The organism is Pseudonocardia sp. ICBG1034, from assembly GCF_020131375.1.
In the GTDB taxonomy this organism is placed as follows: Bacteria; Actinomycetota; Actinomycetes; order Mycobacteriales; family Pseudonocardiaceae; genus Pseudonocardia; species Pseudonocardia alni.
The window spans coordinates 1-57,002 of sequence record NZ_JAHLEK010000023.1 but is presented as its reverse complement, the minus strand read 5'-3'; the positions used below and the strand labels follow the sequence as shown (position 1 = coordinate 57,002).

General features: G+C 73.9%; 50 protein-coding genes and 1 pseudogene (1 of these 51 running past the window's edge). 30 read left to right on the top strand and 21 right to left on the bottom strand.

All coding sequences use genetic code 11. From position 1 onward, the window contains the following. On the top strand, window positions 1–976 hold the 3' portion of the coding sequence (locus KPF22_RS24425) for a LacI family DNA-binding transcriptional regulator (protein ID WP_224403394.1). It extends 29 nt beyond the left edge of the window; the window shows 976 of its 1,005 coding nt (coding positions 30–1,005); its start codon lies beyond the left edge, outside the window; the stop codon is at window positions 974–976. Here KPF22_RS24425 and KPF22_RS24420 read toward each other — a convergent pair. Beyond that, entirely contained in the window at window positions 969–3,020 is a 2,052-nt protein-coding gene (locus tag KPF22_RS24420; protein ID WP_224403393.1) for a copper-translocating P-type ATPase, read from the bottom strand. The genes KPF22_RS24425 and KPF22_RS24420 overlap by 8 nt on opposite strands. 126 nt (window positions 3,021–3,146) lie before the next feature. Between KPF22_RS24420 and KPF22_RS24415 the strand changes: the two genes are divergently transcribed. The 3 genes from KPF22_RS24415 to KPF22_RS24405 all read left to right on the top strand — a co-directional run bounded on the left by KPF22_RS24415 (window position 3,147) and on the right by KPF22_RS24405 (window position 4,232). After that, window positions 3,147–3,365, top strand: coding sequence for a hypothetical protein (locus tag KPF22_RS24415; RefSeq protein WP_208819827.1), 219 nt, complete (start codon window positions 3,147–3,149; stop codon window positions 3,363–3,365). 17 nt (window positions 3,366–3,382) lie between these two features. After that, window positions 3,383–3,757 (top strand): cupin domain-containing protein, encoded by a 375-nt coding sequence (locus KPF22_RS24410; RefSeq protein ID WP_062400727.1) that lies wholly within the window; start codon window positions 3,383–3,385, stop codon window positions 3,755–3,757. A gap of 61 nt (window positions 3,758–3,818) precedes the next feature. Then, complete coding sequence (locus KPF22_RS24405) at window positions 3,819–4,232, top strand: META domain-containing protein (RefSeq protein WP_208819825.1); 414 nt, start codon at window positions 3,819–3,821, stop codon at window positions 4,230–4,232. A gap of 9 nt (window positions 4,233–4,241) precedes the next feature. On the opposite strand, the gene KPF22_RS24400 is transcribed toward KPF22_RS24405, so the two are convergent. After that, complete coding sequence (locus KPF22_RS24400) at window positions 4,242–5,093, bottom strand: helix-turn-helix transcriptional regulator (RefSeq protein WP_224403392.1); 852 nt, start codon at window positions 5,091–5,093, stop codon at window positions 4,242–4,244. A gap of 100 nt (window positions 5,094–5,193) precedes the next feature. On the opposite strand from KPF22_RS24400, the gene KPF22_RS24395 reads away from it, so the two are divergent. After that, window positions 5,194–5,913 carry an SDR family NAD(P)-dependent oxidoreductase gene (locus tag KPF22_RS24395; protein ID WP_224403391.1) on the top strand — a complete coding sequence of 240 codons (720 nt, stop codon included), beginning with the start codon at window positions 5,194–5,196 and terminating at the stop codon, window positions 5,911–5,913. Window positions 5,914–5,929: 16 nt separating this feature from the next. On the opposite strand, the gene KPF22_RS24390 is transcribed toward KPF22_RS24395, so the two are convergent. Then, complete coding sequence (locus KPF22_RS24390) at window positions 5,930–6,706, bottom strand: alpha/beta hydrolase family protein (protein WP_224403390.1); 777 nt, start codon at window positions 6,704–6,706, stop codon at window positions 5,930–5,932. Between the two features lie 51 nt (window positions 6,707–6,757). On the opposite strand from KPF22_RS24390, the gene KPF22_RS24385 reads away from it, so the two are divergent. Beyond that, window positions 6,758–7,969 (top strand): macrolide family glycosyltransferase, encoded by a 1,212-nt coding sequence (locus KPF22_RS24385; protein ID WP_308010462.1) that lies wholly within the window; start codon window positions 6,758–6,760, stop codon window positions 7,967–7,969. A 128-nt stretch (window positions 7,970–8,097) separates the two neighbouring features. After that, window positions 8,098–9,621 (top strand): alpha/beta hydrolase, encoded by a 1,524-nt coding sequence (locus tag KPF22_RS24380; protein ID WP_224403389.1) that lies wholly within the window; start codon window positions 8,098–8,100, stop codon window positions 9,619–9,621. Window positions 9,622–9,637: 16 nt separating this feature from the next. Here KPF22_RS24380 and KPF22_RS24375 read toward each other — a convergent pair whose 3' ends face one another. Then, complete coding sequence (locus KPF22_RS24375) at window positions 9,638–10,660, bottom strand: YdcF family protein (protein ID WP_224403388.1); 1,023 nt, start codon at window positions 10,658–10,660, stop codon at window positions 9,638–9,640. A gap of 144 nt (window positions 10,661–10,804) precedes the next feature. On the opposite strand from KPF22_RS24375, the gene KPF22_RS24370 reads away from it, so the two are divergent. Then, entirely contained in the window at window positions 10,805–12,229 is a 1,425-nt protein-coding gene (locus KPF22_RS24370) for a ferric reductase-like transmembrane domain-containing protein (protein ID WP_224403387.1), read from the top strand. A 34-nt stretch (window positions 12,230–12,263) separates the two neighbouring features. On the opposite strand, the gene KPF22_RS24365 is transcribed toward KPF22_RS24370, so the two are convergent. The 5 genes from KPF22_RS24365 to KPF22_RS24345 form a co-directional block, all read right to left on the bottom strand. Next, the gene (locus KPF22_RS24365) at window positions 12,264–12,842 is read right to left on the bottom strand and encodes a hypothetical protein (RefSeq protein ID WP_224403386.1); all 579 of its coding nucleotides are present in this window, start codon (window positions 12,840–12,842) and stop codon (window positions 12,264–12,266) included. Between the two features lie 109 nt (window positions 12,843–12,951). After that, on the bottom strand, window positions 12,952–14,364 hold the full coding sequence (gene boxB, locus KPF22_RS24360) for a benzoyl-CoA 2,3-epoxidase subunit BoxB (RefSeq protein ID WP_073576197.1): 1,413 nt from the start codon (window positions 14,362–14,364) through the stop codon (window positions 12,952–12,954). 3 nt (window positions 14,365–14,367) lie between these two features. After that, entirely contained in the window at window positions 14,368–16,080 is a 1,713-nt protein-coding gene (gene boxC, locus KPF22_RS24355; RefSeq protein WP_224403385.1) for a 2,3-epoxybenzoyl-CoA dihydrolase, read from the bottom strand. A 100-nt stretch (window positions 16,081–16,180) separates the two neighbouring features. Beyond that, window positions 16,181–16,624: a GNAT family N-acetyltransferase gene (locus KPF22_RS24350; RefSeq protein ID WP_208825701.1), complete on the bottom strand. Its 444-nt coding sequence runs from the start codon at window positions 16,622–16,624 to the stop codon at window positions 16,181–16,183. A 96-nt stretch (window positions 16,625–16,720) separates the two neighbouring features. Further along, window positions 16,721–18,385, bottom strand: a complete 1,665-nt coding sequence (locus KPF22_RS24345; protein ID WP_224403384.1) for a benzoate-CoA ligase family protein — start codon at window positions 18,383–18,385, stop codon at window positions 16,721–16,723. Window positions 18,386–18,512: 127 nt separating this feature from the next. Between KPF22_RS24345 and KPF22_RS24340 the strand changes: the two genes are divergently transcribed. Beyond that, complete coding sequence (locus KPF22_RS24340; RefSeq protein WP_208825722.1) at window positions 18,513–19,319, top strand: PIG-L family deacetylase; 807 nt, start codon at window positions 18,513–18,515, stop codon at window positions 19,317–19,319. Here KPF22_RS24340 and KPF22_RS24335 read toward each other — a convergent pair. After that, complete coding sequence (locus KPF22_RS24335) at window positions 19,312–20,433, bottom strand: acyltransferase (protein WP_224403383.1); 1,122 nt, start codon at window positions 20,431–20,433, stop codon at window positions 19,312–19,314. The two genes, KPF22_RS24340 and KPF22_RS24335, sit on opposite strands and share 8 nt — an antisense overlap. A gap of 237 nt (window positions 20,434–20,670) precedes the next feature. Here KPF22_RS24335 and ctaD point away from each other — a divergent pair, with 237 nt between their 5' ends. From ctaD to KPF22_RS24320, 3 genes are read left to right on the top strand one after another with little or no spacing between them, the layout of a single operon-like run. After that, window positions 20,671–22,425: a cytochrome c oxidase subunit I gene (gene ctaD, locus KPF22_RS24330; protein WP_224403382.1), complete on the top strand. Its 1,755-nt coding sequence runs from the start codon at window positions 20,671–20,673 to the stop codon at window positions 22,423–22,425. A gap of 58 nt (window positions 22,426–22,483) precedes the next feature. Further along, window positions 22,484–23,695 (top strand): phosphoserine phosphatase SerB, encoded by a 1,212-nt coding sequence (gene serB / locus KPF22_RS24325; RefSeq protein ID WP_374107527.1) that lies wholly within the window; start codon window positions 22,484–22,486, stop codon window positions 23,693–23,695. Next, window positions 23,692–24,447, top strand: a complete 756-nt coding sequence (locus tag KPF22_RS24320; protein ID WP_374107526.1) for a peptidyl-tRNA hydrolase — start codon at window positions 23,692–23,694, stop codon at window positions 24,445–24,447. The genes serB and KPF22_RS24320 overlap by 4 nt, the downstream gene beginning before the upstream one ends. Before the next feature lie 59 nt (window positions 24,448–24,506). Here KPF22_RS24320 and KPF22_RS24315 read toward each other — a convergent pair whose 3' ends face one another. Together KPF22_RS24315 and KPF22_RS24310 are read right to left on the bottom strand one after the other, a co-directional pair. Continuing rightward, complete coding sequence (locus KPF22_RS24315; protein ID WP_208825732.1) at window positions 24,507–24,923, bottom strand: organic hydroperoxide resistance protein; 417 nt, start codon at window positions 24,921–24,923, stop codon at window positions 24,507–24,509. A gap of 73 nt (window positions 24,924–24,996) precedes the next feature. Then, a complete protein-coding gene (locus KPF22_RS24310) occupies window positions 24,997–27,087 on the bottom strand; it encodes an ATP-dependent DNA helicase (protein ID WP_374107537.1) in 2,091 nt (696 codons plus the stop codon). A gap of 145 nt (window positions 27,088–27,232) precedes the next feature. Between KPF22_RS24310 and KPF22_RS24305 the strand changes: the two genes are divergently transcribed. Beyond that, on the top strand, window positions 27,233–28,123 hold the full coding sequence (locus tag KPF22_RS24305; protein ID WP_208825734.1) for a thioesterase family protein: 891 nt from the start codon (window positions 27,233–27,235) through the stop codon (window positions 28,121–28,123). An 87-nt stretch (window positions 28,124–28,210) separates the two neighbouring features. Here KPF22_RS24305 and KPF22_RS24300 read toward each other — a convergent pair whose 3' ends face one another. The 4 genes from KPF22_RS24300 to KPF22_RS24285 form a co-directional block, all read right to left on the bottom strand. Next, entirely contained in the window at window positions 28,211–28,882 is a 672-nt protein-coding gene (locus KPF22_RS24300; protein ID WP_224403381.1) for a GntR family transcriptional regulator, read from the bottom strand. After that, a complete protein-coding gene (locus tag KPF22_RS24295) occupies window positions 28,879–30,225 on the bottom strand; it encodes a folylpolyglutamate synthase/dihydrofolate synthase family protein (RefSeq protein WP_208825738.1) in 1,347 nt (448 codons plus the stop codon). The genes KPF22_RS24300 and KPF22_RS24295 overlap by 4 nt, the downstream gene beginning before the upstream one ends. A gap of 3 nt (window positions 30,226–30,228) precedes the next feature. After that, a complete protein-coding gene (locus tag KPF22_RS24290; RefSeq protein ID WP_224403380.1) occupies window positions 30,229–31,602 on the bottom strand; it encodes an L-serine ammonia-lyase in 1,374 nt (457 codons plus the stop codon). A 97-nt stretch (window positions 31,603–31,699) separates the two neighbouring features. Continuing rightward, window positions 31,700–33,139: an MFS transporter gene (locus KPF22_RS24285; RefSeq protein ID WP_208825740.1), complete on the bottom strand. Its 1,440-nt coding sequence runs from the start codon at window positions 33,137–33,139 to the stop codon at window positions 31,700–31,702. 314 nt (window positions 33,140–33,453) lie between these two features. On the opposite strand from KPF22_RS24285, the gene KPF22_RS24280 reads away from it, so the two are divergent. The 10 genes from KPF22_RS24280 (at window position 33,454) to KPF22_RS24235 (ending at window position 45,555) form a co-directional block, all read left to right on the top strand. Beyond that, a complete protein-coding gene (locus tag KPF22_RS24280) occupies window positions 33,454–33,807 on the top strand; it encodes a bifunctional 3-phenylpropionate/cinnamic acid dioxygenase ferredoxin subunit (protein ID WP_208825742.1) in 354 nt (117 codons plus the stop codon). Continuing rightward, window positions 33,807–34,976, top strand: a complete 1,170-nt coding sequence (locus tag KPF22_RS24275; protein WP_208825744.1) for an NAD(P)/FAD-dependent oxidoreductase — start codon at window positions 33,807–33,809, stop codon at window positions 34,974–34,976. The genes KPF22_RS24280 and KPF22_RS24275 overlap by 1 nt, the downstream gene beginning before the upstream one ends. Window positions 34,977–35,146: 170 nt before the next feature. Then, the gene (gene glyA / locus KPF22_RS24270; RefSeq protein WP_208825746.1) at window positions 35,147–36,451 is read left to right on the top strand and encodes a serine hydroxymethyltransferase; all 1,305 of its coding nucleotides are present in this window, start codon (window positions 35,147–35,149) and stop codon (window positions 36,449–36,451) included. Continuing rightward, complete coding sequence (locus tag KPF22_RS24265; protein ID WP_208825748.1) at window positions 36,448–37,704, top strand: sarcosine oxidase subunit beta family protein; 1,257 nt, start codon at window positions 36,448–36,450, stop codon at window positions 37,702–37,704. The genes glyA and KPF22_RS24265 overlap by 4 nt, the downstream gene beginning before the upstream one ends. Before the next feature lie 17 nt (window positions 37,705–37,721). Further along, on the top strand, window positions 37,722–38,012 hold the full coding sequence (locus tag KPF22_RS24260; protein ID WP_208825750.1) for a sarcosine oxidase subunit delta: 291 nt from the start codon (window positions 37,722–37,724) through the stop codon (window positions 38,010–38,012). After that, on the top strand, window positions 38,009–40,795 hold the full coding sequence (locus KPF22_RS24255; RefSeq protein ID WP_224403379.1) for a 2Fe-2S iron-sulfur cluster-binding protein: 2,787 nt from the start codon (window positions 38,009–38,011) through the stop codon (window positions 40,793–40,795). The genes KPF22_RS24260 and KPF22_RS24255 overlap by 4 nt, the downstream gene beginning before the upstream one ends. Beyond that, window positions 40,785–41,429, top strand: a complete 645-nt coding sequence (locus KPF22_RS24250; protein WP_208825754.1) for a sarcosine oxidase subunit gamma — start codon at window positions 40,785–40,787, stop codon at window positions 41,427–41,429. The genes KPF22_RS24255 and KPF22_RS24250 overlap by 11 nt, the downstream gene beginning before the upstream one ends. Window positions 41,430–41,461: 32 nt before the next feature. After that, window positions 41,462–43,933, top strand: coding sequence for an FAD-dependent oxidoreductase (locus tag KPF22_RS24245; RefSeq protein WP_224403378.1), 2,472 nt, complete (start codon window positions 41,462–41,464; stop codon window positions 43,931–43,933). Window positions 43,934–44,023: 90 nt separating this feature from the next. Then, window positions 44,024–44,644 carry a cyclodeaminase/cyclohydrolase family protein gene (locus KPF22_RS24240; protein WP_224403377.1) on the top strand — a complete coding sequence of 207 codons (621 nt, stop codon included), beginning with the start codon at window positions 44,024–44,026 and terminating at the stop codon, window positions 44,642–44,644. Next, complete coding sequence (locus KPF22_RS24235; protein ID WP_224403376.1) at window positions 44,641–45,555, top strand: bifunctional 5,10-methylenetetrahydrofolate dehydrogenase/5,10-methenyltetrahydrofolate cyclohydrolase; 915 nt, start codon at window positions 44,641–44,643, stop codon at window positions 45,553–45,555. Before KPF22_RS24240 ends, KPF22_RS24235 begins: the two co-directional genes overlap by 4 nt. Here the strand turns inward: KPF22_RS24235 and KPF22_RS24230 are convergent. Then, window positions 45,518–46,183, bottom strand: a complete 666-nt coding sequence (locus tag KPF22_RS24230) for a GntR family transcriptional regulator (RefSeq protein ID WP_208825059.1) — start codon at window positions 46,181–46,183, stop codon at window positions 45,518–45,520. The two genes, KPF22_RS24235 and KPF22_RS24230, sit on opposite strands and share 38 nt — an antisense overlap. 132 nt (window positions 46,184–46,315) lie before the next feature. Here KPF22_RS24230 and purU point away from each other — a divergent pair. Beyond that, window positions 46,316–47,164: pseudogene (gene purU, locus KPF22_RS24225) on the top strand (formyltetrahydrofolate deformylase). Between the two features lie 242 nt (window positions 47,165–47,406). Here the strand turns inward: purU and KPF22_RS24220 are convergent. After that, on the bottom strand, window positions 47,407–48,555 hold the full coding sequence (locus tag KPF22_RS24220; RefSeq protein ID WP_224403375.1) for an aromatic ring-hydroxylating dioxygenase subunit alpha: 1,149 nt from the start codon (window positions 48,553–48,555) through the stop codon (window positions 47,407–47,409). Window positions 48,556–49,290: 735 nt separating this feature from the next. Between KPF22_RS24220 and KPF22_RS24215 the strand changes: the two genes are divergently transcribed. After that, window positions 49,291–51,129, top strand: a complete 1,839-nt coding sequence (locus tag KPF22_RS24215) for a BCCT family transporter (protein WP_224403374.1) — start codon at window positions 49,291–49,293, stop codon at window positions 51,127–51,129. A 24-nt stretch (window positions 51,130–51,153) separates the two neighbouring features. Here the strand turns inward: KPF22_RS24215 and KPF22_RS24210 are convergent, their stop codons facing one another. Together KPF22_RS24210 and KPF22_RS24205 are read right to left on the bottom strand one after the other, a co-directional pair. Further along, the gene (locus tag KPF22_RS24210; protein WP_208825053.1) at window positions 51,154–51,729 is read right to left on the bottom strand and encodes an isochorismatase family protein; all 576 of its coding nucleotides are present in this window, start codon (window positions 51,727–51,729) and stop codon (window positions 51,154–51,156) included. A 3-nt stretch (window positions 51,730–51,732) separates the two neighbouring features. Further along, on the bottom strand, window positions 51,733–53,019 hold the full coding sequence (locus KPF22_RS24205; RefSeq protein ID WP_224400907.1) for a nicotinate phosphoribosyltransferase: 1,287 nt from the start codon (window positions 53,017–53,019) through the stop codon (window positions 51,733–51,735). Window positions 53,020–53,057: 38 nt separating this feature from the next. Here KPF22_RS24205 and clpS point away from each other — a divergent pair, with 38 nt between their 5' ends. Together clpS and KPF22_RS24195 are read left to right on the top strand one after the other, a co-directional pair. Then, window positions 53,058–53,366, top strand: coding sequence for an ATP-dependent Clp protease adapter ClpS (clpS, locus tag KPF22_RS24200; protein ID WP_060710877.1), 309 nt, complete (start codon window positions 53,058–53,060; stop codon window positions 53,364–53,366). Window positions 53,367–53,368: 2 nt separating this feature from the next. Continuing rightward, the gene (locus KPF22_RS24195) at window positions 53,369–53,920 is read left to right on the top strand and encodes a DUF2017 domain-containing protein (protein WP_062400754.1); all 552 of its coding nucleotides are present in this window, start codon (window positions 53,369–53,371) and stop codon (window positions 53,918–53,920) included. Window positions 53,921–53,936: 16 nt separating this feature from the next. Here the strand turns inward: KPF22_RS24195 and KPF22_RS24190 are convergent, their stop codons facing one another. Further along, complete coding sequence (locus tag KPF22_RS24190; protein WP_224400908.1) at window positions 53,937–55,625, bottom strand: bifunctional UDP-sugar hydrolase/5'-nucleotidase; 1,689 nt, start codon at window positions 55,623–55,625, stop codon at window positions 53,937–53,939. Between the two features lie 134 nt (window positions 55,626–55,759). Here KPF22_RS24190 and KPF22_RS24185 point away from each other — a divergent pair, with 134 nt between their 5' ends. From KPF22_RS24185 to KPF22_RS24175, 3 genes are all read left to right on the top strand, one after another. Further along, on the top strand, window positions 55,760–56,254 hold the full coding sequence (locus KPF22_RS24185) for a M67 family metallopeptidase (protein ID WP_100880863.1): 495 nt from the start codon (window positions 55,760–55,762) through the stop codon (window positions 56,252–56,254). Window positions 56,255–56,369: 115 nt separating this feature from the next. Continuing rightward, window positions 56,370–56,645, top strand: coding sequence for a MoaD/ThiS family protein (locus tag KPF22_RS24180; RefSeq protein ID WP_062404265.1), 276 nt, complete (start codon window positions 56,370–56,372; stop codon window positions 56,643–56,645). 62 nt (window positions 56,646–56,707) lie between these two features. Then, a partial coding sequence (locus KPF22_RS24175; RefSeq protein WP_224403373.1) for a pyridoxal-phosphate dependent enzyme occupies window positions 56,708–57,002 on the top strand: 295 nt, incomplete at its 3' end.

The following is a 57,002-nucleotide window of genomic DNA, read 5'->3' as shown; positions in this document are numbered from 1 at the left end:
ACGCCGGGCGGGTGTCCGGCGGGTCGCCGAGCTCGCCGGGGTCTCCCCGGCGACGGTGTCGCGCGCCCTGCGCGAGGGCACCCCCGTCTCGCACGACACCCGCGAACGCGTCCGCCGGGCGGCGGCCTCCCTCGGCTACTCCGTCCCCGTCCGGCCGCTGACGGTCGCCGTGCTCGCCCGCTTCCCGACCCGCTGGTTCTTCGCCGAGGCCGTCGCCGGGGTGGAGGGCGTGCTGTCCGCGGCCGGGCACGTCACCCAGCTCCACAACCTCGGCGACCCGGACGCGCGGGCGCACTTCTTCGCGACGCTGCCGGTGCGCGGGCGCGCCGACGGGCTGATCGTCGTCGCCTCGGCGATCGACACCACCGAGGCCGCGGCGCTGGACGCGCTGGGGGTCCCGGTCGTCGTGCTCGGCGGGGACATGCCGGGACGGCCGCGGATCGGCATCGACGACCGCGCCGGAGCCCGCACCGCCGTCCGGCACCTGCTCGGGCTCGGCCACCGCGGCGTCGCGCTGGTGTCGTTCGACCCCGACGAGGCCAACGGCCGCGCCACGACCACCGACCGACGCGACGGCTGGGCCGACGCGCACGCCGAGGCCGGGCGGCCCCGCGGCCCGGTCGTCGCCACCGGGGCCGGGGTGACCGACGGCGACGCCGCGGCCGCCGAGCTGCTCTCCCTCCCGGTGATGCCGACCGCGGTGTTCGCGATGTCCGACGAGCTCGCCGTCGGCGTGCTGCGCACCCTGCGCCGTGCCGGCGTGGCGGTGCCGGGCCAGGTGTCGGTGGTCGGGTTCGACGACCACGACTCGGCCGCCGTCGCCGAGCTCACCACGGTCGCCCAGCCGGTCCGCCGCCAGGGCGAGCTCGCCGCCCGGGCGCTGCTCGCCGCGCTGGACGGCGAGCACCCCGGCGACGTCGAGGTCCCGACCCGGCTGGTGGTCCGGGCGACGACGGCGCCACCCCGGGTCAGCTGACCAGCCGGTCCGGGCGCAGCTCCACCCGGCGCAGCAGCTGCGCGTTGAGCGCGACGACGACCGTGGACAGGCTCATCAGCAGGGCGCCGACCGCGGGCGGGAGCACGAACCCGACCGGGGCGAGCACCCCGGCCGCGAGCGGCACCGAGACCAGGTTGTAGCCGGCCGCCCACCACAGGTTCTGCAGCATCTTCCGGTACCCGGCGCGGGACAGCGCGATCACCGACAGCACCCCGCGCGGGTCGGACGAGGCCAGGACCACCCCGGCCGAGGCGACCGCGACGTCGGTGCCGGCCCCGATCGCGATCCCGACGTCGGCCCGGGCCAGCGCCGGGGCGTCGTTCACGCCGTCGCCGACCATCGCGACGACCGCGCCGCGGTCCCGGAGCCGGGCCACCGCCTCGTCCTTGCCCTCGGGCAGCACCTCGGCGACGACCTCGTCGACGCCCAGGTCCCGGGCGACCGCCTCGGCCACCGGGCGCGCGTCACCGGTGAGCATCACGACCCGTACGCCGCGGGCGTGCAGGGCGTCCACCGCGGCCCGGGACTCCGGGCGGACCGCGTCGGCGAGGGCGAGCGCGCCCACCACCTCGCCGGGGTCCGCACCGGCCACCACGTACAGCACGGTGGCGCCGTCGTCGCTCCACCGGTGCACGTCGCCGGTCAGCTCGGCGGGCACGTCGAGACCACGCCCGCGCAGCAGCGCCGGACCCCCGACGGCGACCGGCCGCCCGTCGACGGTGGCGGACACCCCGCGTCCGGTGTGCGAGCGGAACCCGTGTGCGGCCGGGACGGCCCGCCCGTCCGCCGCGGCGACGACGGCGCGGGCCAGCGGGTGCTCGCTGTCGGCCTCGACGGCGGCGGCCAGGGCCAGGGTGTCCGCAGCGCCCGCGGTCCCGACGACCCGCGGGCCGCCGGTGGTGAGCGTGCCGGTCTTGTCGAACAGCACGGTGTCGACGGTGCGGGTGCGCTCCAGCGCGAGCCGGTCGGTGACCAGCACCCCGGAGCGTGCCGCGCGGGCCGTGGAGATCGCGATGACCAGCGGGATCGCCAGCCCGAGCGCGTGCGGGCAGGCGATCACGAGCACGGTGACGGTGCGGGTGACCGCCTGCGCGGTGTCGCCGAGCAGCGTCCATGCGGCGAAGGTCGCCACCCCGGCACCCGCGGCGAACCAGAACAGCAGCGCCGCCGCGCGGTCGGCGAGTGCCTGGGCCCGGGAGCGTGAGCCCTGCGCGTTCTCCACCAGGCGGCGGATGCCCGACAGCGCCGTGTCCTCGCCGACGGCGTCGACCCGGACCCGCAGCGCCGAGTCGGTGGCGACGGTGCCCGCCACCACCCGGTCGCCGGTGCCGCGCGGGACCGGCCGGGACTCCCCGGTGATCATCGACTCGTCCACCTCGGCGGCACCGTCGACGACCGTGCCGTCGGCGGGCACCCGGGCACCCGACCGGACCAGCACGACGTCGCCGACGGTCAGGTCGGCCGGTGCGACCGTGCCGACCGTGCCGTCGGCGCCGACCCGCTCGGCGGTGTCGGGCAGCAGCGCGGCCAGCGCGTCGAGGGCCCCGGACGCCTGTCCGAGCGCACGCATCTCGAGCCAGTGCCCGAGCAGCATGATCACGACCAGCAGCGCCAGCTCCCACCAGAAGTCCAGCCCGCCGACGCCGAGCGAGCTCAGCATGCTCGCCACCCACGCGACGCCCACGGCCATGCCGATGAGCAGCATCATCCCGGGCCGGCGCGCCCGGATCTCGGCGACGGCCCCGGACAGGAACGGCCACCCCGGCCAGAAGAGGATCACGGTGCCGAGCACCGGGGGGATCCACGCCGACCACGCCGGGGGCGAGTACCCGAGCAGCATCCCGGTCATCGCGCTGAACCCGACGACGGGGACGGCGAGCACCAGCGCGACGACGAACCGGTCCCGGAACACCGCCGCGTGGCCCGCGTGCCCGTGTCCCGTGTGGCCGCCGTGTCCGGCGTGGCCGCCGGGGTGCGTCCCGTGCTCCCGCGGGGCGGAGGCCGCCCGTGGCCCGTCGTGCATCGTCTACCTCCCGGCGTCGTGGACGCCCGCTGCAGCGGATATACCCCCCCAGGGTATTCCCGGTGGACGGGTCGAGCGGGGTACCGTCGTGGCCGTCCCGCGGGGACACCACGGGAGGTGGTCGGCGTGGTCCGGGTCGAGGGGCACTGGCGCAACCGCAGCTGGGTCGCCGCGCACTACCGGCACCCGATGCGGCCCGGTGCCGACCAGACGGTGCTCGTCCTGCCGCACGCCCGGACGGTGTGCATCGACCTGTCCGCGCACGGCGGGCCGTTCCCCGCCGAGGCGGTGGACGGGCGCCCCGCACCGGCGCTGCCCGCACCCCGGCCGCCCGCCGAGCGCTGACGCGGCAGGATGGTGCCGTGCCGAAGCTGATCGAGAACGCCAGCCGGGTCACCGCCGCCGGGACCCCGCCGAAGACCATCGACGAGTACGTCGGGCGGGTGAACTCCGGCGACGGCCGGGTCTCGGTCGCCCACATGCGCAGCCCGTCGGGCTGGGCCGAGCCCGGCCAGACCCCGGAGTTCGACGAGTACACCCTGGTCCTGCGCGGCGCACTGCGGGTCGAGTTCGACGGCGGAGAGCTCGACGTCGCCGCCGGGCAGGCCGTGCACACCGCGCCGGGTGAGTGGGTGCGCTACAGCTCGCCCGGCCCCGACGGCGCGGAGTACGTGGCCGTCTGCCTGCCCGCCTTCGAGATCGGTGCCGCGCACCGTGACGACGAGCCCGGGAGCTGATCCGCCCCGTGGTGCCGCACCACGGGAGCGGTCGGGGGCCCCGATCCGGTACACCTGGGACGTGACGATCCGGACGGTTGCCCTCGCCGCCCTCGCCGCGCTCCTGCTGGCCGGATGCGGCACCGGCGGCGCCACGACCGCCGGCGCGGGCACCAGCGGCCCGCACGCGGCCATGGCCGCCGACCTCACCGGTGTCCGCTGGCTGCCCGCCGACGGCACCGCGCAGGGCCGGGCGTTCGCCGAGTTCGCCCCGGACGGCACCTGGACCGGATCGGACGGCTGCAACGGCCAGAGCGGCGAGTGGACCCTCGGCGACGGCGGTGCGCTGCGGGCGACGGCTGGCCTGAGCACGATGATCGGCTGCGAGAACGTGCCCGTCGCCCGCTGGATCTCCGAGGCCGTCCACGTCGAGGTCGACGGGCCCGACCTGCTCCTGCACGGGGCCACCGGCGCCCCCGTCCGGCTGGTGCGCTGACCGGGCCGGTCAGGGTCGCGGCGCGGCCACCTCCTGGGTGCCCAGCACCCGCAGCAGGGCCAGCGCGTCGGCGTCGGGCGAGCCGGGGGCGGCGGAGTAGACGAGCAGGCGCTGGTCGTCGTCGTCGATGCGCAGCAGCACGCAGTCCAGGGTGAGCGCGCCGAGCGCGGGGTGGGCGAAGGTCTTGCGGTCGTCGAGGTGCTCGACGACCGTGCGCTCCTCCCACAGCGACGCGAACCGGGGGCTGCCGCGGCGCAGCCGGTCCACCAGCGCGGCCAGCTCCGGGTCGTCGGGATGGCGGGCCTGCGCCGCGCGGGCGTCGGACACGAGGGCGCGGTCGCGGCGGTCCCGCTCGTCGTCGTCGGCGACGACGACCCGGTCGGTCCCGTCGAGGAAGTGCTGCACCCACAGGTTGCGCCGCTCCTCCGGCAGCGCGGACAGGTCGCCCAGCAGCGCCGTCGCGGGCGGGCTCCAGGCCAGGACGTCCGTCCGGGCGTTCAGCAGCACCGCGGGCAGGTCGGAGAACCGGTCCAGCAGCCGCAGCACCGCGGGGCGCACCGAGCGGCCGATCCGGCCCGGCCCCGGCGGGACGGCCCCGGCCAGCCGGTACAGGTGCTCGGCCTCGGCCCGGTCCAGGCGCAGCGCCCGGGACAGCGCGCCGAGCACCGACTCCGACGGGTGCGCGCCCCGGCCCTGCTCGATCCGCGTCAGGTGGTCGACCCCCACCCCGGCGAGGGCGGCGACCTCCTCCCGGCGCAGGCCCGGCGTCCGGCGACGGGGGCCCGCCGGCAGCCCGACGTCGGCCGGGCGCAGCCGCTCCCGCCACGTCCGCAGCACCCGTCCCAGTTCCGTACGGTCCACGGCTCCAGGATGCCCGCGCCGGCCGTCCACAGCCTGGTACGACCGGTCCCCGGCTACGCCGTGCCTGGCCGGACCCACCGGCCGGGCGCAGGCTCGTGCCATGACCGACTCCACGATCGTCCTCGTCACCGGCGCCAACAAGGGCCTCGGCCTCACCACCGCCCGGCGCCTCGGCGCGCTGGGCCACACGGTCCTGCTGGGCTCCCGCGACCACGGCCGCGGGACCGAGGCCGCCGGGAAGCTGGCCACCGAGGGGATCGACGCCGTCGCCGTCGACCTCGACGTCACCGACGACGCGTCGGTCACCGCGGCGGCCGACCGCATCCGGGCGGAGTACGGCCACCTGGACGTCCTGGTCAACAACGCCGGCGTGGTCGGCGGCCGCGCGACCGCGGCGGACACCACCGCCGACCTGGTCCGCACGACCTACGAGACCAACGTGTTCGGCCCGGTCCGGGTCACCCACGCGATGCTCGGTCTGCTCGCGGCGGCCCGGGCCCCGCGGATCGTCATGGTGTCGAGCGGCCTGGGGTCGCACGGGCTGACCGCCGACCCGGAGCGGATCGAGTCGCGGGTGCCGGGGTTCGCGTACCAGTCGTCGAAGGCGGCGCTGAACATGGTCGCCGCGCGGTACGCCGCCGAGCTGCCCGACGTCCACGTCGCCGTGGTCGACCCCGGCTACACCCGGACCGACCTCAACGGGAACTCCGGCACCCAGACCGTGGAGGAGGGCACCGACGCGATCGTCGCCGCCGCGACCGGGGACGCGTCTGCGGCGTCGGGCTCCTACGCCGACCGGCACGGCCCGCTGCCCTGGTGAGCGGGCACGCGAGGGCTCAGCGGGACAGCGGCAGCCAGTCCAGGACGTCGCGGATCCGGGCGTCCCAGTAGCCCCACTCGTGCTCGCCGGGGCCGAACGCGGTGCTCACGGACACCCCGGCGGCCCGGGCCAGCTCGGCGAAGCGCACCGACTGCGGGTGCAGCGGGTCCTCGGTGCCGGCGCACACGTACAGCGCGGGCGCCGCGGCCGGGTCGAGCCGGGCGAGCAGGGTGGACAGGTCCGCCTCGGTGCCGGCCACCGGGGCGCCGTCGAGGATCCGCTCCCAGATCCGGGGGTCCTCCTCGCGGGGCGGGCCCGCCGCCAGCGCGGCGAGGTCGAGCGCCCCGGACAGCGACGCCGCGGCCGCGAACCGGCCGGGCTCGGCCAGCGCCCAGGACAGCGCGCCGTAGCCGCCCATCGACAGCCCCGCCACGAACGTCTCCGCCGGGTCGGCCGACACCCGGAAGAACCGCGCCACCAGCGCCGGGAGCTCCTCGGTCACCCACGTGCGGTAGCGGCCGCCGTAGGCCTGGTCGGTGTAGAAGCTGCGGTGCACCTGCGGCATGACGACGGCGAGACCCAGCTCGTCGGCGTACCGCTCGACGGCGGTGTAGCGGGTCCAGGCGGTGTCGTCGTCGGACAGGCCGTGCAGCAGGTAGAGCACCGGTGGCGGGGCGTCGAGGTCGCGCACCCCGGCGCCGATCCGGGTCCGCGACGGCTGGGGCAGCAGCACCGTGACCGAGGTGGCCAGTCCGAGGGAGTCGGCGACGACGTCGCAGCGCAGCCGGGCCATTCCGGAGATCCTCGTCGGCGCGCGACCGGCCGGTCAAGGCACACTCTGGTCGTGCACGTCCTCATGTCGACCACCGCCGCGCACGGCCACGTCCACCCGAACCTGCCGGTGATGGCCGAGCTGGTCGCCCGCGGCCACCGCGTCACCTACCCGGTCCCGGAGCGGTTTGCCGAGGCCGTCGCCGCGACCGGGGCGACGCCGCTGCGGATCCGCACCGGCCTGCCCGACCCGGCGAAGGGCGAGCAGTGGCCCGACGGCGGGATCGAGGCCATGCGGCTGTTCTCCGCCGAGGCCCGCTCCGCCTACGACCAGATCGCCGACGCGCTGCAGTACGAGCACCCCGACGTCGTCTGCTACGACGGCAGCGGCTGGGCCGGGCACGCGTTCTCCCGGGTCCGGGGCATCCCGCGGGTGGAGCTGTCCCCGCACATGGTGGCCTGGGACGGCTTCGAGACCGACATGGCCGAGGCCTTCGCGTTCCTGGAGACCCCCGAGGGGCTCGCCTGGCGCGCCGAGCTGGACGCCTGGCTCGACGAGGTCGGCGCCGGTGTCGGGAGCCGGGAGTTCCTCGGCCGCCCCGACCGCTCGGTGGCGCTGATCCCCGAGGCGATGCAGCCCGAGCTCGACCGGGTCGACCGCGACCGCTACACGTTCGTCGGCCCGGTCATCGGCGACCGCTCGCACCAGGGGCTGTGGCCCAAGCCGACGGCCCCGCTGCTGCTGGTGTCGCTCGGCTCGGCCTACACCGACCGGCCGCGGTTCTGGCGGGCCTGCATCGACGCCATGACCGGCACCGGCTGGCAGACCGTGCTCGCCACCGGCCCGCACGTCACCCCGGCCGACCTCGGCGAGGTCCCCGACGACGTCACCGTCCGGGAGTGGGTGCCGCAGCTGGCGGTGCTGGCGCACGCGTCGGCGTTCGTCACCCACGCCGGGATGGGCGGCTGTACCGAGGGGCTGTGGCACGGCGTCCCGATGGTCGCGGTCCCGCAGGCGGTGGACCAGTTCGGCAACGCCGACCGGATCGCCGCGCTCGGCGTCGGCGAGCACCTGCCCGCCGACGCGGTGACCCCGGAGACGCTGCGCGAGGCGGTGCTGCGGGTGTCCTCGTCGGAGGAGGTCGCGCGCCGCTGCGCCGAGGAGAAGGCGACCGCCCGCGCGGCCGGCGGGGCCGCGGCCGCCGCGGACGTCGTCGAGGGGCTCGTCCCGTCCGCACGGTGCGCGACCTGCGCGCTCGTCGGGGGTTGTGGCGGTCGCGGCTGAGACGTCCGTTTCACGTTGATCCGTTCGGGCTACCGTCGGGCGCGGCGATTGTGGACGCAGCGTCGCCGGTGGCACGGTCGGCCTCTCGGTCGGGGGGGCGGGCGCGTGCGTCCGGAGAGGTGGAGCCGGTGCGCAGGACGATCATCACGCTGCTCGTCGCCGTGGGGGTGACGCTCGGGACGGCCGGTCCGGCCCTGGCCGCGCCCGCCCCGCCCGCGCCGCCGCCGCCGCCGGGACAGGGCATCACGTGGGGTCCGTGCACGAGCCCGTCGCTGCAGCAGGCCAAAGCCGAGTGCGGTTTCCTGAAGGTCCCGCTGGACCACGCGGAGCCCGCCGGCAAGAAGATCGAGATCGCGGTCTCGCGCGTCCGGCACACCGTCCCGCAGGCGCAGTACCAGGGCGTCGTGCTGGTCAACCCCGGCGGTCCGGGCGGCCCCGGGCTGGGCCTGTCCCGGCTCGGCTCCGCCGTCCCGAAGAACGCCGGCGCCGCCTACGACTGGATCGGCTTCGACCCGCGCGGCGTCGGCACCAGCCGGCCCGCGCTCAGCTGCGACCCCGACTACGGCGGCTACGCGCGTCCGGACTACCGGCCGGAGAACGGCGCCGAGAAGGCGTGGCTGCCGCGGGCGAAGGCCTACGCCCGGGCCTGCGGGAAGGCCGGCGGCGAGCTGCTCGCGCACCTGCGCACCGAGGACACCGTCCGTGACATGGACCTGATCCGCCAGGCGCTCGGCGCGAAGCAGATCAACTACTACGGCTTCTCCTACGGCACGATGCTCGGCCAGGTCTACGCCACGATGTTCCCGGACAGGGTCCGCCGGATGGTCCTCGACGGCGTCGTCGACCCCCGTGACTGGTGGTACCGGGCCAACCTGAACCAGGACGTCGCGTTCCAGCGCAACATCGAGACCTTCTTCGACTGGGTCGCCAAGAACGACGCCACCTACCACCTCGGCACCACCGGCGACGCCGTCGAGAAGCGCTTCTACGACCTCGCCGCGGAGTTCCGGAAGGCCCCACTCGGCGGGCGGATCGGGTCCTCGGAGTGGACCGACATCTTCCTGCGCGCCGGCTACAACGTGGGGGAGTACACCTCCGTCGCCGACGCGTTCGTCGCCGGCACGAAGAAGGACGCGGCGAAGCTCAAGGCCGCCTACGACCAGGCGGGCTCGCCCACCGACGACAACAACTACGCCGTCTACCTCGCCACCCAGTGCACCGACGCCCCGTTCCCGCACGACTGGGCCACCTGGAAGCGCGACAACACCGCCACCGACCGGAAGGCGCCGTTCGAGACCTGGGGCAACGCCTGGTACAACGCGCCGTGCCGGGACTGGCCGGTGAAGTCCGGGCCCGCACCGAAGGTCGCCGGGACGCTGCGGACCGGCCCGCTGCTGATCTCCGAGACCTACGACGGCGCCACCCCCTACGAGGGCGCACTCCAGGCCCGGCGGACCTTCCCCGGCTCGTCGCTGGTCGAGGGCGTCGGCGGGCACACCCACTCGTCGTCGCTGTCGGGGATCGCGTGCACCGACGACACGGTCGCCGACTACCTGCTCACCGGCGCGCTGCCGAAGCGGACCGGCGGCGACCGGTCGGACAGGCAGTGCCCGCCGCTGCCGCCGCCGTCCCCGACGGCCGCGGGCGGCTGAGCCGGCCTCAGCCGGCTCAGCTGCCGACGAGCACGAGCACCAGCGGCACCGGGACGGCGACGAGGGCCAGCAGCACCGCGTTCGCCACCCGGTACTCGCGCAGCACCGCGACGAACTCGCGCAGCACCGCGCTGGGCCAGTAGTAGCCGGCGGTCGGCGCCCCCACGGCCTGGGCGTCCACGCCGAGCCGCCGGGCCAGCAGCGCGGCCCGGAACGCGTGGTAGTTGCTGGTCACGATGACCCCGGGGCCGTCGCCGACCAGTGCCGAGCTGAACCGCAGGTTCTCCTCGGTGGTCCGCGAATCGGTCTCCGCGGTCAGCACCGCCGGGTCGGCGCCGTGCGCCGCGGCCCAGCGGGCCATCGCCTCGCCCTCGGCGAGCCGCTCGTCGTCGCCCTTACCGCCGGACAGCACCAGCCGTCCGGCCCCGCGCCGCGCCAGCTCGTCCATGCCGGTCGCGATCCGCGTCGCCAGCAGCGGCGGCACCTCGCTGCCGTGCAGCCCGGAGCCGAGCACGACCACCCAGTCCGCGGGCCGGTCGCGCACCAGCCACCGGTAGAGCCGTGCGTAGCCGAGGAACGCGGCGAACTGGAACGCCAGGAACGCCGCCGCCAGCAGGCAGGCCAGCCACAGCGCGCGCAGCACCAGCGAGTGCAGCGCCAGCACCGGCCAGACCGCGACGAGCAGCCCGATGATCGCCAGACCGGTGAGCAGCGACAGCGAGTTGCCGAGCGAGAACCGCTCCCGGCGCAGCATCACCGCGCCGTTGAGGACGCAGAACACCGCGAACACCACCGTGATCAGCGGCGACAGCACGACGACGAGCCCGAGCGCGCCGAACACCGGGTTCCCGCCGGACCCGGCGACACCGAGCACCCACCCGAGGAGCAGCGTGGTGGCCAGCAGCCAGTAGGCGTTGCCCAGCCGTCGGGGGTCGCGCCGGATCCGCCGCACGGTGAACACGGTGACGACGACCGCGAGCACGACGGGCAGCACGACCGCGAGGACGGTCACGAGCAGGGTGAGGGACGAGTCGGACATCGACGACGATCCTTCTCCCCGCCCCACGGACCGGCCCCGGACGGTCCGGGCGGCCACCCGGTCGTGGCGGCCGGCGGTCGGCCCGGTGCGCCGGACCGGGTCCGGCGACGGCGCCGCCCGGCGGTCGGGGAGGATGACGGCACTGTGTCGTCCCTCTTCACCCCCACCGTGCGCGTGCCCGGTGGCCGCTTCAAGCCGGACCCACCGGTCCCCGCGCGCGACGTCGCCCGCGCCGACCGCCGGGTCCGCCGTGCCACGGGCGTCCTCGCCGCCCTCGCGGTCCTGCTCGTTCTCGCCTGGTGGGTCGACGGCGGGGGCGCGACCGGGCTGCTGGGGGGCGGCACCGGGGCCGTCGCCGAGACCGGACGGCTCTGCGGGCTGCTGGCGTCGCTGCTGCTGCTCGGGCAGGTGCTGCTCGCCGCCCGGATCCCGCTGCTGGAGCACGCGTTCGGCCAGCGGCACCTCATCGCGCTGCACCGCGGTACCGGGATCGCCTCGTTCGCCGGGATGCTGGCGCACGTCGGCTGCGCGAGCTGGGCGCACGGCCCCGCCGGCGCGGGCCGCGTCCCCGCCGGGTTCTGGCAGCTGACGTGGACCTGGCCCGGGATGGTCGCGGCCTCGCTCGGCACCGTCCTGGTGGTGCTCGTCGTCGTGACCAGCGCGCGGTGGATCCGCACCCGGCTGCGCTACGAGTGGTGGCACCTGCTGCACCTGTGGGGCTACGCCGGGGTGTTCCTCGCGCTGCCGCACCAGCTGTGGGCGGGGCGGGAGTTCACCACCTCGCCGTCGCGGACGGTGTTCTGGTGGGGGCTGTGGTCCGCCGCGGTGCTCGCCGTCGTGGTCTGGCGGGTCGCGGTCCCGGTGCTCCGGTCGCGGCGCCACCGGATCACCGTCGCCGCGGTGCTGCCCGAGGGCGACGGCAGCGTGTCGGTGCACATGACCGGCGACCGGCTGCGCGAGCTCGGCGCCTCGGCCGGGCAGTTCTTCGTCTGGCGGTTCCGGTCCGGGCGTGGCTGGCCCGCGGGCAACCCGTACTCGCTGTCGGCACCGCCGACGGCCCGCTCGCTGCGGATCACCGTCAAGCAGCTCGGCGACGGCAGCGCCGCCGTCCCGAACCTGCGGCAGGGCACCCGGGTCTACATCGAGGGCCCCTACGGCAGGCTCACCCCGCGCACCCGGACCAGCCCGCGGGTCGCGCTGATCGGCGCGGGCGTCGGGATGACCCCGTTGCGGGCGCTGGCGGAGAAGTTCCTCAACGAGTCCGCCGACGTCGTGGTGGTGCACCGCTTCACCCGCGAGCCGCTGTTCGCACGGGAGTTCACCCGCCTCGCCCGGGAGCGGAACCTGCACGTGGTGGCCTCGCCCGGGCGTCGCCGGGGGGCGGGGTCGTGGTGGGGCGCCGACGCGGGCCGGGCCGACGACCTCGCCGCGCTGCGCGCCCGGATCCCCGACATCGCGGTGCGCGAGGTGTACGTGTGCGGGCCCGGCCGGTGGACCGCGATGGTCCGGCGCACCGTGCTCGGCGCCGGGGTGCCGGAGCGGCGCGTGCACGTGGAGAACTTCGGCTGACGACGCGTCCGGGAGCCCGGGCGGGGCGGGCGGGTCAGGGCGCCAGACGCTGCAGCAGCGCCATGACCTCACCGAGTGTCGTCTCGACCACCCGCAGGCGCTGCACCTCCTCGCTGCCGGGCGGCACGGGCGTGCCCGCCGCACCGGGACGACGACGGGGCAGCGCGGCCGGGCCGCCGGTGTCCGACGTGTCCGGAGCGGTCGACCCCGGGGCCGGCGACCCCGTGTCCGGTGCGGCCGGGCCCGGCGACCCCGTGCCCGCGGCGGCCGGGGACAGGGGCATCGGGGTCGCGGGAGCCGGGTCGCGCCGTCGTTCCAGCTCGTCGAGGCGCTGCAGGGTCGCCTGCAGGGTGGCCTCCGCGCTGTCCGCCCGGACCGTCTCCCGGCGGCCCTGTTCCACGAGCCGGGCGACCCAGCTCGCCCAGGCGTCGACCTCGGCCCGCCGGTAGCCCCACGGGGCGGTGCCGAACACCGGGGGCGACGCGTCGTCGGTGTGGTCACGGCCGAACCGGGCGGCCACACCCGCGCCGCCGGCCCGGTCGTCGACCCGGTCGGCGGTGTCGCCGGCGTCGTCGTCGCGTTGTGTGCCCGCCGCACCCCGTCCTGTGACCACGGGGTCAGTCAACGGGCCCGATCCGGGGTCACGCGAGCGCGACGGGCGGCGAACGGCCACCCGGTCGGCGAACGGTGACCACTCTCGGTGAACGGTCCGGTGTGGACGATCAGGCGAGGTGGACGTACTCGTACTCGAAGGGCTTGCCGTTGATCCCGTTCGACGGCGGCGCGATCCAGCCCGCGATCTTCCCGGGCTCGTAGACCGGCCGCATCAGGTTCTGCACGAACGTCCGGTCCGCCTCCGACGGCAGCCAGTCGTCCTGGCGGGACGCCCAGACGTCGGCGGAGATCAGGTCGCCCTTCGGGGTGAGCTCGTGGGAGGAGAACAGCCCGACCTGCCGGTTGAACCCGACGTGCGGGAGGTACACACGGTCGTCGAACCCGTTCTTCTCCAGGATGCGGTTCCAGCGCTTCAGCCCGGACTGGCAGTCCTTCACGTACTCGTTGCGCAGGTCCAGGTTCAGTGCCAGCAGGGCCGGGACCTCGTCGGTGACGACGCCGCCGTCGCGGACCTGCTCCATGCCGTAGCCGTCCTCGGTCAGCACGTGGTCGTCGCGACGCCGCTCCTCCTGCCAGCGGCCCTTGAGTCCGGCGGTGAAGTAGTTCGCCGCGTTCGTCGACTGCTCGGAGCCGAACAGGTCGAGGCTGACCGAGTAGTGGAAGTTGATGTACTTCTGGATGACGTCCAGCGGGATGCCGCCGTGCGGGGCGATGTCGGCGGTGTCGTGGGAGCGCATCAGCTCGCAGGTCCGCTGGATCACCCGGTCGATGCCGGTGGTGCCCACGAACATGTGGTGGGCCTCCTCCTTCAACATGAACTCGCAGGTGCGCGAGAGCGGGTCGAAGGCGGACTCCTTCAGCGTGCCGAGCTGGTACTTGCCGTCCCGGTCGGTGAAGTAGGTGAACATGAAGAACGACAGCCAGTCCGGGGTCTCCTCGTTGAACGCGCCGAGGATGCGGGGGCTGTCCAGGTCGCCGGAGTTGCGCTGCAGCAGCGCCTCGGCCTCCTCGCGGCCGTTGCGGCCGAAGTAGGCGTGCAGCAGGTACACCATCGCCCAGAGGTGACGGCCCTCCTCGACGTTGACCTGGAAGAGGTTGCGCAGGTCGTAGAGGCTGGGGGCGGTCTCGCCGAGGCGGCGCTGCTGCTCCACCGAGGCGGGCTCGGTGTCGCCCTGGATGACGATCAGGCGCTGCAGGTCGGCGCGGTACTCGCCGGGGACCTGCTGCCAGACCGGCTCGCCGCGGTTCTCGCCGAAGGCGATCCGGCGGTCGTCGGAGCGCTCGGCCAGGAACACGCCCCAGCGGTACTCCTCCATCGCGACGTGCCCGAACTGCGCCCAGCCCTCCTTGCCGACGTCGACGGCGGTGCGCAGGTAGACGTCCTGGGTCGGCACGGCCGGGCCCATCGTCTTCCACCAGGTGAGGAAGTTGGGCTGCCAGGACTCCAGGGCGCGCTGCAGCTTGCGGTCCCCGGCGAGGTCGACGTTGTTGGGGATCTTCTCGGAGTAGTCGATGCTCATGGCTCACACCCGCTTGCGGTCGAAGTCGGCCCTGCGGCCCGTCCCGTACTTGCGCAGTGCGCCCTCCGGCCCGGAGGCGTTCGGGCGCACGAAGATCCAGTTCTGCCAGGCGGTGAGCCGGCCGAAGATGCGGCTCTCCATCGTCTCCGGCCCGACGAACCGGTGGTTGGCCTCCATCCCGGTCAGCGCGTCCGGCGAGAGCGAGGCCCGCTCCTCAAGCATGATGCGGACCTCGTCGTCCCAGTCGATGTCGTCCGGGGCGTCGGTGACCAGGCCCAGCTCCAGCGCCTCGGCCGCGGTGAGCCGGCGCCCCACCTCCTTGCGGAGCGTGGCGACGTGGTCGTCGTCGCCGTGGAAGCGGCTCGCGAGCCGGGACGGCCCGTTGGGCATCGGGAAGGTGCCGAAGTTCGACGCCGTGAGCATGATCTGGGCCTCGTCGCCCTGCTCGTCGCCCTCGATCGTGCCGTCGAGCATGTACTGGCGGTCGCAGGCCAGGGCCAGCTCCAGCAGCGCACCGGCGAAGCAGGAGCCCGGCTCGACCAGCGCGATCAGGCTGCGGCTGGTGACGTCCAGGCGCTTGAGCGTGCGCTTGAAGTAGTGCCGGATCTCGTTGACCAGCCAGTCGTCGCCGGAGTGCTGCTCGATGACGCGCTCGAAGGCCAGCGCGTCCTCGACGTCGCCCCGGGTGCGGATCACCCAGGTGCCCAGCTCGGGTTCGTTGCTGCGCAGCCGCAGGACCAGGTCGTCGAGCTGGCGGGTCATGGCCAGCGGCCAGAAGTCCGCGCCGAGGGCGTGCACGCGCTCGATGCTCTCCGGGACACCGCCCCCGGGCCCGTCGACGGTGATCTCCACCAGGCCCCGGTCACGGTCGAACTCCGCGCGCACGTGCGGGTAGGTGATGCCGTCGGCGGTCTCGGTGCGCTCCAGCGGGGGCAGCTCGATCCCGTCCTCCGCGGGCAGCCGCGTCGACGCCGCCGCGGCCTCGACGGCCCGCTCGGCCACCGTCTCGTCCCAGCGGCGCTTGGGGATCACCTCGTCGACGAGCTTCCACTCGACGGCCTGCCTCCCGCCGAAGCCCTCGGACCTCGTGGCGAACACGTCGGCGCGGTCCTTGCGGACGCGGCGCTTGTCGGTGACGCGGGTGAGGCCGCCGGTGCCGGGCAGCACGCCGAGCAGCGGGACCTCGGGCAGCGCGACGGTGGAGGAGTTGTCGTCGATCAGCAGGATCCGCTCGCAGGCCAGCGCCATCTCGTAGCCGCCGCCGGCGGCCGTGCCGTTGACGGCGGCGATCCAGGTCTGGCCGGAGTACGCGGTCGCGTCCTCGATGCCGTTGCGGGTCTCGTTGGTGAACTTGCAGAAGTTCACCTTCCACGGGTGCGAGGACCCGGCGAGCATCCGGATGTTCGCGCCCGCGCAGAAGTTGCGGTCCTTGGCGCTGGTCAGCACGACGGCCCTGACCCGGGGATGGGTGAACCGCAGCCGCTGGGTGATGTCGTACAGCTCGATGTCGACGCCGAGGTCGTAGGAGTTCATCTTCAGCTCGTAGCCGGGGACGAGGCCGCCCGCCTCGTCGACGTCGAGCTTCACGAACGCGACCGTGGGGTCGTCCGGGTCGAGCGCGAGCTGCCAGTGCCGGTAGCCCGACGGGGCGCGGTCGAAGTCCACCCGAGGGACGTCTCCGTCGTCCGGGTCGACGGACGGGTCTGCACTGCTCATGGACTCCGCTCCTCCACGCGTCGTTGCGGCCATCAAAGACTACAACCAGATGACGTGGCGACGGAAGAGTGTGGAGTATCGGGGTGTGGCCCGGGCCGGCTCAGCCCTGGTTCTGCACCAGCGCGGCCGGGACCTGCTTGCGCAGCTCGCCGACGTCGTTGCGGGCGAAGCCGCGCGCGGTGAGCCAGGCGGTGACCGGCTCGGGGTCGGGGTGGCCGTGCGGCACGACGTTGTACAGGTAGTTCAGCCGCCGCCGGCCCGCCTCGGCCTCCAGCCGCTCCAGCACGAACGAGCCGACGCCGGAGTGCCGGGCCGCGGGGGCGACGAGGACCAGGATCTCGGCGTCACCCCAGCTGCCGTCGAGCCGGCCGTAGGCGACGGTCGTGCCGTCGGTGTCCTCGACGCGCCACCACTCGTCGCCGAGCGGGTCGCCGTCGCCGGGACGGCCGAGGCCGAACAGCGCGGGGTCGAGACCGTCGAGCACCCGGCCCTTCCGGTCGTCCCAGGTCGCGGGGGTCTCCGGGATCCAGTCCCACGTGTCCACGCCGGCCTCCTCGCCGTCGGTGTGTCCGCCGAGTGAACCCCGGCGGAGCGGCCCGGGTCGAGCGAACGTCCTACATCGAGACACTCCGGACGGGTCTCAGACCACCGTCTCCGGGTCGCCGGGGTGCCCCGTGGTCCCCGGCAGTGCGGCGGCGTGCGCGCGCAGCCGGTAGCGCTGGATCTTCCCGGTGGGGGTCTTGGGCAGCTCGTCGACGGTGACCACGGCGCGCGGCCGCTTGAACGAGGCCAGCCCCTCACGGCAGAACGCGACCAGCTCGGCCTCCGACGGCGCCGCCGCCGGGTCGCGGGGCACGACGAACGCGACCGGCTTGTCCAGCCCGTCGTCGTCCGGGATCCCGACGACGACCGCCTCCGCGAGACCCGGGTGCTCCAGCAGGCGGGCCTCGACCTCGCCGGGGGAGACCCAGATGCCCCCGACCTTGAGGACGTCGTCGGCCCGGCCCAGACAGGTCCACGACCCGTCCTCGCCGCGGACGTACTGGTCGCCGGTGCGCATCCAGCGGCCCTGGAACACCGCGCGGTTGACCTCGGTGCGGCACCAGTAGCCGGTGCACACGGAGTCGCCCGCGACGTAGAGCATGCCCTGCTCGCCGGGGCCGTCGATGACGCTGCCGTCCGGCCGTCGCAGCTCCACCTCGTAGCCGGGGACCGGGAAGCCGGAGCTCCCCGGCACGACCTCGCCCGGCCGGTTGGAGATGAAGATGTGCAGTGCCTCGGTGGAGCCGATCCCGTCCAGGACCTCGAAGCCGTAGCGGTCGAGGACGCCGTGGAACATCCGCGCGGGCAGCGCCTCGCCCGCCGACGCGCCGCGGCGCACGGTGGCGAACCGCTCGCGCGGCAGGTCGGCGGCGATCATCGGGCCCCAGAAGCTGGGGACGGCGAAGAACAGCGTCGCGCCGTGCTGCTCGGCGAGGCGGGAGTAGTGCTCGGGGTTCGGCCGTGACGGTTCGAGGACCGTGCAGGCGCCGACCGAGAGCGGGAAGAACATCGAGTTGCCGATGCCGTAGGCGAAGAACAGCTTGGCGACCGACAGGCAGACGTCGTCGCGGTCGATTCCGAGGACCTGGCGACCGTAGGTGTCGGCGACGAACCGGATGTCGTCGTGGCGGTGCATGGCGCCCTTGGGCTTGCCGGTCGTGCCCGAGGTGTAGAGCCAGAGCGCCTGGGACTCCGCCCAGGTCGGGTGCGGCTCGGGCAGCGGGTCGGCGCCGTCGAGCAGGGCGTCCCAGGTCAGGGAGGTGACCCCGGCGACCAGCGGGTCGGCCCCGGTCAGCACGACGCGCTCCAGGTCGGGCGCCCCCGCGACGGCCTCGGTGAGGTGCGCGGCGAACGCCTCGCCGCCGATCACGGTGGTCGCCCGCGAGTCCCGGACGAGCACGGCGAGCTCGCGTCCGGTCAGCATCGTCGAGCACGGCACGGCGACCGCGCCCGCCCACAGGGTCGCGAGGATCGCGGTGAACAGCTCGACGTCGTCGGGCATCACGAGCAGCACGCGCTGCTCGGGCCGCACGCCGGCCCGGCGCAGGGCCCCGGCCACGAGCCGGACCCGGTCGGTCAGGGCGGCGTAGGTGAGCGAGCCGCCGGGGAACCGGACGGCGGTGCGGCCGCCGTCCCCGGCCCCGACCCGGGCGGCGGTGAGGTGCGCGGCGGCGTTGAACGCCTCCGGCGCCTGCGCGCTGCGGGGGGCGGGCAGGGCGGTGTGGGCGGGATCGACGTTGTCGACGCTGACGACATCGGCCATGGTGGGTGGCTCCTGTGCCGGTTCGGGGACATGTGATGCTACACACATCGGACGGCGCGTCAACGGTGTGTAGATCGACGACGGCCCGGTGCGGGGCGGCCGGGACCGGCTCCTAGGCTCACCGTCCGTGGGGACCCTCGTCAGCTTCCATGCCCATCCCGACGACGAGTCGATCGGCACCGCGGGCACGCTCGCCAAGGCCGCCGCGCTCGGCCACCGCGTCGTCCTCGTCTTCGCCACCCGTGGCGAGCTGGGGGAGCCGGTACCCGGCGTCCTGGCCGAGGGGGAGCAGCTGCCGGTCCGCCGCTCCGCGGAGTGCCACGCCTCGGCCCGCGCCCTCGGCGTCGCCCGCGTGGAGTTCCTCGGCTACGTGGACTCCGGGATGATGGGCGAGCCCAGCAACGACGCCCCCTACTGCTTCTGGCAGGCCCCGGTGGAGCACGCGGCCAAGCGGCTCGCGCTGATCCTCGAGGAGGAGGAGGCCGACGTCCTCACCACCTACGACGACAACGGCGGCTACGGCCACCCCGACCACATCCAGGTGCACCGGGTCGGTGCCCGCGCCGGGGAGCTCGCCGGGGTGCCGGTCGTCGCGCAGAACACCACCAACCGCGACTGGCTGCTCCGCGGCATGCGCGGTCTCCGGAAGGAGCGCGGCGACGACTGGCAGATGCCCGAGATCCCCGACGACGGGTCGTTCGGCAAGCCCGAGTCCGAGATCACCCACCGGGTCGAGGCCGTCGAGTACGCCGAGACCAAGCGGGCCTCGATGCGCGCGCACGCCAGCCAGATGGGCCCCGACCACTTCATGCTGACGATGCCGGACCCGGTGTTCGCGATGGGACTGGGCACCGAGTTCTACATCGTCGACGCGCAGCCGAACCCGGCCACCGCGCCCGAGATCTGGACCGAGGTCTTCGAGCCGCTCAGGTAGCGCCCGCGCGCCGGTCCCACGCCCGCATCAGCGCGGCGTGGGCCGGGCGTTCCACCAGCCGGGTCAGCGCCCAGCCGAGCAGCACCGCCGTCGCCAGCATCGCCGCGGACTGCAGCAGCGGCCCGGCGCCGAGGTCCTGCAGCCGGCGCATCAGCACGTAGCCGACGGTCTGGTGCACCAGGTAGACGCCGTAGGAGATGCCGGCGAGCCTGCGCACCGCCGTCGCCAGCGGGGCGGGCATCCGCGAGCCCGGCCGGGGCAGCCGGGCCACCACGGCGACGAGCGCGATCCCGGCGCAGACCAGCGCGGCGGCGACGGCGTCGAGGTGGTCGAGGTCGATCCGCACGACGCCGTCGGGGCCCGGCGCGAGGCCGTGCACGAACTGGGCCAGGCCGCACACCGCGAGCAGGGCGATCGCGTGCGGGGTGCGCATCCGCCGCGTCGACCACAGCCACACCGCGATCCCGGCCACGAACAGGTGCAGCCGGTGGAACCCCAGCCCGTCGACGACGGTCCGGTACCACCACGGCGGGTCGGCGACGTCTCCCGGCCGCGCCCGCAGCGGCCACAACAGCAGCGGGACGACCACCATCGCCCACAGCAGCACCCGCAGCCGCGGCCCGTACCCCCAGCGCGTCACGCTCAGCACCGCGGCGGCGGTGAACGCCATCAGCTGCAGCGGCAACGTCCAGAACGCCGGGTCGAGCCACGGGTAGCGCTCGGTGTCCCAGTTCCCCAGCATCAGCCAGTTGACGACCATCTCCCGTGCCGGCGGCGACGCCCAGTCCGGCGGCGACACGAAGCGCAGGGCCACCCAGGCCAGCGGCACCGCGACGACGAACGCCGGCAGCAGCCGCGCGACCCGCCCCCACCAGTAGCGCCCGGGGGAGTGGCGGCCGAGCGTCGCGCAGGCGAAGTAGGCCGAGACGACCAGCAGCAGGCTCGCCCCGACCTGGTGGTCGAAGGAGACGCTGCGCGGCGCCAGCTCCGGGTGGAGCACCGGGCCGAGGTGCGTGGCGTGGTAGAGCACGACCAGCAGCACGAAGGTGCTGCGCAGTACGTCCCAGCCGGGCTCCCGGCGCCGGGTCCCCGGCGGGGGTGTCGGAACCACCACACCTCCACCGTCGCACACCGCCGGCGACCTGTTGATCCGGGTGAAGGGCGCCCTGAGTGCGCGGGCGGGGGCTGTCGGTTCTACTCTCCGTAGAGCACAATCGGCGCGCGCCGTGCGACGAGCCGGGACCCACGGAGTGGATCTCCCGGACCGGACGGGCGCCGCTCGCCGGTCGGGAAGTAGAGTCTGCCCGTCCGCGAGGACGTGCTCAGGTCAGGCAAGTGCATGGAGGCCCAGGTGACAGCCGTCGAGCCCAAGCCGATCTCGACGCGCCCGTATCCGGCGCGGCGTGAGGGCAAGGGATCCACGTTCCTCAAGATGTTGAGGACGACGGACCCGAAGGACATCGCGATCCTCTATCTGACGACGTCGTTCGGCTTCTTCGCCGTCGGCGGCGTCATGGCGCTGCTGATCCGCGCCGAGCTCGCACGGCCGGAGCTCCAGTTCCTGTCGACCGAGCAGTACAACCAGCTGTTCACCATGCACGGCACGATCATGCTGCTGCTGTTCGCGACGCCGATCGTCTTCGGTTTCGCGAACTACATCGTGCCGCTGCAGATCGGTGCCCCCGACGTCGCGTTCCCGCGGCTCAACTCGTTCTCGTACTGGCTGTACCTGTTCGGCGGCCTCATCGTCGTCTCCGGCTTCCTGACCCCGGGCGGCGCGGCGGACTTCGGCTGGTTCGCCTACACCCCGCTGTCGGACGCGGTGCGTTCGCCGGGGCCGGGCGGTGACCTCTGGATCATGGGTCTGGTCGTCTCCGGTCTGGGGACGATCCTCGGTGGCGTCAACTTCGTGACGACCATCGTCTGCATGCGCGCGCCGGGCATGACGATGTTCCGGATGCCGATCTTCACCTGGAACATCTTCATCACCGCGCTGCTGATCCTGATCGCGTTCCCGATCCTGACCGCCGCGCTGCTGGCGCTGGCCGCGGACCGCCACCTGGGTGCGCAGATCTTCAACCCGGCCAACGGTGGTGTGGTGCTCTGGCAGCACCTGTTCTGGTTCTTCGGCCATCCGGAGGTCTACATCGTCGCGTTGCCGTTCTTCGGCATCGTCTCGGAGATCTTCCCGGTGTTCTCCCGCAAGCCGTTGTTCGGCTACAAGGGCCTGGTCTTCGCGACCATCGCCATCGCGGCGCTGTCGGTCGCGGTGTGGGCGCACCACATGTACGCTACCGGCGCGATCATGCTGTCGTTCTTCGCCTTCACCACGTTCCTCATCGCCATCCCGACGGGCGTCAAGTTCGTCAACTGGATCGGCACCCTGTGGAAGGGCAAGATCACCTACGAGACGCCGATGCTGTTCTCGGTCGGCTTCCTCGTCACGTTCCTCTTCGGCGGCCTGACCGGCATCCTGCTCGCGATGCCGCCGGTGGACTTCCACGTGTCGGACACCTACTTCGTCGTCGCGCACTTCCACTACGTGCTCTACGGCACGATCGTGTTCGCGACCTTCGGCGGGATCTACTTCTGGTTCCCGAAGATGACCGGCCGGTTCCTCGACGAGAAGCTCGGGAAGATCCACTTCTGGCTGACCTTCGTCGGGTTCCACCTGACGTTCCTGGTGCAGCACTGGCTGGGCAACGAGGGCTACCCGCGTCGCTACGCGGACTACCTGCCCTCGGACGGCTTCACCACGCTGAACACGATCTCCTCGATCGGCGCGTTCATCCTCGGTGCCTCGACGCTGCCGTTCTTCTACAACGTGTTCAAGAGCTACCGGTTCGGCCGGGTGTGCACCGTCGACGACCCGTGGGGCTTCGGCAACTCGCTGGAGTGGGCGACCTCGTCCCCGCCGCCGCGGCACAACTTCACCGAGCTGCCCCGGATCCGCTCCGAGCGCCCGGCGTTCGACCTGCACTACCCGCACCTGGTCGAGAAGGCGCGCGCCGAGGCGCACGTCGGCAACCGGGCGCACCCGACCGAGGTCCTCGCGCAGTCGGTCGGCAAGGAGTCCATGCCGGACGACGACCCCAAGTCGAACTGAGGTGTCGGCGGTTCACACCGTCCCTCCCGGTCCGGCCCGGCCCACCGTGCTCGTCACGGTGACCGGGCCGGACCGGCCTGGTGTCAGCTCCGTCCTGTTCACCGCGCTCACCGCGGCCGGGGTCGAGCTGCTCGACCTGGAACAGGTCGTGGTGAACGGCCGGCTCACCCTGGGCGCGCTCGTCGTGCCGGCGGGGGATCCGGAGGACCTGCAGGAGACGGTCGGCGCGGCGATGGACTCCATCGCCATGACCGTGCACATCGAGATCCAGCGCGACGGTCGTCAGGCCGCCCGGACGCCGTCGACGCACGTCGTCACGGTGCTGGGCAGGCCGATCACGGCCCGCGCGTTCGGCGCGATCGCCGCGGAGCTCGCCGCGGTCGGCGCCAACATCGACTCCATCCGCCGGGTCGCCGACTACCCGGTGACCGGGCTGGAGCTGCTCGTCTCCCCGGTCCCGGAGGGCGACGCCGACGCCTACCCGCCCGGCACGCTGCGCAGGCGGCTGGTCCGGGTGGCCCGGCAGGCGGGCGTCGACGTCGCGGTGGCCCGGGCCGGGCTGGCCCGGCGCAGCAAGCGGCTCATCGTGTTCGACGTCGACTCCACCCTGATCCAGGGCGAGGTCATCGAGATGCTGGCCGCCCGCGCCGGGGCCGAGGTCGAGGCCGAGGTCCGGCGGGTCACCGAGGAGGCCATGGCGGGCCGGCTCGACTTCACCGAGTCGCTGACCCGCCGCGTCGCCGCGCTGGAGGGGCTGCCCGCTTCCGTCGTCGACGAGGTGGCCGCCGGGATCGAGCTGACTCCCGGCGCCCGCACCACGATCCGCACGCTGCGCAGGCTCGGCTACCGCTGCGGCGTCGTCTCGGGTGGGTTCACCCAGGTCATCGCCGGTCTCGCCCGCGAGCTCAAGCTCGACTTCGTGGCCGCGAACGAGCTGGAGATCTCCGGGGGGACGCTGACCGGGCGGGTCGTCGGCGAGGTCGTCGACCGGGCCGGGAAGGCCGTCGCGCTGCGCCGATTCGCCGAGACCCACGACATCCCGCTCGACCAGACCGTCGCGGTCGGCGACGGCGCGAACGACATCGACATGCTCTCCACCGCCGGGCTCGGGGTGGCGTTCAACGCCAAGCAGGCGCTGCGCGAGATCGCCGACACCTCGGTGTCGGTGCCCTACCTCGACGTCGTGCTGTTCGTCCTGGGCATCACCCGCACCGAGGTCGAGGCCGCCGACGCCGCCGAGGGTGTGCTCCGCCGGGTCCCGCTGGCGTGACCGGCCCCGCACCGATCCTGCACCTGCTCGCGGGCCGCTACGGGTCCGGGGCGCGGGAGCGCGACATCGCGCCGGAGGCCGACGGCGTCGTCCGGGCGATGCCGGTCGTGCTGCGGATCGAGCGTGACCCGCTCCCCGGACGCACGGCGCTGCTGGAGGCCGCCGCGACGGCCGCGGTCGCCGTCTGCACCGACCCGCGGGCCCAGCCCGGCGGCGACTGGTCCGACGCCGTCGCCCCCTGGGTGGACGGGCGCATCCGCAAGATCGCCCGCCGGGCGCGCGGCGCGCACTGGCGTGCGGTCCAGGAGCTGCCCGGCGTGACGGTGCGGGTCGGCGACGCCGAGGCCCGCGCGCTGTTGCCCGGACCGGTCGACGAGGCGCCGAAGGTGGTGTCGCGGCTGCAGATCGGGGGCACCGAGCTGCCCGTCGACGAGCCGGGCCCGCCCGATCCCGGCGCCCCGCTGGTGCTGCTGTCCCCGTACGCGGAGATGACGGTCGGCAAGGCCGCCGCGCAGGTCGGGCACGCCACGATGCTGCTCGGTGCGGCCCTCGGCTGGCCGGTCGGTGCGGCACCGGTGTGCGCGGTGCGGACCGCGGACCGGGCCGACTGGGACCGGCTGTGCCCGGCCGCCGACGACGGCACCGACGGCGTGGTCGGGGTGCGCGACGCCGGGTTCACCGAGGTCGACCCCGGCACCATGACCTGCCTCGCGCTGGCCAGGGCCGCGTGTGCCGGGACCGGCGGGCGGTGATCCACCGGGTGTGCCCCCGACACCTTCCCCCGGCACCGTGACGACCCCGGGCCCCGTGGTCAGACGGTCGCGGTGAGGGTGACCTCGACGTTGCCGCGGGTGGCCTTGGAGTACGGGCACACCTGGTGGGCGGCCTCGACGAGCTCGTCCGCGACCGCCTGGTCCAGGCCCGGCAGGTGCGCGGTGATGTCGGCGGCCACGTGGAAGCTCACCTCGTCGGGCGCCAGCTGGATGGTGGCGGTGACCTGGGTGTCGTCGGGGACGGTGGTCTTCGCTGTGCGGGCGGCCAGCCGCAGCGCGCCGTGGAAGCAGGCCGCGTAGGCCGCGGCGAACAGCTGCTCGGGGTTGGTGGCGCCCCCGGGGCCGCCCAGCTCCGGCGGCATCTTCAGGTCCTGGTCGATGAAGCCGTCGTCGCTGCGGATGTGGCCGTCGCGGCCGCCGCCGGTCGAGGTGGCCTCGGTCGTGTAGTTCGCCATGGGTGCGCCTCCGGACTCGATTGGTTGCACACAACCTATCTCGGGTCGGGCCCCGTCCGCCGTATGGAGCCGGTCACGAGGACTCGCGCAGCCGGCGCAGCGCGCCGTGCACCTTCTCCCGGTCGGTGGTCTCCCAGAACGGGGGCAGGCTCGCCCGCAGGAAGCCGCCGTAGCGCGCGGTCGCGATCCGCGGGTCCAGGATCGCGACGACGCCGCGGTCGTCGGTGGCGCGCAGCAGCCGTCCGGCGCCCTGGGCGAGCAGGAGCGCCGCGTGCGTCGCCGACACCGACAGGAAGCCGTTCCCGCCGCGCGCGTCGGTGGCCTTCTGCCGGGCAGCGATCAGCGGGTCGTCCGGGCGCGGGAACGGGATCCGGTCGATGATCACGCAGGACAGCGACGGGCCGGGCACGTCCACGCCCTGCCACAGCGACAGCGTGCCGAACAGCGAGGTCTCCGGGTCCTCGGCGAACCGCTTCACCAGCAGCATCGTGGAGTCGTCGCCCTGGCACAGCAGGGGCGTGTCGAGCTTGCCGCGCAGCGCCTCGGTGGCCTGCTTCGCCGCGCGGGTCGAGGAGAACAGACCCAGCGTGCGGCCCCCGGCGGCGCGGACGAGTCCCTCGATCTCGTCGAGGGTCTCCGGGGCGAGGCCGTCGCGGCCGGGGCTGGGCAGCCGCCGGGCGAGGTAGAGGATCCCGGACCTGGCGTGCGCGAACGGGGACCCGACGTCGAGGCCCTGCCAGCGCGGCGCCTCCGGGTCCTGGACCGGGCCGTGCCCCTCGTCGACGCGCGACGGAGGGGTGGACCCGGCCTCCCTGGGCTGCGACGCGGGCAGGCCCCACTGCCGGGCCAGGGCGTCGAACGACCCGCCCAGGGCCAGGGTCGCCGAGGTCAGCACGGTGGTGCGGGTGTTGAACAGCCGCTCGCGCAGCAGCCCGCCCACCGACAGCGGCGCGACCCGGAGCACCTTGTGGCGGGAGCCGTCGGGCCCCTGCTCACCCAGCCAGACGACGTCGCGGCGCGTGGCCGCGTCGGTCTCGGAGAACGTCTCCAGCAGCCGCGCGGCGGTGTCGACGACCTCGTCGAGCACGGCCTGGGCGAGCTTGCGCGCGGCGGCACCCTCGGGGTCGGCGTCGTCGCTGCGCTTGTTCGCGCCCATCGACTGCCGGCAGCCCGCCCCGGCCGAGAGGATCGCGTTCAGTGCGCCCGCGGCGGCGGTGGTCAGCGACTCCCAGCGCCCGGGGGGCATGTCGTCCAGCACCGCGGCGAGACCCTCACCGGCCTCCGCGAGCCGGTCCGCGGTGTCCTGGTCGACGAGCTTGCCGCAGCGCCGGGCCGCGGTCGCGACGGTGCCCGCGGTCAGCTCGGCGGTGGCCGCGCCGGTGACCCGGTCGACGAGCTCGTGCGCCTCGTCGACGATCACCACGTCGTGCTCGGGGAGCACCTGCGCCTCACCCATCGCGTCGATCGCGAGCAGGGCGTGGTTGGTGACGACGATGTCGGCCCGCCCCGCCTCGGCCTTCGCCTTCTCGGCGAAGCAGTCCTCGCCGACCGGGCACCGGCTCGCGCCGAGGCACTCCCGCGCCGTCACCGACACCTGCCGCCACGCGGAGTCCGGGACGCCGGGGACCAGCTCGTCGCGGTCCCCGGTCTCGGTGTCCGACGACCACTCGTGCAGCCGCTTCACCTGCCGCCCGAGCGCCGAGATGGCGAACGCGTCGAACAGTTGCTCGTCGCCCGGATCGTCGTCCATGTCGCCGTGGAGCTTGTTCATGCACAGGTAGTTCCGCCGACCCTTGAGGATGGCGAAGGTGGGCTCGCGGCCCAGCACCTTCTTCAGGCTCTTCGCGACGCGCGGCAGGTCCCGGTCCACGAGCTGGCGCTGGAGCGCGATCGTCGCCGTCGAGACGACGACCGTGGTGTCGCGTGCGATCGCGTGCCGGATCGCGGGCACGAGGTAGGCCAGCGACTTCCCGGTGCCGGTACCCGCCTGCACGGCCAGGTGCTCGCCGGACGACAGCGAGCGGCGCACCGCGTCGGCCATGCGGTCCTGGCCCTCACGGCGTGAGCCGCCGACCGAGGTGACGGCCACCTCGAGCAGCTCGTGCACACCGGGCAGGTCCTGGGTCCGCACGGGGGCCGTCGAGGGGGGAGGCACGTCCGGCAGGTTACCGAGCGCCCCCGACAGGTCCGGCCGTGACCGTGCCGCTCGGCACCCGGGACCGCGCACCCGGCGTACCCGGGCCGCTCACCGGGTGTGATACCGGACGGCCGGTTGCCGGTGAGCGGCGACACAGCGTCACGATGGGGGGGTGACAGCAACCATCACGACGCCGACCGTGCCCGAGCCGGGGATGTTCCCGGTGCTGATCGAGCACGAGGCCCGCTACGCCGACCTCGACCCGAGCCGCCGGATCGGCCGCGACGCCCTGGTGCGCTGGTTCGAGGACGCCCGCGTCGCCGTCGAGCGCGACACCTTCGGCGCCGACCTGGTCGCCCGCCTGCAGTCCCGCGTGCGGCTGCTGCTCGCCGCCATCCGGGTCGACGTGCTGGCCCCGCTGCGGGTCGCCGGCTCCTACCGGATCGGCATCGGCGTCAGCCACATCGGCACCACCTCGTTCTCCTACCGGTACGCGGTCTTCGCCGGCGACGAGTGCGTCGCCACCGGCGAGTCGACCTCGGTGCACACCGACGGCGACGCCCCGACCCCGCTGACCGACGAGGTCCGCGGCGCGCTGACCACCCTGCGCATCGAGGCCCCCGCCCCGGTCCGTCCCGAGCGCGGCGAGGCCCGCGCCGTGCGCGAGAACTACCCGTTCCGCTGGGACGTCCGCACCCGCTTCACCGACCTGGACACCAACCGGCACGTGAACAACGTCGCGCTGGCCTCCTGGTACCTCGACGGCCTCGCCGAGCTGCACTCCGACGTGCTGGGCTACCCCGCGGGCGGCCCGCTCGACGGGCTCTCCCCGTCGACGCTGTCGGTCCAGTACCTCTCCGAGGTGCACTACCCGGGCATCTACCAGATGCGCGTCGCGGTCACCGAGATCGGCGAGGACACCGTCCGCTACGTCTGCGGCCTGTTCCACGACCGCGAGCTCATCGGCCTGGCCGAGGCCGAGGGCTTCCACCACGCCCCGGGTGAGGACGGCGACCCGGTCCTCCTCGCGGAGAAGCTCGCCCCGTTCCGCTTCCGGGACTGACCCCGCACGTGCACCGAGATGCCGCTCAGCGGGAGTTGTGGACCTCCACACCCCGCTGAGCTGCATCTCGGCGGCGGAGGGCCCGATTCAGAGGACCGCGCGGACGGCGGTCTCGAAGCCGACGACGTGGTCGCGGCTGACGGCCTCGGCGCGGTCGGCGTCGCCGTCGGCGATCGCGGTCAGCAGCGCCGCGTGCTCGTGCACGTGGTGGCCGACCTGGTCCATGCGGTCCAGGAACAGGCAGTGGATCCGTGTGGCCAGGTGGTAGTAGCGGGTGAGCGTGTCCTCCAGGTACGGGTTCCCGGCGGCCCGGTACACCGACCGGTGCACCGTCACGTCCCACCGCATGAGCTCGATCCGGCCCATCCGCGGCGCCTCCAGCGACGCCACCCGCAGGGCCAGCCCACGCAGCTCGTCACGCCGCCACCGCGGGGCGACGACGGCGGCCCGCCGCGCGGCGGTCGGTTCCAGCACGGTCCGGACCTCGCACACGTCGCGCAGGTCGGAGATGTCGACGGCGGTCGCGAACGTCCCCCGCCGCGGGTAGGACACGACCAGGCGCTCGGTCTCCAGCCGCTTCAGCGCCTCGCGCACCGGGGTGCGGCCCAGGCCGAGCCGGGTCGACAGCGCCTCGTCGTCGATCGGGGCCAGCGGCGGGATCTCCAGCATGATCAGCTGGTCCCGGATGGCCACGTAGGCCCGGTCGGCCAGCGACCGCGGGCTGTCGAAGTCCACGAACACGTCCTCGGTGATCGTCATGCGGGCTGTCCCTCGGGAACGGCCGGGCGGTCCAGCCGCGACGCGACCGCGCCGGGCAGCCGGAACGACCCGGTCACCACGACGGGGTCGCCCCCGCCGGTCGTCAGGGCGTGGTCGACGGCGTCGGCCGGGTCCGCGACGGCGACGGCCGGCACCCCGGCCGCCCCCGCGGCCGCGGCGATCTCGGAGGGGCTCCAGTGCCGCGACGCGTGCTGCCCGCCCGGCAGCCCGGTCGCGACGACCCGCGCCCCGGCCCCGGCGACCGCCCGGACGGCCTCGCCCAGGTCCTTGTCCCGGGCCAGCGCCAGCACCCAGGTCACCGGGCGTCCCGGGTGGGTCTCGGCCACCGTGGTGGCCAGCGCGGACAGCTTCAGTGCGTCGTGCGCGCCGTCGAGGACCACCGGGGTGCCCGCGACGGTCCGCCGCTCGAACCGCCCCGGCAGCGAGGTCAGCGCCAGCCCCTGACGGACGGCGAGCGGGTCGAGCCGCCAGCCGTCGCGCCGGGCGAGCACCGACACCGCATGCAGCGCCAGCACCGCGTTCCCGGCCTGGTGCCTGCCGTGCAGGCCCAGCGGCACGTCCGACCACCCGGCCAGGTCCACCGTGGTGCCCGCCGGACCGGTCCGGGCCAGCGCGGCCGCGGCGGCGACGTCCACGACGTCGACCAGGGTGTCGCGGCGTACCGCCTCCCGAGCCACCGCGGCGTCGCTCCCGGGGCCGCCACGGGCCAGCACCGCGCGGCCGCCGACCGGCAGGATCCCGGCCTTCTGCGTCGCGATCTCGCCGAGCGTGCTGCCGAGCATGTCGACGTGGTCCAGGCCGATCGCGGTGAGCACGGCCAGCTTGTCCGGGCGGGCGACGACGTTCGTCGGGTCCAGCCTGCCCCCGATGCCGGTCTCGACGACGGCGTAGTCGGCCCGTCCGGCGACGGCGGCGAACCCGAGTGCGGTCACGACCTCGAAGAACGAGCAGCGCTCTCCCCGGCGCGCCTCGACCGCGGCCACCGAACGCGCGACGGCGGCGAGCCGGTCGTCGAGCACGTCCGCGCGGACCGGGAGGTCACCGATGCGGAACCGCTCGCGGATGCCGTAGACGTGCGGCGAGGCCTGCACGCCGACCCGGAACCCGTGCCGGGTCAGCAGCGACGCGACGAACGCGCACACCGACCCCTTGCCCGCCGTCCCCGCGACGTGCACGGTCCGCACGGCCTCCTGCGGGTCACCCAGCCCGGCCAGCACCTCGCGGGTGCGCTCACGGGGCGCGTCGGGTGCGGCGCCGTCGCGGCGCCCGGTGGCCGGGCGCGACAGCAGCAACCGCTCCAGCTCGTCCTGTCCGGAGAACACGGCTCAGCACTCGACGATGTTCAGCGCGAGACCACCGCGGGCGGTCTCCTTGTACTTGTCCTTCATGTCCGCGCCCGTCTCCCGCATCGTCTTGATGGCCTTGTCCAGCGAGACGTGGTGCACCCCGTCGCCGTGCGCCGACATCCGCGCCGCGGTGATGGCCTTGATCGAGGCGACCGCGTTGCGCTCGATGCACGGGATCTGCACGAGCCCGCCGACCGGGTCGCAGGTCAGCCCGAGATTGTGCTCGATGCCGATCTCGGCGGCGTTCTCGACCTGCTCCGGGGTGGCGCCCATGATCTCGGCGAGCCCGGCGGCCGCCATCGCGCAGGCCGACCCGACCTCGCCCTGGCAGCCGACCTCGGCGCCCGAGATCGAGGCGTTCTCCTTGAACAGCAGCCCGACCGCGCCCGCGGTGAGCAGGAACCGGACGACGGAGTCGTCGTCGAAGCCGGGCAGGAAGCGCTCGGCGTAGTGCAGCACGGCCGGGACGATCCCGGCGGCGCCGTTGGTGGGGGCGGTGACGACGCGCCCGCCCGCCGCGTTCTCCTCGTTGACGGCGAGGGCGTAGAGCGTCACCCACTCCATCGCGTGCAGCGCGTCCGGCTCGCCGGTCGCGGCCTCCAGCCGCTCGCGCAGCGCCATCGCCCGGCGCCGGACCTTCAGCCCGCCGGGCAGCGTGCCGCCGGTGCGGGCGCCGCGCTCGACGCACTCCCGCATCACCGACCAGATGTGCAGCAGCTCGCTGCGCACCACGTCCTCGGTGCGCCGGGACAGCTCGTTGGCCAGCATGATGTCGGAGATCGACAGCCCGTGGGCGCGGGTGAGCCCGAGCAGCTCGTCGCCGGTGGTGAAGGGGTGGGCGACCGGGGTCGCGTCCTCCACCAGGACGGGGCGGCCCGCCTCGTCGGAGTCGAGCACGAAGCCGCCGCCCACCGAGTAGTACTCGCGCTTGTCCAGGACGGCGCCGTCGGCGTCGAAGGCCTGCAGCAGCATGCCGTTGGAGTGGAAGTCGAGCCGGCGGTTGCGGTGCAGGACCACGTCGTCGTCGGGGGCGAAGGTGATCTCGCGGATCCCGCCGAGGCGGATCCGCCCCTCCGCGCGGACGTCGTGGACCATCGGGTCGGCCGCGACCGGGTCGACGAGGTGCGGCTCGTGCCCGGCGAGCCCGAGCACGACGGCCTTCACGCTCCCGTGGCCGTGCCCCGTCGCGCCGAGGGAGCCGAACAGCTCGACCCGCACGGACGCGGTGCGGGGCAGCTCGCCCGACGCGGCGAGCCGCGCGACGAACCGGGCCGCGGCCCGCATCGGGCCCACGGTGTGCGAGCTCGAGGGTCCGATCCCGACCGTGAACATGTCGAACACGGAGATGCTCACGGCCGCTCCGATCCACGCCGGGCTCTGGTCATGTCGCCGATGTTAGACTGATATATCAATCATGCCAAGAGGGGTGCGGCGGTCGATCCGCGGCGGGTCAGTGCGTGTGGTCGTAGGGCTGCTCGAGCGGCACGCCCTCGGGCGACATCGGCGGCGCGGGCAGGTCCGCGCTGGAGGTCAGCGGGGCGGCCCCGGCCAGCGGGCGGCCCGCGGTCTCGGGCAGGAACACCACGCCGACCACACCGACGAGGCCGGCGGCGACGAGGACGTACCCCGGCCAGTCGAGGTTGCCGGTGGCGGTCACGGCGGTCTCGATCAGCGTCGGCGCGGTGCCCGCGAACAGCGACACCGACAGGTTGAACACCACGCCCAGGCCGCCGTAGCGGACCATCGTCGGGAACTGCGCGGGGAGTGTCGACGGCAGCACCGCTGCGAAGCCGACCAGCACCGTGGCCATCAGCAGCAGGCCCACGAACTGGCCGATCATGCCGTCGCGCATCAGCCAGACCGCGGGCAGCCCGACCCCCACCAGGGTCAGGCTCGTGACCATCAGGACCGGCTTGCGGCCGACCCGGTCGCTGAGCCTGCCCACCGCGGTGATCACGCAGAGCATGCCCAGCATGACCGCGACGAGCATGGCGCCGGTGGCGGCCCCGGAGGCGCCGTGCTGGCCGTGCCGGGGGAGCGTCCCGGTCAGGTAGGTGGGCATGTAGTTGGTCAGCACGTAGTTGGTGACGTTCCAGGCCACCACCAGCGCCGCGGTCACGAGGGCCGGTGCCCGGTAGCGGCGGACCAGGATCTGCATCGCCCGCCGGTAGGGCATCGTCGCGAGCGCGGGGGAGCGCTCCATCAGCTGCCGGAACGCCGGGGTGTCCTCCAGGCGCATCCGCAGATAGATGCCGGCTATCCCCAGGGGGAGGGCGAGCAGGAACGGGATCCGCCAGCCCCAGGCGAGCAGGTCCTCCTCGGGCAGCACCGCGACGAGCGCGCCGCAGACACCGGCGCCGAGGGTGTAGCCGGTGATCGTGCCGAACTCCAGCCAGCTGCCGAAGAAGCCGCGACGTCGGTCGGGCGCGTACTCCGCGACCAGGGTCAGTGCGCCGGTGTACTCCCCGCCCGCGGAGAAGCCCTGCAGCATCCGGATCAGCAGGACCAGCAGCGGTGCGGCGATCCCGGCCGTCTCGTAGGAGGGCACGAAGCCCAGCGCGAGCGTCGCGACGGTCATCAGCAGGACGGTGAAGGCGAGCACCCGGGTGCGGCCGATGCGGTCCCCGAGCGGCCCGAACACGAACCCGCCGAGCGGCCGGACGACGAACGCCGCCGCGAACGTCGCCAGTGTCAGCACCAGCGACCACTCGCCGGCCTCCGGGAAGAAGACCCGGTTGAGCACCACCGCGGAGAGGAAGGAGAAGAGGCCGAAGTCGTACCACTCGGCGACGTTGCCGACCGAGGCCGCCGCGGCCGCCCGCCGGACCGTGCGCTCCTCCTCGACCGCGACCGGCCCGCGGCGTCGGGGCCTGCGCGGTCCGTCGGTCATGAGGTCTCCTCGGATCGATCGGCCGCGCCGCGGCAGCCGTGCCGACGCAGTATCGCCACACCATCATTCTCGCGGCCATGGTGTCACGTGTCCACGAGTGATATATCTTTCGTCGACGGACGGCCCGGACTGTGCCGGTGCCGGTCCACGGGCCATTCGGTCACGGGGGACAGCCGCTCACATTTCCACGTCGTCACACGATCGGACTCTTCGGGGCCACCGAGAAATTGCTCGTTGACGGCTGCCACCTGCGGCCTCACCATTCGGTTGCGCATGGCATGGCGAGTTTCGCGATAGGCAACAGTGGAGGAACCATGATCTTCGTGGGCGAGCTGTCCGACATCCCCGTCGGGGAGTCCGTTCGTGTTCAGGGGACGGTGCCGATCGCCGTCTTCAACGTCGACGGCGATCTCTACGCCATCGACGACACCTGTACCCACCAGGACGCCTCACTGTCCGACGGGTGGCTCGAGGACTGCGCCGTGGAGTGCCCGCTGCATGCGGCCTGCTTCGACCTGCGGACCGGGATGCCGAGCGGCCCGCCCGCGAAGACACCCGTCCGCACGCACCAGGTGGTGATCGCCGACGGTGTGGTCCACGTCGTCGAGTCGGTCCCCGCCTCCGGCGCCGCGACCGGCGTCCGCCCGGGCGTACGGGCCGGCACCTGATGCGCGACGTCACGGTCGTCGGCGCCTCGCTCGCAGGTCTCGCCGCGGCGCGTGCCCTGCGCGTCCAGGGCTTCACCGGGACGATCACGGTCGTCGGCGACGAGAAGCACGCCCCGTACGACCGCCCTCCACTGTCCAAGGAGTTCCTCGCCGGGACCTCCGACGAGGACGCCATCGCCCTGACCGAGGACGACGACGCCGCCCTCGACGTCGACTGGCGCCTCGGTCGCACCGCACTCGCCCTCGACGGTCCGGCCCGGACCGTCACCCTCGACGACGGCTCGACGCTCTCGGCCGACGCCGTCGTCCTCGCCACGGGCGCCCGCGCCCGGAACCTGCCGGGCGAGCTGCCCGGCGGGGTGCACACCCTGCGCACCCTGGACGACGCCCGCGCCCTGCGCGCCGACCTCGTCCCGGGCCGGCGGCTGGTGGTGGTCGGCGCCGGGTTCGTCGGGGCCGAGGTCGCCTCGACCGCCCACGGCCTCGGTCTGGACGTCACGATCGTCGAGGCGGCCCCGGTGCCGCTGCAGCGGGCCCTCGGGCCCGAGATGGGCACCGCCTGCGGCCGTCTGCACGTCGCCGCCGGGGTGCCGCTGCACCTCGGCACGGGCGTGGCCCGGCTCGTCGGCTCGCCCCGGGTCACCGGGGTCGAGCTCACCGACGGCCGTGAGCTGCCCGCCGACGTGGTCGTGGTGGGGATCGGCGCGATCCCGAACGTCGAGTGGCTCGACGGCTCCGGCCTGGAGCTCGACGACGGTGTCGTCACCGACGCCGCGGGCCGCACCGGCCTGCCCGGGATCGTGGCGGTGGGGGACTGTGCCAGCAGCCACCGCGACTACACCGGCTCCCGGCTGCGCCTGGAGCACTGGACCAACGCGCTGCAGCAACCGGCGGTCGCGGCCGCGGCGCTGCTCGGAGCCGAGCACTCGCTGCCGGTCCACCACGCAGTGCCCTACTTCTGGTCCGACCAGTACGGGCACAACATCCAGTTCGCCGGGCACCGGACCGCGGACGGTTCGGTCCGGATCGACGACGGGGACCCCGAGGCCGACGGCGGGTTCCTCGCCGTGTTCCTCGACGCCGCGGGGGAGGCCGTCGGCGTGCTCGGCGTCGACCGTCCCCGGCCCTTCGGGCGGATGCGGCGGGAGCTGGCGAAACGGCTCGCCTGACCCGGTACGTCACCTGCGGCGCAGATCCTCACGTGGACCTGCGCCGCAGGCGTGTCCGGACCCGCCCGCACGCACCTCGACCAGCCTCTTGACCTGCCGGGAGTGCCGTGCGACGCTGAGCGCAGACAGTTGATATATCAATCTGCTGGGGAAGATATCTGGAGGTGCCCATGACGACGTTCGCCGTGGATCGGGGTCCGTCGAACGGTGCGACGCGGGTCCTCGACGGGACGCTCGCCGAGACCGACCCGGAGGTGCACGCGGCCGTCGCCGCCGAGCTGGGTCGCCAGCGCGGCACCCTGGAGATGATCGCCAGCGAGAACTTCGCCCCGCTGGCCGTCATGCAGGCACAGGGCTCGGTCCTCACCAACAAGTACGCCGAGGGCTACCCCGGCCGCCGCTACTACGGCGGCTGCGAGCACGTCGACGTCATCGAGCAGCTCGCCATCGACCGCGTGAAGGCGCTGTTCGGCGCCGACTACGCCAACGTCCAGCCGCACTCCGGCGCCCAGGCCAACGCCGCCGCGATGGCCGCGCTGCTGAACCCCGGCGACACCATCCTGGGCCTGGACCTGGCCCACGGCGGGCACCTCACCCACGGGATGCGGCTCAACTTCTCCGGCCGCCTCTACGACGTCGCCGCCTACCACGTCTCCGCCGAGGACCACCGCGTCGACATGGCCGAGGTGGAGCGCCTGGCCCGGGAGCGCCGGCCCAAGCTGATCATCGCCGGCTGGTCGGCCTACCCGCGGCAGCTCGACTTCGCCGAGTTCCGGCGGATCGCCGACGCCGTCGGCGCCTACCTGATGGTCGACATGGCGCACTTCGCGGGGCTCGTCGCGACCGGGCTGCACCCGTCGCCGGTGCCGCACGCCGACATCGTCACCAGCACCACCCACAAGACGCTCGGCGGCCCGCGCGGCGGCATCATCCTGGCCCGTGCCGAGCACGCCAAGAAGCTCAACTCGCAGGTCTTCCCCGGCCAGCAGGGCGGCCCGCTCGAGCACGTGATCGCGGCCAAGGCCGTCGCGTTCAAGCTCGCCGGCGAGCCCGCGTTCGCCGAGCGGCAGCAGCGCACGCTGGAGGGCGCCCGGATCGTCGCCGAGCGGCTGGTGGCCGAGCCCGGCGTCGGCGTGGTCTCCGGCGGCACCGACGTCCACCTGGTCCTGGTCGACCTGCGCGACTCCGAGCTCGACGGCAAGCAGGCCGAGGACCGGCTGCACCGGGTCGGCATCACCGTCAACCGCAACGCCGTCCCGTTCGACCCGCGCCCGCCGATGGTGAGCTCCGGGGTCCGGATCGGCACGCCCGCGCTCGCCGCCCGCGGCTTCGGTGCCGAGGACTTCACCGAGGTCGCCGACATCATCGCCCGCGCCCTGCGCCCCGCCGCGGGCGACGCCGAGCTCGACGAGCTGGCCGCCCGCGTCACCGTCCTCGCCGACCGCCACCCCCTCTACCCGGAGCTGACGGCATGAGCACCCAGAACACACCTCCCGGGGCGCACCTGCCCGAGCACCCCGACGCCCTGTGGCGCAACCCCGAGCCGAAGCGCTCCTACGACGTGGTCGTCGTCGGCGGCGGCGGGCACGGTCTGGCCACCGCCCACTACCTGGTCAAGAACCACGGGATCACCAACGTCGCGGTCCTGGAGAAGGGGTGGCTCGCCGGCGGCAACATGGCCCGCAACACCACCCTGATCCGCTCCAACTACCTGTGGGACGAGTCGGCCTTCATCTACGAGCACGCGCTGAAGCTCTGGGAGGGGCTGGAGGAGGACCTCGGCTACCCGATCCTGTTCTCCCAGCGCGGCGTGCTGAACCTGGCCCACACCGAGCAGGACGTGCGCGACTCGGTCCGCCGGGTGGAGGCGAACCGGCTCAACGGGATCGACGCCGAGTACCTCGGCCCCGACGACGTCGCGAAGATCTGCCCGATCGTCAACGTCTCGCACGACATCCGCTACCCGGTGCTGGGGGCGACCTACCAGCCCCGTGCCGGCATCGCCAAGCACGACTACGTGGCCTGGGGCTTCGCCCGCCGCGCCGACGCCGCCGGGGTCGACCTGATCCAGGACTGCGAGGTGCTGGACTTCCTCACCGAGGGCTCGGTGGACGACGGCTCCGCGCGGGTCACCGGGATCCGCACCAGCCGGGGCGACATCGCCTGCGGGCAGGTCGCACTCTGCGCGGCCGGGCACACCTCCACCCTGCTCGACCGGCTCGGGGTGGACACCCCGCTGCAGTCGCACCCGCTGCAGGCGCTCGTCTCCGAGCTGCTGGAGCCGGTGCACCCGACGATCGTCATGTCGAACGCGGTGCACGTCTACGTCTCCCAGGCGCACAAGGGCGAGCTCGTGATGGGCGCCGGCGTCGACTCCTACAACGGGTACGGCCAGCGCGGCGCCTTCCACATCATCGAGCGCCAGATGGCCGCCGCGGTCGAGCTGTTCCCGGTGTTCGCGCGGGCGCACCTGCTGCGCAGCTGGGCGGGCATCGTCGACGTCACCCCGGACGCGTCGCCGATCGTCGGGCGCACGCCGTACTCCAACGTGCTGGTCAACTCCGGGTGGGGGACCGGCGGCTTCAAGGTGACGCCCGGTCTGGGCTGGTGCCTGGCCCACACCATCGCCACCGGCGAGCTGCACCCGCACATCGCCCCGTTCTCCCTCGACCGGTTCGTCACCGGCGCGCTCGTCGACGAGCACGGCGCCGCCGGCGTCGCCCACTGACACCCCAGGAGCCTGACGTGCAACTCATCGACTGCCCCTGGTGCGGCCCCCGCGAGGAGGTCGAGTTCCACTACGGCGGCCAGGCCCACGTCGAGTACCCGGCCGCGCCGGCCGAGCTCGACGACGAGCAGTGGGCGCACTACGTGTTCTTCCGGGACAACCCGAAGGGCCCTCATCCCGAGCGCTGGAGCCACTCCGCCGGCTGCCGCCGCTGGTTCAACGCCGTCCGTGACACCCACACCTACCGGTTCCTCGCCGTCTACCCGATGGGCGAGGCCCGGCCGCAGATCCCGGGGGCCCGAGCATGACCCGCGTCGACGGTTACGGTCGCATCGACCGGACCCGCACCCTGAACTTCGTCTTCGACGGCGAGCACTACTCCGGGCACCCGGGCGACACCCTGGCCTCGGCGCTGCTCGCACACGGCGTGCGCGTGCTCGGCGGGTCGGTCAAGCTCGGCCGCCCGCGCGGTATCGGCGGCGCCTGGACCGAGGACCCGGTCGGCCTCGTGCAGATCGAGGAGCCGTTCCCGGAGCCGATGCTGCAGGCCGCCACCGTCGAGCTCCACGACGGCCTGGTCGCCCGCGGCCTGAACGGGCAGGGTCGGCTCGCGACGGTCCCCGACACCGCGCGGTACGACCGTCGCCACGCCCACTGCGACACCCTGGTGATCGGCGCCGGCCCGGCCGGGCTGCTCGCCGCGCGCACCGCGGCCCGCCGCGGCGACCGCGTGGTGCTCGTCGACGACCGTCCCGAGGCCGGTGGCGCGCTCGTCCCGACCGACCGGATCGACGGGCGCGCCGCGCACCGCTGGGTCGCCGACGTCGTCGCCGAGCTCGCGGAGAACCCCGAGGTGCTGCACCTGCAGCGCACCACCGCCTTCGGCCACTACGACGACGGGTTCGTCCTCGCCCTGGAGCGGCGCACCGACCACCTCGGCGCCGCCGCCCCGCAGCACCGGTCCCGCCAGCGGGTGCACCGCATCCGCGCCGGGAAGGTCGTCGTCGCGGCCGGCGCGATCGAGCGCCCCGTGGTGTTCGCCGACAACGACCGGCCGGGCGTCATGCCCGCCTCCGCGGCGCGGGAGTACCTGCACCGCTACGGCGTGCTCGCCGGCCGCGAGGTCGTCGTGTTCACCACCGACGACGCCGCCTACCTCGCCGCCGCCGACCTGGCCGGGGCCGGGGCACGCGTCACCCTCGTCGACGCCCGCGCCGAGCTGCCCGCCGAGCGGGCCCGCGCCTGCACCGAGGCCGGGGTGACCGTGCAGGCGGACGCCACCGTCGTCGGCTCCGACGGCGACGCCGCGGGCCGGGTGTCCGCCGCGCACGTCGCGACCGGCGACGGCACCGAGGTGCTGGCGTGCGACCTGCTGCTGGTCTCCGGTGGCTGGACGCCCACCGCGCACCTGTTCAGCCACGTGCGCGGACAGCTCGTCTTCGACGCCGGCCTGGGCGCGTTCCGCCCCGGTGCCGCGATCGCGGGTACCGAGGTCATCGGCGCCGCGAACGGCACACTCGACCTGGCGGGCTGCCTGTCCGAGGGCGCGGGCGGCGACGCCCCGAGCTCCGCCCCGGAGCCGGCGCGCACGCCCGGCCTGGTGCTGTGGCGCACCGCGGGGGACTCCTCGCGCCAGTTCGTCGACATCGCGCGGGACGCGACCGTCGCCGACATCGAGCGGGCCGTCGGCGCGGGGCTGCGCTCGGTGGAGCACGTGAAGCGCTACACCACCATCGGCACCGCACACGACCAGGGCAAGACCTCCGGCACCATCGCCTCGGGGATCACCGCCGAGCTGCTGGGCCGCCCGGCGGGCGACCTCGGGACCACCACGTTCCGCCCGCCCTACACCCCGGTCTCGTTCGCCGCGCTCGCCGGCCGCGAGCGCGGGCAGCTGTTCGACCCGGTCCGCACCACCGCGGTGCACCCGTGGCACGTCGCGCACGGCGCGGTGTTCACCGACGTCGGCCAGTGGAAGCGGCCCCGCCACTTCCCGCAGGCCGGCGAGGACATGGACGCCGCCGTGCTGCGCGAGTGCGCCGCGGCCCGCCGCGACGTCGCGATCATGGACGGCTCCACGCTCGGCAAGATCGACGTACAGGGCCCGGACGCGGGGGAGTTCCTCGACCTCGTCTACACGAACCTGATGAGCAGCCTGAAGGTCGGCCGCGTCCGCTACGGCGTCATGTGCGGCAACGACGGCATGGTCACCGACGACGGCACCGTGCTGCGCATCGCCGAGGACCGGTTCCTGCTCACCACGACCACCGGCGGCGCGGCCTCGGTGCTCGACCACCTCGAGGACTGGCGCCAGACCGAGGTGGGGCACCTGAAGGTGAACCTGACCTCGGTCACCGAGCACTGGGCCGTGTTCCCGGTCGTCGGGCCCCGCTCGCGTGAGGTGATCTCGGCGGTCTTCAGCGACGTCGACGCCTCCGCCGAGGCGTTCGAGTTCATGAGCTGGCGCGACACCGAGCTCGACGGGGTGCCGGTCCGGCTGGCCCGGATCTCCTTCTCCGGGGAGCTGGCCTTCGAGGTCAACGTCGACGCCCGGTACGGCCTGGCCGTCTGGGAGCGGCTGGTCGCCGCCGGCCGGCCGTACGGCATCACCCCCTACGGCACCGAGACGATGCACGTGCTCCGCGCCGAGAAGGGCTACCCGATCATCGGGCAGGACACCGACGGCACGGTCTCCCCGCACGACCTGGGGATGAGCTGGGCGGTCTCGAAGAAGAAGGTCGACTTCGTCGGCAAGCGCTCCTTCGCCCGCGCCTCCAACACCGACCCGATGCGCAAGCACCTGGTCGGGCTGCTCCCCACCGACCGCGGCACCCGGCTGCCCGAGGGGGCGCAGATCGTCGAGTTCTCGCCCGACGGCACCCTGCCCCCGCCGCCGGTCCCGATGCTCGGCCACGTCACCTCCAGCTACCTGTCCGCGGAGCTGGAGCGGCCGTTCGCCCTGGCCCTGCTCAAGGGCGGCCGCGACCGCATCGGCGACGTCGTGCACGTCCCGCACCAGGGGGCGCTGGTCCCGGTCGAGGTCACCGGACCCGTCCTCGTCGACCCGGAAGGAGCCCGCCGTGACGGCTGAGCTCGCCACCACGCACCCGCTCGACGCCTATGCCACGGCACTGACCGGGCTCGCCCGGGACACCGGCGGCGGCCTCTCGGTCGAGGTCCTGCCGACCGCGCAGTCGGTGACCCTGCGGCTCGACCCGGCCGGCCCGGCCCGTGCCGGTGTCGACGCCGCGCTCGGCACCGCGCTGCCGACAGGTGCGAACACCTGGGTCGCCGCGGGTGACGGCGAGGTCGTCTGGCTCGGCCCCGACGAGTGGTTGGTCACCAGCCGCTCCGGGAACGCCGCGGTCTCCGAGGCGGCGCTGCGCGCGCTCGTCGCCGGGGAGGCGGGCGGCGCCGCCGTCGACACCTCCGCCCAGCGGGTCGTGCTGCGGATCGGTGGGCGCCTGGCCCGCGAGCTGCTGTCCTTCGGCTGCTCGCTGGACCTGCACCCGCGTTCGTTCCCGGCCGGACGCAGCGCCCAGACGCTGCTCGGCGGGGCCGGGGTGATCCTGCTGGCCCGTGACGCCGCCGCCGACGCCGACGGGGGAGCGGTCCTCGACGTGCACGTCCGCAGCTCGTTCGCCGGCCACCTCGCCGACTGGCTGCTCGACGCGGCCCAGGAGTTCCGCGACGACCCCGCCGCCGCACCGGCCCTCGCCGGCTGACCCGCCCGACGACCACCGAGAAGGAGACCACCATGACCCCCCGTGTCGTCATCATCGGAGCCGGGATCGTCGGGACGAACCTGGCCGACGAGCTCACCACCCGCGGCTGGACCGACGTCACCGTCCTGGACCAGGGGCCGCTGCCGCTGACCGGCGGTTCCACCTCGCACGCCCCGGGCCTGGTCTTCCAGACCACCGGGTCGAAGACCATGACCGCGTTCGCGACCTACACGGTCGAGAAGCTGAAGAGCCTGGACGTCGACGGTGGCTGGTGCTTCAACCAGGTCGGCGGCCTGGAGGTCGCGACCACCCCGGAGCGGCTCGCCGACCTGCACCGCAAGCAGGGCTGGGCCGTCTCCCGCGGGGTCCCGGCGTCGGTCGTGGACGCCGCCGAGTGCGCGCGGCTGCACCCGCTGCTCGACGCCGACCGGGTCCTCGGCGGTCTGCACACCCCGACCGACGGTCTCGCGAAGGCGGCCCGCGCGGTCGTCGCGCTGGCCCGGCGTGCCGAGTCCCGCGGCGCGGTCTTCCGCGGCTCGGTGCGCGTCACCGGCATCGCGCAGTCCGGCGGCCGGGTCACCGGCGTCGAGACCGCCGACGGCGAGACCGTCCCCGCCGACATCGTCGTGTCCTGCGCCGGGTTCTGGGGCCGCGAGCTCGGAAAGCTCGTCGGGATGCGGGTGCCGCTGCTGCCACTGGCCCACCAGTACGCCCGCACCACCCAGGTCGAGCAGCTCGTCGGCCGCAACGACGAGCTGATCGAGGCGCGGCTGCCGATCCTGCGCCACCAGGACGCCGACCTCTACTACCGCGAGCACAACGACTGCATCGGCATCGGCTCCTACGCCCACCGCCCGATGCCGGTGTCGATCTCCGAGCTGCCCGAGGTCGGCGACGGAGAGGTCGGCGAGCGCACCCAGCCCTCGATGCTGCCCTTCACCTCCGACGACTTCGCGCTGCAGTGGGAGCAGAGCACGCAGCTGCTGCCCGGCCTGCAGCGGTCCAAGATCGAGCACGGCTTCAACGGGGTCTTCTCCTTCACCCCCGACGGCGGCCCGCTGATCGGCGAGTCCGCCGACGTCGCCGGCTTCTGGATCGCCGAGGCCGTGTGGGTCACCCACTCCTCGGGCGTGGCCCGCTCGGTCGCGCAGCTGCTCGTCGAGGGCCGCAGCGAGCTCGACCTGCACGGCTGCGACGTGCACCGCTTCGACGAGGTCGAGACCACCGACGCCTACGTCGACGAGACCTCGCAGCAGAACTTCGTCGAGATCTACGACGTGCTGCACCCGCTGCAGCCCAAGCTGTCCCCGCGCGACCTGCGGACCAGCCCGTTCGTGGACCGCCAGCGTGAGCTCGGGGCGTTCTTCCTGGAGTCGCACGCCTGGGAGCGCCCGCACTGGTACGAGGCCAACGCCGCGCTGGCGAAGGACATGCCGGCCCGGTGGCGTGCCCCGTCCCGCGACGCGTGGTCGGCGATGTTCCACTCGCCGGTCGTCGCGGTCGAGGCGTGGAAGACCCGCACCGCCGTCGCGATGTACGACATGACCCCGCTGAAGCGCCTGGAGGTGTCCGGGCCGGGTGCGTGCGCGTTCCTGGAGGGCCTGACCACCGGCGCGATGGACAAGTCCGTCGGCGCGGTCACCTACACGCTGATGCTCGACGAGGCCGGCGGCGTCCGCAGCGACCTCACCGTCGCCCGGCTGGGCGAGCAGCTGTTCCAGGTCGGTGCGAACTCCAACCTCGACCTCGACCACCTGCGCCGCGCGCTGCCGGACGACCATTCGGTGGTCGTCCGCGACATCACCGGGGGGACCTGCTGCATCGGCGTCTGGGGCCCGCTGGCCCGCGACCTGGTGCAGCCGCTGTCGGGCGACGACTTCTCCCACGAGGGGCTGAAGTACTTCCGCGCGATGTCCGCGCACATCGCCGGTATCCCGGTGACCGCGATGCGGCTGTCCTACGTCGGCGAGCTCGGCTGGGAGATCTACACCAGCGCCGAGTACGGCCGCAAGCTGTGGGACGTGCTCTACGAGGCCGGGCGCCCGCTCGGCGTCGTCGCGGCCGGGCGCGCGGCGTTCAACAGCCTGCGGCTGGAGAAGGGCTACCGCTCCTGGGGCGCCGACGTCTCGACCGAGCACAACCCCTACGAGGCCGGGCTCGGCTTCGCCGTCCGCCCGCACACCAAGGGCGACTTCGTGGGCCGCGAGGCCGTCGAGAAGATCGACCCGGACGCCGTCACCCGCAGGCTGACCTGCCTCACGATCGACGACGGCCGCAGCGTCGTCCTCGGTCACGAGGCCGTCCTCGTCGACGGACAGCCCGCCGGCTACGTCACCTCCGCGGCGTACGCCTACACCCTGGGCACCCCGATCGCCTACGCCTGGCTGCCCGCCGGGCTGCCGGTCGGGGGAGCGGTCGAGATCCAGTACTTCGACCGCCGGATCCGCGCCTCGGTCGCGGCCGAGCCGCTGTTCGACCCGGAGATGAGCCGCATCCGGCGCTGACTCGCACGACCCGGGGCCCGGCCCACCCGCCGGGGCCCCGGGCCCCGACGTGCCACCCCGCCCGTCGTACCGCCGCACGGAAGGACCCCCATGCGTTCCGACACCCTCGACCGGTTCCTCTGGGACCTGGCCGCCCGCGTCCCCGCCCCCGGGGGCGGCGCGACGGCCGGCCTGCACCTCGCCCAGGCCGCCGCCCTGCTCGGCATGGTCGCCCGCTACACCGACGGCGAGCGCTACGCCGAGCACGCCGACGCCGTCCTCGACATCCGCAACCGGGCCGACGCGCTGCGCATCACCGGCCTCGGACTCGCCGAGGACGACGCCCGCGCGTTCGGTGCGGTCGGCGCGGCCTACGCACTCCCGCGCGACACCGAGGAGGCGAAGCGGGTCCGCACCGCGGCGATCGCCGCCGCACTGGTCGAGGCGGGACGGATCCCGGCGCAGGTCATCCGCGCCGCGGAGCAGGTGGTCGACCTCGCCGAGCGGCTGCGGCCGATCGGCAACCCCAACGTGATCAGCGACGTGGGAGCGGCGGCCGACGCCGCACGGGCCGCGGCCGGCACCGCCCGGCTCAACGTCGAGATCAACCTGGCGGGCCTCACCGACCCGTCGGCGCGCAGCGAGCTGTCCGCGGCACTGACCGGCGTCGACGACCTGCTGCGCCGGGCCGACAAGGTGACCGACGACGTACGGGAGCAGATCCGCCGATGACCCCGCAGGCCCCCACCCCGCCGACCCCCCACCCCGACCACGTCGTGCTCGACGGCACCGCGCGCGCCCGCGAGCTGCGCCAGGGCGTGCACGCCGAGGCCGCCGCGCTCACCCTGCTCGGCGTCGCACCGCGGCTGGCCGTCGTCGTCGCCACCGCCGACGAGGGCGCCGGCTGGTACGTCCGCTCGCTGTCCGGCGCCGCCCGCCGGGTCGGCGTCGAGTGCGAGGTCGTCGACCTCGGCCCGGACGCCGCGCCCGAGCTCATCGGCGCCACCCTGGCCCGGCTGAGCAGCGACGACACCGTGCACGGCATCATCCTGCAGACCCCGCTGCCCGACGGCGCGCGGGTCGAGGAGCTGGCCGCGTCGATCGTCCCGGAGAAGGACGTCGACGGCGCCAACCCGCTGTCCGCGGGCCTGCCCGCCTACCCGCCGGCCACCGCGGCCGCGGTGCTCGAGCTGCTCGACCACCACGGCATCGAGCTGGCCGGGCGCAGCGCGGTCGTCGTCGGGCGCTCGCTGGTCGTCGGCAAGCCGACCGCCCAGCTGCTGCTGCAACGCGACGCGACGGTCGGGATCTGCCACCGCCACACCAAGGACCTCGCCGAGCACACCCGCACCGCGGACGTGCTGGTCGTCGCGGTCGGGCGGATCGGGCTGATCCGCGCCGAGCACGTCGCCGACGGCGCGGTCGTGGTCGACGTCGGTACCAACACCGCGCCCGACGGCAGCCTGGTCGGCGACGTCGACGCGGTCGACGTCGCGCGGCGGCCGGGGGCGCTCACGCCGGTGCCCGGTGGTGTCGGTCCGGTGACCACGGCGCTGCTGCTGGCGCACACCGTCCGCTCGGCGCGCGCCCACGTCCGAGCCCCGCTCAGACGACCTGGCGGACCGCCTTCTCGAAACCGATGACGTGCGCGCGGGCCCGTTCGGCCGCCTCGTCGGCCTGCTGGCCCGCGATGGCCCGCAGCAGCCCCGAGTGCTCGCCGACGTGCTGGTCGAAGTCGGTCATCCGGTCCAGGAACAGGCAGAAGATCCGGGTCGCCAGGTTGTCGTAGCGGATCAGGGTGTCCTCGAGGTGCGGGTTGGCCGCCGCGGAGTAGATCGTCCGGTGCACGTGCAGGTCCCAGCGCATCAGCTCGTCGCGGTCCAGTGTGCGCACGTCGATCCGGTCGATCGTGTCGGCGAGCTCGGCGAGGTCGGCCCGGGTCGCGGGGCCGGAGTACTCGGCGGCACGGCGCGCGGCGAGCGGCTCGAGCTGCACACGGATCTCGGAGATGTAGGCGAGGTCGGTGATGTCGACGCCGGTCGCGAACGTCCCGCGGCGCGGGTAGGAGACGACCAGCCGGTCGATCTCGAGCCGCTTGAGCGCCTCCCGGACGGGGGTGCGACCGACCTCGAGGGACTTCGCGAGGGCGACGTCGTCGATGGCCGTCATCGGCGGGATGTCGAGCATGATCAGCCGATCCCGGATCACCGTGTACGCCTTGTCGGCGAGGGACGTGTACTCCGGCTCGGCGTCGTCGGGAAGAGCGGTCACCGTCGCATGTTAACGCGACATGTGTGGGTAACAGTCCTCGGACGTGCCCACACCTCTTGACTGAGACTGATATATCACTGTCACTGCGTGCCGCGGTCTCCGCGGATCGCGTCCGACCGAGGAGAGGCCGCCGTGTCCCGTTCCTTCATCCTGACCCTGGACTGCCCGAACCGCACCGGCATCGTGCGGGCGGTCAGCGCGTTCCTGTTCGAGCACGGCTGCGACATCGGTGAGTACCAGCAGTTCGACGACCCGCTGCGTGGCCGCCTCTACCTGCGCACCTAGGTCGGCGCGGAGCAGGACGTGGACCTCGACGCCGTCAGCCGCGACTTCGAGGCCGTCGCGGCGGAGTTCGGCATGAGCTTCACCTTCACCGACGGCGTCCCCGCCCGGATCCTGGTGATGGTCTCCAAGCTCGGCCACTGCCTCAACGACCTCGTCTTCCGCTGGCGGGCCGGCAGCCTCGGCGCCGACATCGTCGCCGTCGTGTCCAACCACTCCGACCTGCGCCCGATGGCCGAGGCGGCGGGGCTGCCGTTCGTGCACGTCCCGGTGACCGCGGAGACCAAGCCCGAGGCCGAGGCGCGGCTGCTGTCGCTCGTCGACGAGTTCGACGCCGAGCTGGTGGTGCTCGCCCGCTACATGCAGGTGCTCTCCGACGAGACCTGCAAGGCCCTCGAGGGCCGGGCGATCAACATCCACCACTCGTTCCTGCCCGGTTTCAAGGGCGCCCGCCCCTACCACCAGGCCTACGAGCGCGGCGTCAAGCAGGTCGGCGCCACCGCCCACTACGTCACCCCGGACCTGGACGAGGGCCCGATCATCGAGCAGGAGGTGATCCGGATCGACCACTCCTACGACCCGAAGGCCCTGCAGATGGTCGGCCGCGACGCCGAGGCGCTCGCCCTGTCCCGTGCGGTCCGCTGGCACTGCGAGCGACGGGTGCTGCTGACCGGCGGCAGCACGGTCGTCTTCCGGTAACGCCGCTCCCGGCCTCCGAGGCCCCGTCCCCGCACCGCGGGGGCGGGGCCGGTCGCGTCCCGGCAGGGTCGGTGCCCCGGGGCGTCGGCGTCGAGCAGCGCCTGCAGGATCCGTCGCGGCGCTCGTCCCGTTCGTCCACCGACACCTCCGACCCTGCGTCCCCGGCCCGGCCCCGGACACACGACCGCCCCGCGCCGGCGGGCCGGGCGGGGCGGTCGTGGTGGTGCGGGACGGAGCGCGGATCAGCCCACCCGGTCGCGCACCCAGTCGTGGAACTCGCCGATGTGGTGCTCGCTGGGCACGAGCACGCCGCCCTTCTCGTAGGAGCGCGAGTCCATCGCGAGCTGACAGCGCTCGCAGGCGTCGAAGTCCTGGACGTTGACCCGGTGGAACAGCTCCACCGAGCGGTCGATGTCGGCGCCGGAGTCGACGACCTCGGGCAGGTAGAGCCAGTCGCAGACGACCAGGGTCCGCTCGGCGGTCAGCGGGAACATGCGGTGGAACACCACGTGGTCGGGGACCAGGTTGATGAACACCGACGGCCGCACGGTGATGGCGTAGTAGCGGCGGTCCTGCTCCTGCGCGACGCCCGGGATGCGGGTGAGCCCCTCCGAGCCGTCGACGGTGAACCCCTTGATCTCCTCGCCGAACTCCGCGCCGTGCCCGACGAAGTACTGGGCGGCGAGGCCGTCGGCGAACTCGGGCAGCACCTCGGTGAGCTCGGGGTGGATCGTCGCGCAGTGGTAGCACTCCATGAAGTTCTCGACGATCTGCTTCCAGTTCGCCTTGACGTCGTAGGAGATGCGCCGGCCGAGCTTCAGGTTCTCGACGTCGTAGCCGACGATCGCGTCCGGCGAGCCGAGCCGGGTGGTGACGTCACCGATCACCGTCTCGGTGAAGGAGGGCGGCTCCTCGGCCAGGCTCAGCCAGACGTAGCCCAGCCACTCGCGGACGTGCACGGTGTGCAGGCCGTACTCGACCTTGTCGACGTCGGGCATCGAGCCGAGGTTCGGCGCCGCGATGAGCTTGCCGTCCAGGCCGTAGGTCCAGGCGTGGTACGGACACTGGAAGGAGCGCTTGACCTCGCCCTTCTCCTCCGTGCACAGCCGCGCGCCGCGGTGCCGGCAGACGTTGAGGTAGGCCCGCACGGAGTTGTCCCTGGCCCGCGTGACGATCACGCTCTCCCGTCCGATCTGGACGGTCTCGAACGCGCCGGGCTTGTCCAGGTCCGCGGCCAGCACCGCGCAGAACCACGTCTTGTGGAAGATGTTGTCCTGCTCGGCCCGGAAGATCGCGGGGTCGGTGTAGTAGTGGCCGGCGAGGGTCTCTCGCAGGCTGTCCGGGAGGCTCTGCCCCTCGGTGGCGGGGGTCGACAACTCACCGGTCGTCATGGCGGTACTCCTCGTGGGCGACGGTCTGGCGTGCGGCTGCGGGGCGGGGCGCGAGGTGGGTGCCGTCGACGGGTGTGCGTCCGGCGGGCCGAGCTCGGGATCGGTGCGACGGCGTCGGGGTGTTACGGAGGCCGGCGCCGCGGGACCGGGGGGCCACGCGACGGCCGGGCGCCGGAGGCGACCGGCGTGCGGTCGCGGTGGAAGCGTTGCGGCACAGCGGATCACCTCCTGCAGTGGGATTCCGACGCGATGACGGCGGCGACCGGGGCCGCGGAAACTCACGAGAAACACCGGAAACTGTTGCGTAACAAGCAACGAGTCGCTCAATGCGCACCACGATGGGAGCGCGTCCCCCGGGTCGGTGTCAAGGGGGCGCGGCAGTGGTGTTCGTGCAGGCCCGGGGTGTGGGCCGGTCGTCCCGGGTGGGGCGACGGAACTGCTGGGGGCACGGTGGCGACTCCGGTGTCGGCGGGCTCCGAGCGGCCGGTGGGGTCTTGACCGCCGCTTCGGGGCCATCATAACGTGCACAGATATATTAATCGAGTATCTGAAGGGGAGCAGGTGACGCCGGGCTCGGTCCCGGCCGGCCGCCGCCCCTCCGGCGCCCCCTGCGTGGCCGGAGGGACCCGCCCCCCCGCACCCGTCGCGCCGGCGATCCCGGCCGCGGAACCGCACGACCCACGGAGCGGCGCACGAACCGCACTTCCCCCGCACCCGGACAGAGGTGGAGACGTCATGACGCAAGTCGATCCCCGGTCGTGTACCGAGGACCCCGGAGCGCCCCCGGAGCCCCCCCGCACGGACTGGACGGTCTTCGGGATCGGCGCCGCGCTGGCGCTGCTGTTCGTCGTCTGGGGGGTCGCGGCGCCGGAGAACCTGCGTACGACCGCGTCCGGGATGATCGAGGCCCTGATGCGCGGGGGCGGCTGGGGATTCATCCTCGCCGCGACCGCCTTCGTCGCGTTCGCGCTGTTCCTCGCCTTCAGCCGCTTCGGGCGCATCAGGCTCGGCGCCGACGACGAGGAGCCCGAGTTCCGCACGGTCTCCTGGATCGCGATGATGTTCTCCGCCGGGATGGGCATCGGCCTGATGTTCTTCGGGGTCACCGAGCCGCTGACCTTCTTCCGTTCCCCGCCGCCCGGGTCCGCCGCGCCGGCGACGACCGAGGCGATGCAGGTCGCGATGGCGACGTCGCTGTTCCACTGGACGCTGCACCCGTGGGCGATCTACGCCGTCGTCGGCCTCGCGATCGCCTACTCCACCTTCCGGCGGGGCCGGCGGCAGCTGATCAGCCAGGCGTTCGTCCCGCTGATCGGGCAGAAGGCCGCCGACGGGGCGATCGGCAGGGCGATCGACATCCTCGCGATCTTCGCGACGCTGTTCGGCTCGGCCGCGTCCCTCGGTCTGGGCGCGTTCCAGATCGGCGGCGGCATGCAGACCGTCGGCTGGGTCGAGGGGGTGCCGGGGGCCGGCGTGCTCGCCGCGATCATCGTCGTGCTGACCGCGGCGTTCATCCTGTCCGCGGTGTCGGGCGTCGCCAAGGGCATCCAGTGGCTGTCCAACACCAACATGGTGCTGGCCGGGGCGCTGGCGCTGTTCGTGTTCGTCGTCGGCCCGACGGTGATCATCCTGGACCTGGTGCCGACCGCGCTGGGCGCGTACTTCTCCCAGTTCTTCGAGATGGTCGGGCGCACCGAGGCCGTCGGCGGCGAGCCGATGCTCGAGTGGCTGTCGGGCTGGACCGTCTTCTACTGGGCGTGGTGGATCTCGTGGACGCCGTTCGTCGGCATGTTCCTGGCGCGGATCTCGCGCGGGCGCACCATCCGTGAGTTCGTCGGCGGCGTCATCCTCGCGCCGAGCCTGGTCTCGCTGGTCTGGTTCTGCATCTTCGGCGGCACCGCCGTCACCCAGGCCCAGCAGGGTGCGCAGTTCTCCGACGACTCCAACGTCCAGCTGTTCCAGATGCTCGACGCCTACCCGTGGGCCACGGCCACCGGCCTGCTCGTGATGGTGCTGGTGGCGATCTTCTTCGTGTCCGGCGCCGACGCCGCGTCGATCGTGATGGGCACGCTGTCCCAGCGCGGCACCATCGAGCCGAGCAGGTGGGTCGTGGTCTTCTGGGGTGCCGCGATGGGCGCGGTCGCGGTGCTGATGCTGGTCACCGGCGGTGAGGACGCCCTGTCGGGCATCCAGAACCTGACGATCCTGGTCGCCGCGCCGTTCGTGGTGATCATGGTGCTGCTGTGCCTGGCGCTGCACCGCGACGTGCGCCGGGACAAGGTCATCCTGCGCGCCGAGAAGAGCGCCGAGGTGATGGAGCAGGCCGTCGAGTGGGCGACCGACAACCACGGCGACGACTTCTACGTGAAGGTCGGGTCCTTCGCGAAGGACGACTCCGGTGAGCCCGCCTCCCCGGACGGCACCCACCCCGCCGCGACCGCCGCCGCGCCGGCGGCCGACGGCGCGGGGGACCGGGCCGAGCCCGTCCCGGTCGCCGTCGTCGACCCCCTCGCCCCGGCCGACCGGCCCGACGACGACCGGCCAGCCCCGGTCGGCACCGCCGACCGGCACTGAGTCCGGCGCCGGCGCCGCCGGGGGTCAGGCGGTGCGGAGCTCCACGCCGGCCTCGGTCAGCGCGGCGAGCGCCCGCTCCGTCGTCTCCGGTGCCACCCCGGCGCAGTGGTGCAGCAGCACCGTCGTCGCCAGCCCGAGCCGGGACGCGTCCAGCGCGGTCGCCCGGACGCAGTGGTCGGTCGCCAGGCCGACGACGTCGACCTCGGTCACCCCGTGCTCGGTGAGCCAGTCGCCCAGCGGGGTGCCCGACTCGTTCGCGCTCGCGCCCTCGAACCCGGAGTAGGCGCTGGTGTAGGCGCCCTTGTCGAAGACGCACTCGATCGGCGCCACGTCCAGTGCCGGGTGGAACGACGCGCCCGGCGTCCCCGCGCGGCAGTGCGGCGGCCAGGAGTCGACGAAGTCCGGGGTGTCGGAGAAGTGCGGCCCCGGGTCCACGTGCACGTCCCGGGTGGCGACGACGTGGTCGTAGACCCGCCCGTCGCGGCCGCCGGTCGCGAGCGGCCCGATCCCGGCGGCCACGGCGGCCCCGCCGGCCACCGCGAGGGCGCCGCCCTCGCAGAAGTCGTTCTGGACGTCGACGACGATCAACGCTCGTGCCATGGCTCAGCTCCCGGTGAGGAAGGTGGTCGGGATCGCAGGCTCGCCGCGGGACAGCTTCAACCCCTCCCACGGTACGGCGACCAGCGCCGTCCGCAGCCGCTCCCGGGCGGCCTCCAGCCCGGTGACGACGTCGTCGGCGACGACCTTCCCGTCCCGCACCAGCGGCACCGGCAGCACCCGGTCGTGCGGGCCGAGGACCGGGTCGGTGCCGTAGGGGTACACGACCTCCTCGACCGCGGTCCCGGTCGGCTTGAACCGGCGCAGCGCCGCCTTGCGCCCGCCGCGGGACTCCTTCGCGCTCGACCGCTTGGCCACCGGGCGCCCGTCGACCTCGACGAGCTTGTAGACCATCCCCGCCGTCGGCGAGCCCGACCCGGTGACCACCGAGGTCCCCACGCCGTAGGAGTCGACCGGCTCGGCGCGCAGCGAGGCGATCGCGTATTCGTCGAGGTCGCCGGAGAGCACGATCCGGGTGCCGGTGGCGCCGAGCGCGTCGAGCTGCTCGCGGGCCTGGCGGGCCAGCTCGCCGAGGTCGCCCGAGTCGATGCGGACCGCACCCAGCCCGGGCCCGGCGGCCGCGACGGCGTGCTCGATACCGCGGCGGATGTCGTAGGTGTCGACGAGCAGCGTGGTGCCGGTGCCCAGCGCGGCGACCTGGCTGGCGAAGGCGGCCGGCTCGTCGTCGTGCAGCAGGACCCAGGCGTGCGCGGCGGTGCCCGCGGTCGGGATGCCGTGCCGGGCGCCCGCGGCGAGGTTCGACGTCGTCGCGAAGCCCGCCAGGTACGCGGCCCGGGCCGAGGCCACGGCGGCCTCCTCGTGGGTGCGCCGCGAGCCCATCTCGATGAGCGGCCTGCCGGCCGCCGCGGTCACCATCCGGGCCGCCGCCGAGGCGATCGCGCAGTCGTGGTTGTAGATCGACAGCGCGACGGTCTCCAGGATCACCGCGTCGGCGAAGGTGCCGGTCACGGTGAGGACGGGGGAGCCGGGGAAGTACAGCTCGCCCTCCGGGTAGCCGTCGACGTCGCCGGAGAAGCGGTAGTCGCCCAGGCGCTCCAGGGTCGCCGCGTCGACGACCGGGGCGAGGAACTCCAGGTCGGCGGCGGAGAACCGGAAGCGCTCCAGCGCCTCCAGCAACCGCCCCGTCCCGGCGACGACGCCGTAGCGGCGCCCGTCGGGCAGGCGGCGCGCGAACAGCTCGAAGACGCAGTGGCGTTCCGCGGTGCCGTCGGCGAGGGCCGCCGCCACCATCGTCAGCTCGTAGCGGTCGGTCAGCAGGGCCGTGCCGGTCATGGCCGGGAGCCTACGGCTCCTGTGCCACCATGGGGCGCATGTCCGCGCCGTCCCCAGCGCCGTCCCCGGCGCCCACCGAGCAGGTCACGCCCGACCTGGACGAGTCCGCCGGCCCCGACACGCCGTGGCAGGCCATCGTCTGGAACGACCCGGTCAACCTCATGTCGTACGTGACCTACGTGCTGCAGAAGGTGTTCCACTACCCCGAGGCGAAGGCCACCGCGCTGATGCTCGACGTGCACCACAAGGGACGCGCCGCGGTGTCGGCGGGGGACAAGGACACCGTGGAGGGCCACGTCGCCCAGCTCCACGCGGCCGGCCTGTGGGCCACCATGCAGCGGGCCTGAGCGTGAACGGCTGGAAGCGCAGCGGGCGGGGCGACCGCGTCCGCTACACGTCCGGGTTCTCCGGTGAGGAGGCCGTCGTCCTGCGGGGCCTGTTCGTCGAGATCCGCCAGATGCTCGCCGGTCGTGCCGAGCTCGCGCCCACCGACGAGCTGGCCGAGCTGACCGGCATCCGCACCGGCCCGACGTCGCGGCCGACCGACCGGGTGCTGGCCCGGCTGCTGCCGGACTTCACCACCGAGGACTCCGACCTCGCCGGCGGGATGCGCTCGCTGCACGAGCCGTCGCTGATCGAGGCCAAGGACACCGCCGCGGCGACCGTGCTGGACACCCTGCCCGAGGCGGGCGGACGGCTCGAGCTCACCGAGGCCCAGGTCGACGCCTGGCTGGCCGCCCTCAACGACGTGCGGCTCGCGCTCGGCACCGCCCTCGACGTGAACGAGGACATGCCCGAGCAGCTGCCCGACGACGACCCGCGGGCCCAGCACCTGGGCGTCTACCACTGGCTGACCTACGTGCAGGACTCCCTGGTCCGGGTCCGCGTCCGCGGGCTCTGACCCGCCCGGCCGCCCCTCAGCGGCGCACGATCCGGTCGGTCGACGGCACGGCCAGGCCCGGGTTCGCGCCCAGGTACGCGACGAACGCGTCGAGGTCCACCGGGCCGCCGACCAGCTCGGTCCCGGCGGTGACGGTGTCGAAGCCGTCGCCGCCCGCGGACAGGAAGTTGTTCGTCGCGACCCGGTAGCGGCCGTCGTCGGTGACGGGGACGCCGCCGATGGAGATGTCACCGACCCGGTTCCCGGCCACCACCGTGTAGCGCAGGTTCGACGAGCTCTGCAGGACCGTCGGACCGTCGTCGACGGTGAACTGCTGGTCGAGCACCGCGCGCAGCTGGGCGCCGGTGAGCGTCATGGTCTGCAGGATGTTGCCGAACGGCTGCACGGTGTAGGCCTGCCCGTAGGTGACCCGCCCGCCCGCGCCGGGCACCAGGTCCGCGCGCACCCCGCCGGGGTTGGTCAGCGCGAGCTGTGCGCCGTCGCCGCGCGAGGCGGCGAGCTGGGCGTCGGCGATCACCGTGCCGAGCGGGGACAGTCCCGACGGCGCGGCCGCGCGCAGCAGCGGGCCGGCCAGGGTGCCGACCGGGCGCTCGGCCAGCGGCCGCGACTGCGCGACCGCACGGTCGACGACGTCGGCGACCGCCGGGTCGGGGGCGACGTCGCGGGTGACCACCACGTTGCGGGCGGTGCCGGTCGCGGCGCGGTCCACGTCGCCGTCGCCGGTCAGGGCGAGGTCGACCACCGACAGCAGCCTGCCGAACGACAGGCCCTGCACGAACGGTCGCGGGTTCCCGGCCGGGTCGGTCGCCGAGCACGCGTACTGCTGGTGGGTGTGCGCGGAGAACACCGCGTCGACGTCGGCGGACACCGCGGCCGCGATCCGCGACCCCGGCCCGCCGGGCTCGATCGCACAGGCGTCCGGGCCGCCGTCGCCGGTCGCCTCGTCGCCCTGGTGCAGCAGCAGCACCTGTGCCCGTACCCCCTGCGCGGTCAGCTCGCGCGACGCCGCGTCGACCGCGGCGACCTCGTCGCCGACCTCCAGGCCGCGGATGCCGTCGGGGGAGACCAGGTCGGGCAGCTCGGACAGGGTGGCGCCGATGACGCCGATCCGGGCGCCGCCCGCCTCCACCACCGTCGACGCGGCGAGCGCGGGCTTCCCGCCCTCGGTCACGTTCGCCGACAGGATCGGGAACGACGCGCCGTCGTAGGACGGGGTGAAGCGGCAGCCGTCGACCGGGTGGCAGCCGCCGCGCTGCAGCCGGCGCAGCTCGGTGATGCCCTCGTCGAACTCGTGGTTCCCCGCGGCGGACGCGGCGACGCCGATCCGCTCCAGCACCTCGACGGTCGGCTCGTCGCGGAACAGCGCCGACGCCAGCGGGGACGCGCCGACGTTGTCGCCGGTGGACAGCACCACGCTCGCCGGGGCCTGCGCCCGCAGCGCCGCGACGTGCGCGGCGACGAACGCGGCGCCGCCGGCCTCGACCTGCGCGCCGGCGTCGTCGGTCACCCGGCCCGAGGACCCCGAGGGCGGCTCCAGGTTGCCGTGCAGGTCGTTGAGCGCGATGAGCCGCACCGTGCCCGAGCCGGGCGCGCCCGCGGCGGGGCGGCCCGAGAGCGTCACCGCCTCGACGGTGACCGCGACCGCGAGGACGACGACGAGCACGGCGGCGAGGACGAATCCGACACGGCGACCGGAGGCGGGCACGCAGGGCAGTATGGACGCACCCCTGCACGGGAGGCCGTGGCCGGGATCACAGAACGTGGTGTCGGGTGCGTGAACGGCCGGTTCCGGCCCGGCGGGTGTTCGGTCCCGCGGCCGGGGCCGCGTATCCTCGGGTCGTGCTCGTCCTCCGGTCCGACCTCGTCGATGCGATCGTCGCGCATGCCCGCCGGGACTTCCCGGTCGAGTCGTGCGGGCAGCTCGTCGGTCCCGAGACCGGCGAGCACCCCGAGCGCTACGTGCCGATGACCAACGCCGACGAGGTGGCGAGCGACTTCGCCTTCGCCCCGGCCGAGGACATCCGCCTGGAGCGCGAGCTGGACGCGGCCGGTGAGCGCCGCATGCTCGTCGTCCACTCCCACACGCGACTGCCGCGGCGGCCGGTGGCGCACACCGGTCTGCCCGAGGCCTACCCGTCGCCCAAGGACGTCGCCCAGATGGAGTGGACCCCCGACCAGCACTGGCTGATCGTGGGCCTCGCCACCGCCGACGCCGAGCCCGAGGTGCGCTCCTACCACCTCGCCGACGGCGAGGTCGTGGAGGACGAGCTGGCGGTCGTGGAGTCCTACATGTTCTCCCACACCGGCTCCGACGACGTGCCCGACCGGGCCTGATCGACCCTCTCGCGCACCCGCGCCGGAGGTCGCGCGGGAATGTCGCCGTACTCCGGCCGCGTTGTCGCGCGTGAGAAATCCACGCCAGAGCGACCCACCAGGAGTGATCACCGAGATGGCCGTCTCCGTCTCCATCCCCACCATCCTTCGCACGCACACCGACGGTGAGAAGACCGTCGAGGCGAAGGGCGACACCGTCTCGGCGGTCATCGACGACCTGGAGTCGCGGCACAGCGGCATCAAGGACCGTCTGATCACCGACGGCAAGCTGCACCGCTTCGTCAACATCTACGTCGACGACGAGGACATCCGTTTCGCCGGCGGCCTGGAGGCCCCGGTCACGGAGTCCTCCACGTTCACGATCCTCCCGGCCGTGGCCGGCGGTCGCTGAGCCCCACCGGACCCCGGCACCGGGCGGCGTCCCCGCCCGGTGCCGTCGTGTGAGGAGAACCCGTGCGTTACGACTCGTTGCTGCACGCCGTCGGCGACACCCCGCTGGTCGGGCTGCCGTCGCTGTCGCCGTCGGAGGACGTGCGGCTGTGGGCGAAGCTGGAGGACCGCAACCCCACCGGCTCGATCAAGGACCGGCCCGCGCTGGCGATGATCGAGGACGCCGAGAAGCAGGGGCTGCTCACGCCCGGCTGCACGATCCTGGAGCCCACCTCGGGCAACACCGGGATCTCGCTGGCGATGGCCGCGAGGCTCAAGGGCTACGAGATCATCTGCGTGATGCCGGAGAACACCTCCT

Bases quoted from the DNA above. Each gene is read 5' to 3' on its own strand.
- KPF22_RS24420 (WP_224403393.1), bottom strand. From the start codon at position 3,020: ATGCACGACGGGCCACGGGCGGCCTCCGCCCCGCGGGAGCACGGGACG.
- KPF22_RS24395 (WP_224403391.1), top strand. From the start codon at position 5,194: ATGACCGACTCCACGATCGTCCTCGTCACCGGCGCCAACAAGGGCCTC.
- KPF22_RS24390 (WP_224403390.1), bottom strand. From the start codon at position 6,706: ATGGCCCGGCTGCGCTGCGACGTCGTCGCCGACTCCCTCGGACTGGCC.
- KPF22_RS24375 (WP_224403388.1), bottom strand. From the start codon at position 10,660: ATGTCCGACTCGTCCCTCACCCTGCTCGTGACCGTCCTCGCGGTCGTG.
- boxB (WP_073576197.1), bottom strand. From the start codon at position 14,364: ATGAGCATCGACTACTCCGAGAAGATCCCCAACAACGTCGACCTCGCC.
- boxC (WP_224403385.1), bottom strand. From the start codon at position 16,080: ATGAGCAGTGCAGACCCGTCCGTCGACCCGGACGACGGAGACGTCCCT.
- KPF22_RS24345 (WP_224403384.1), bottom strand. From the start codon at position 18,385: ATGGCCGATGTCGTCAGCGTCGACAACGTCGATCCCGCCCACACCGCC.
- KPF22_RS24315 (WP_208825732.1), bottom strand. From the start codon at position 24,923: ATGGCGAACTACACGACCGAGGCCACCTCGACCGGCGGCGGCCGCGAC.
- KPF22_RS24300 (WP_224403381.1), bottom strand. From the start codon at position 28,882: ATGACGATCACCGAGGACGTGTTCGTGGACTTCGACAGCCCGCGGTCG.
- KPF22_RS24285 (WP_208825740.1), bottom strand. From the start codon at position 33,139: ATGACCGACGGACCGCGCAGGCCCCGACGCCGCGGGCCGGTCGCGGTC.
- KPF22_RS24280 (WP_208825742.1), top strand. From the start codon at position 33,454: ATGATCTTCGTGGGCGAGCTGTCCGACATCCCCGTCGGGGAGTCCGTT.
- KPF22_RS24275 (WP_208825744.1), top strand. From the start codon at position 33,807: ATGCGCGACGTCACGGTCGTCGGCGCCTCGCTCGCAGGTCTCGCCGCG.
- glyA (WP_208825746.1), top strand. From the start codon at position 35,147: ATGACGACGTTCGCCGTGGATCGGGGTCCGTCGAACGGTGCGACGCGG.
- KPF22_RS24265 (WP_208825748.1), top strand. From the start codon at position 36,448: ATGAGCACCCAGAACACACCTCCCGGGGCGCACCTGCCCGAGCACCCC.
- KPF22_RS24255 (WP_224403379.1), top strand. From the start codon at position 38,009: ATGACCCGCGTCGACGGTTACGGTCGCATCGACCGGACCCGCACCCTG.
- KPF22_RS24245 (WP_224403378.1), top strand. From the start codon at position 41,462: ATGACCCCCCGTGTCGTCATCATCGGAGCCGGGATCGTCGGGACGAAC.
- KPF22_RS24240 (WP_224403377.1), top strand. From the start codon at position 44,024: ATGCGTTCCGACACCCTCGACCGGTTCCTCTGGGACCTGGCCGCCCGC.
- KPF22_RS24235 (WP_224403376.1), top strand. From the start codon at position 44,641: ATGACCCCGCAGGCCCCCACCCCGCCGACCCCCCACCCCGACCACGTC.
- KPF22_RS24220 (WP_224403375.1), bottom strand. From the start codon at position 48,555: ATGACGACCGGTGAGTTGTCGACCCCCGCCACCGAGGGGCAGAGCCTC.
- KPF22_RS24215 (WP_224403374.1), top strand. From the start codon at position 49,291: ATGACGCAAGTCGATCCCCGGTCGTGTACCGAGGACCCCGGAGCGCCC.
- KPF22_RS24210 (WP_208825053.1), bottom strand. From the start codon at position 51,729: ATGGCACGAGCGTTGATCGTCGTCGACGTCCAGAACGACTTCTGCGAG.
- KPF22_RS24205 (WP_224400907.1), bottom strand. From the start codon at position 53,019: ATGACCGGCACGGCCCTGCTGACCGACCGCTACGAGCTGACGATGGTG.
- clpS (WP_060710877.1), top strand. From the start codon at position 53,058: ATGTCCGCGCCGTCCCCAGCGCCGTCCCCGGCGCCCACCGAGCAGGTC.
- KPF22_RS24180 (WP_062404265.1), top strand. From the start codon at position 56,370: ATGGCCGTCTCCGTCTCCATCCCCACCATCCTTCGCACGCACACCGAC.